The following is a 41,734-nucleotide window of genomic DNA, read 5'->3' as shown; positions in this document are numbered from 1 at the left end:
CCGCGACGGCGGCCACGACCGAGGAGGTGTCCGGGTGAGCCGTACCGCGCTGCTGGTCACGCACACCGGCCGTCGACGCAGCACCGAGCACGCCCGGGCGGTGGCCGCCGACCTGATCGCCGCCGGGTTCGAGGTGCGGGTGGTGGCCGAGGAGGCCGACGACCTGGACCTGCCGGGCGTGGTGCCGGTGACCGGCCCGGAGGCCGCCGAGGGCGCCGAGATCGTGTTCGCGCTCGGCGGGGACGGCACGTTCCTGCGCGCCGCCGAGCTGGCCCGCCCGGCCAAGGTGCCGCTGCTCGGCATCAACCTGGGCAAGGTCGGCTTCCTCGCCGAGGCGGAGATCGACGACCTGGACACCGCCGTGCGTGACGTGGTCGACCGCAACTACACGGTGGACGAACGGCTCACCCTCGACGTCACCGCCGAGTTCGAGGGCGGCCCGACCATCGAGTCGTGGGCGCTCAACGAGATCAGCGTGGAGAAGGGCGAACGCGCCCAGATGCTGGAGCTGCTCGTCGACGTGGACGGCCGGCCGCTGTCCCGGTACGGCTGCGACGGCGTGATCTGCGCGACCCCGACGGGCTCGACGGCGTACGCCTTCTCCGGCGGCGGGCCGGTGGTCTGGCCCGAGGTGGAGGCGCTGCTGCTGGTGCCGATCAGCGCGCACGCGTTGTTCAGCCGCCCGCTGGTGACCGCGCCGACGTCGACGTTCGTCATCACCGTCGACCCGTTCACCACGCTGGCCGTGCTGTGCTGCGACGGGCGGCGCGTCTACGACCTGCCGCCCGGTGCCCGGGTGACGGTGCGCCGGGGCACGCTGCCGGTGCGCATCGTGCGGCTGCGGGCCCGACCGTTCACCGACCGGCTGGTGGCCAAGTTCGACCTTCCCGTCCAGGGCTGGCGGGGCAACCGTCGCTGACCAGCGGCTCAGCGGAAATCTCCGTTCGGCCCACCGGTCCCGGCCCCCGCGCGCGTTACGGTGGGCGTACGGGCCGCGAAGAGGTGAGTCCGGGCGCGGCGGTGAGGCCCGCCGCTTCCCGGATGCGGCCCGGCGTCGCGGGGCTCGGCCAGGGGGTGGTCGGGGCCGCGACGGTCGGGACGCCGGAGCGTCGTAGCCGGCCGCGGCGGGCGGACCGGCACGCCGTGTCCGGTCGGGTGTCGACCCCGGCCGGGCCGACAGGTCGCAGGGCCGCCGCCGGAGGAAGCGGCGGCACGCGAGCTGGGCGACACGGTCTCCGGCGTCCCGGCCTCCACTCCGTCGTGCGCGTGTCCACCTGGCTACGCGGTCCTGGGGCCGTCCCGCCCCGACCCCCGGTCGGATCCAGCCGGCCCGGGCGGCCCGGAACGCCAGCCCGGGCCGGGTGTCCACATCGGCGGAGGTCATCAAGTCGGCCGGCCGCCACTGCACGGCACGCCGGGCTGACCTGTACGGGTGCCCGCGGCTCGCCCTGCCGGCTGGTCAACTGTCACACGGCGGGGCTACTGTCGGGTGCTGTGCTGGAAGAGCTGCGCATCACCGGACTGGGCGTCATCGAGGACACCACGCTGCCGCTGGCCGCGGGGATGAACGTCATCACCGGCGAGACCGGCGCCGGCAAGACCATGGTGGTGACCGGCCTCGGCCTGCTCTTCGGCGGCCGTGCCGACGCCGGCCGGGTGCGCGCCCAGCCGGGCCGTGCGGCGGTGGAGGGCCGGCTTCGCCTGAGCGGACGGGTGGCCGAGGCGGTGCACGCCCGCATCCTCGACGCCGGTGGCGAGCCCGACGAGGACGGCTCGCTGCTGCTCAGCCGCACCGTGACCATCGAGGGCCGCTCCCGGGCCCACCTGGGCGGGCGCGCCATGCCGGTGTCCACGCTCGGCGAGGTCGGCGAGCAGGTGCTCGCCGTGCACGGCCAGTCCGACCAGCTCCGGTTGCTGCGCCCGGCCGAGCAGCGCGCCTCACTCGACCGGTTCGCCGGGGCCGAGCACGAGAAGCTGCTCGACGCGCTGCGCGAGACGTACGCCCGGTGGCGCACCGTCGTCGACGACCTGGCCGACCGGCGGCGCAACGCCCGCGAGCGCAACCAGGAGGCCGACCTGCTGCGCCTGGGCCTGGACGAGATCACCCGGGTCGACCCGCAGCCGGGGGAGGACGACGAGCTGAAGGCCGAGGCGCAGCGGCTGGAACACGCCGAGGGGCTGCGTACCGCCGCGCAGGTGGCGCAGCAGTGCGTGGCCGGCGGCGTCGAGGCGACCGACGAGACGCCGGACGCGACGGTGCTGCTCGGCACCGCGCGGCGCACGCTGGAGGCGCAGGCCGGCACCGACCCGGCGCTGGGTGAGCTGGCGGCCCGGCTGGAGGAGGCGGCCACGCTCGTCACCGACGTGGCCGCGGAGCTGTCGGCCTACCTGGCCGCGCTGGACGCCGACCCGGCCCGCCTGCAGACCGTGTACGAGCGGCGGGCCGCGCTGCGCGCGCTCACCCGCAAGTACGCCGACGACGTCGACGGCGTGGTGGCGTGGGCCGAACGGGCTCGCACGCGGCTGTCCGATCTGGACACCTCCGACGAGCTGCTGGACGAGCTGGACCGCGAGGCGACCCGGCTCGCCGGTGAGGTGGCCGACCTGGCCGGCCGGGTGTCGGCGTCCCGGCGGGAGGCGGCGGTGCGCTTCGCCGAGGAGGTCACTGTCGAGCTGGCCGGGCTGGCGATGCCGCACGCCCGGATCGAGGTGGCGGTGCTGCCGCGCCCGGCGGGCCGGTCCGAGCCGAGCCTGCCGGTCAACGGCGTCGAGACCGGCGTCGGCGCGGACGGCGCCGACGAGGTGGAGCTGCGGCTGCTGGCGCACCCGGGCGCGCCGGCGCTGCCGTTGCAGAAGGGCGCGTCCGGCGGTGAGCTGTCCCGGGTGATGCTCGCCATCGAGGTGGTCTTCGCCGGTTCCGGTGGCCCGCCCACGCTGGTGTTCGACGAGGTCGACGCCGGTGTCGGCGGTCAGGCCGCGGTGGAGATAGGCCGCCGGCTGGCCCGGCTGGCCCGTAGCCACCAGGTGCTCGTGGTCACGCACCTGCCGCAGGTCGCCGCGTTCGCCGACCGGCACCTGGTGGTGGCCAAGGACACCGGGGGAGCGGTCACCACGAGCGGGGTGCGCGTGGTGGAGGACACCGAGCGCGCCCGGGAACTGGCCCGGATGCTGGCCGGTTTGCCGGACTCGGATCTGGGTATCGCCCATGCCGAGGAGCTCCTGGCCGTGGCGGCCAAGGAAAGGCGTCCGTGATGCCCCGATTGTGAGCGCAAGCACACCGGCGCGGGTTCCGGTGTGCTTCCCTGGGTAGGCGGCCCTGCTCAGGCATGTCGCGACAGCAAAACCTGCCTCACATGCCAGGATGGTCACGATGCGTCTACCCACACTGCGCCGGAGCCGGAACCCGGAGCCGGGCTCCATCGTCGGCACCGCGCGCCTCGACCGGCGGACGAAACGGCTGGTCGGGCGGCTGCGACCCGGCGACATCGCGGTCATCGACCACGTCGACCTGGACCGGGTGGCGGCCGACTCGCTCGTCGCGGTGGGTGTGGCGGCGGTACTGAACGCCAAGCCGTCGGTGTCCGGCCGCTATCCCAACCTCGGCCCGGAGGTCCTGATCTCGGCCGGCATCCCGCTGCTGGACGACCTCGGCGAGAGCGTCTTCGAGCAGGTCCGCGAGGGCGACCGGGTCCGCATCGAGGGCAACACCGTCTTCGTCGGCGACGAGCCGGTCGCGCACGGCTCGCTGCAGGACGCCGAAAGCGTGGCCAAGTCGATGGCCGACGCCCGGGAGGGCCTGTCGGTGCAGTTGGAGGCGTTCGCCGCCAACACGATGGACTACCTGCGCCAGGAACGCGACCTGCTGCTCGACGGCGTCGGCGTGCCGGAGATCCAGACCCGGATCCAGGGCCGGCACTGCCTGATCGTGGTCCGCGGCTACGACTACAAGGCCGACCTGGACGTGCTGCGCCCGTACATCCGGGAGTTCAAGCCGGTGCTGATCGGCGTGGACGGCGGCGCCGACGCGCTGGTCGAGGCGGGCTACACGCCGGACATGATCATCGGGGACATGGACTCGGTCACCGACGACGTGCTGCGCTGCGGCGCCGAGGTGATCGTGCACGCCTACCCGGACGGGCGGGCACCGGGTCTGGCCCGGGTCAACGGGCTCGGCGTACCGGCGATCACCTTCCCGGCGGCGGCCACCAGCGAGGACCTGGCCATGCTGCTGGCCGACGAGAAGGGTGCCTCGCTGCTGGTGGCGGTCGGCACGCACGCCACCCTGGTGGAGTTCCTCGACAAGGGGCGCGGCGGCATGGCGTCGACGTTCCTGACCCGGCTGAAGGTCGGCGGCAAGCTGGTCGACGCCAAGGGCGTCAGCCGGCTCTACCGGCAGAGCATCTCCGGGTCGTCGCTGCTGCTGCTGGTCCTGTCGGCGGTGGCCGCGATGGCCTCCGCGGTGGCGGTCTCCACCGTCGGGAAGGCGTACCTGGGCGTGGTCTCCGAATGGTGGGACAATTTCGTGTTCCAGCTCGGCCAGCTCTTCTAGCTCCCCGACGATCAAGAGGCTGCAAGCGTGATCAACTTTCGCTACCACGTGGTGTCCCTGACCGCGGTGTTCCTGGCACTGGCGATCGGCCTGGTGGTCGGCACAGCCGCCCTCAACGGGCCGGTCGCCGACTCGCTCCGGGAGAACGTCAACGGCCTGCGCAAGGACAACTCGCTGATGCGCCAGTCGGTCAACAGCATGCAGAAGCAGCTGGAGACCGAGGAGGACTTCGCCGCCGAGATGGCCCAGCTCGTGCTGCCCGGCAAGCTGACCGGCCGCCGCGTGCTGGTGCTCACCCTGCCCAGCGGCCGCGACCAGGCCGAGGGCGTGGTGAAGATGCTCCAGACCGCCGGCGCCGACGTCACCGGCCGCATCGACGTGCAGGACAAGTTCGTCAACCCGGACAGCAACAACAACTTGCTGGAACTGGCGGTCACCGCGGCCCGGCCGAACAGCGCCCCCACCGGCAACCTGCCCGGCAACGGCCACGGCGTGGAGACCTCCAGCGCGCTGCTGGCAAACGTGCTGGTCGACCGCCCGGCCGGGAGCCCGCCGGTCAGCGAGGCCGACCGGCGCGCCGTGCTGGAGCAGTACGCCACCGCCGGCTACCTCACCCCGGCGGACAAGATCTCCACCGCCGCCGAGGCGGTGGTGATGGTCACCGGCCAGCCGTACGTGGACAAGGACTCGGCGAAGAAGGACGAGTCGGTGGTGAAGATCGCCGAGCAGTTCGACCGGGCCGGCGCGCTGGTGGTCGCCGGGATGGGCTCGACCGGCGGCAACCTCGTCTCCGTGGTGCGCGGCGACCCGGTGCTGTCGCAGACGATCTCCACCGTCGACAACGCCAACACCGTGCAGGGCCAGCTGGGCACCAGCCTCGCCCTGGCACAGCAGCTCACCGAGAAGAAGACCGGCCAGTACGGCGTGGGCGACAACGCCACCTCCCGGGTGCCTACACTGCCCCGGTGACCGCTGCGGGCCGCCCGGTCCGTGCCGCGTCGCGTTCGAAGTCCGGATCGAGGAGGTCCCGTGAGACTGGGTCGGCTGCTCGCCGTGGGCGCGGGCGCGCTGGCCGCCCGCTACGTGCTGCGTCAGACGCGCACGTCGCCCGGCGGCCCGGCGCTGGAGCGCACCAACTACCGGGGCCGCACCGTGACCCTGGCCGCCGGTCCGGCCCTGGCCGTCGGCGCGGCCACCGGAGCCGCGCTCGGCGCCGGTAGCGCCCCGGCCGGCGCCGCCGCACTCGTCGCCGGGCTCGGCGCGGGCGCTGTCGGCCTCTACGACGACGTGGTCGGCGCGCGCCCCGAGCAGAAGGCCGCCAAGGGGTTCGCCGGGCATCTCGCCGCGCTGCGCGAGGGTCAGGTCACCGCCGGGATGGTCAAGGTCGCCGGGGTGGGCGTGGCCGGGCTGGGCGCCGCCGCGCTGCTCGCCGCCGACCGGCGGGTCGCCGCGCATCCGCGCCGCCGGCGGGCCGGGGCGTTCGGCCGCGGGCTCGACGTGCTGCTCGGCGCCGGCGTGGTGGCCGGCACCGCCAACCTGGTCAACCTGCTCGACCTGCGGCCCGGCCGGGCGCTGAAGTCCGGCATGCTGCTCGGCGCGCCGCTGACCGCCGGCCCGTACGGCGGGCTCGCGGCGGGCGCTGTCGGCGCCTCGGCCGCGCTGGTCGGCGACGACCTCGGCGAGCGCGTGATGGTGGGCGACAGCGGCGCCAACGCGCTCGGCGCGCTGCTCGGGGTGAGCCTGGCCGCGCGTACCGGGCCGCTGGGCCGGGCCGGCGTGCTGGCCGTGCTCGCCGCGCTCACCGCCGCCAGCGAGAAGGTCAGCTTCACCCAGGTCATCGCGTCCACGCCGGGGCTGCGGCACCTCGACGAGCTGGGCCGGCTCCCGGACTGACGTGACGAAACCGGCTCCTCTCGCCGCCGCCGGCCGGGTCGCCGGGGCGGCCGCCCTCATCGCCGTCCTCACCGTCCTCAGCCGGCTCGCCGGCTTCGGCCGCACCGCCGTGTTCACCTGGATGCTGGGCCCCACCGACCTCGGCGGCGCCTACCTGGTGGCGAACTACGTCCCGAACTTCATCTTCGAGATCGTCGCCGGTGGGGCGCTCGCCAGTCTCGTCGTACCGCTGCTCGCAGGCGCCGTCGAGGCGGGTGACCGGCGCGCGGTGGCCGCCACCACCGGCGCGCTGCTGACCTGGACGCTCAGCCTGCTGGTCCCGCTGGCGGTGCTGCTGGCGGTGTTCGCCGACCCGCTGCCCGGCCTGATCGGAAACGGTCTCAGCGAGGCGCAGCAGGCCTCCGGGGCGCGGATGCTGCGGGTCTTCGCACCGCAGTTGCCGCTGTACGGCGTGGGCATCGTGCTGACCGGCGTGCTCCAGGCGCACCGCCGCTTCGCCTGGCCGGTGATCGCGCCGCTGCTGTCCAGCGTCACGGTCATCGCCGTCTACCTCGGGTTCACCGCCGCCGAGGGGCGGCAGGCCACGATCGGGGAGGCCGGACGCGGCGGCGAGCTGCTGCTGTCCGCCGGCACCACGCTCGGCGTGGTGATGCTCTCGCTGTCGCTGCTGATCCCGGTGCGCCGGCTACGGCTGCGGATCCGGCCCGGCTACCGGTTCCCGGCCGACGCCCGCGCCCGGGTCGGCGGTCTGGCGCTCGCCGGTGTGGTCACCGTGACCGCCCAGCAGATCGCCCTGGTGGTCGCGCTCAACCAGGTCACCTACGGCCGCACCGGCGACGTCGTCGTCTACAACCTCGCCCAGACCGTCTACTTCCTGCCCTGGGCGGTGCTGGCGGTTCCGCTGGCGGTGGCCGCGTACCCGACGCTCGTCGCGGCCCGGGCCACCGGCGACGAGCGCGCCTACCGGGAGACCCTGGCCCCGGCGGTACGCGGCGTCGTGCTGCTCAGCCTCCTCGGCGCCGCCGCGCTCGTCGGCACCGCGATCCCGGTCGGGCACTTCTTCTTCGCCGACCCGCTCGATGCGCGTACCGCGGCGGTCGGGATCGCCGGGTTCGCGCCCGGTCTGGTCGGCTACGGCCTGTTCGCGGTCCTCACCCGTGCGCTGTACGCCCGCGGCGAGACCCGCGCGGCCACCGTCGCCACCGCGCTCGGCTGGCTCAGCGTGCCCGCGCTCGCCGTGGTGTCCGCCCAGGTGGCGCCGCTGGCCGACCGGGTGCTCGCGGTGACGCTGGCGACGTCGGCCGGCATGCTGCTGCTCGGCGCGCTGCTGATCGCCGCGGTCCGGCGGGCCGCAGGCGGCGAGGCGCTGGCCGGGATCGGCCGGGCCGGCACCGCCGGACTGCTCGCCGCCGTGGTCGCCGGCGCCGGCGGGGCGGCCGTCGCGGCGGGACTCGCCGGGCTCGGTGACGGCACCCCGACGACACCGTGGGCCCTCGCGCAGGGCATGCTGTCCGGGGTCGTGGTCGGTGTCCTGTTCCTCGCCGTCGCCTGGCTGACCGACGCCCGCGACCTGCGGCCGCTGCTCGCGACCGTGACCCGCCGGCTGCGCCGGCGACGCCCGGCCGGTGGGGACGACGGCCCGCCGGCGCAGCAGCACCCCGGCGAGCGGGGTGACGGAAGGGAGACCGTTTCCTCATGACGGACGCCTCGCCGGCACCGCGCTGGCCCGGGTCGGTGGCCCTGGTGCTCGCCTCCAGCACCGGCGGGGTCGGGCAGCACGTGCGCTCGATCAGCCGAGGGCTCACCGAGGCCGGCGCGTCCGTGCTGGTCTGCGGCCCGGCCGCCACCGAGGAACAGTTCGGCTTCACCGGCGCCGGGGCCCGGTTCACGCCGGTGGAGATCCCGGCCAGCCCCACGCCGGGTGACGCGCGCGCGGTCACCGCGCTGCGCCGGGCGCTCGCCGGCACACCTGTCGACGTGGTGCACGCGCACGGGCTGCGCGCCGGCCTGGTCGCCGCGCTCGCCCGTCCCGCCGCGCCACTGGTGGTCACCTGGCACAACGCGGTCCTCGCCGGTGGCCTGCGCGGTGCGGTGTCCCGGCTGGTCGAGCGGGTCGTGGCCCGGTCCGTGCGGGTCGCCCTGGGCGCCTCCGCCGACCTGGTCGACCGTGCCGCCGCGCTCGGTGCCGCCGACGCCCGCCTGGCCCCGGTCGCCGCGCCGGCGCTGCCCGCGCCGCGCCGCCGCCGCACCGCGGTACGCGCCGAGTTCGGCGTCGCCGCCGACCGCCCGCTGATCCTGTCGGTGGGCCGGCTGCACCCGCAGAAGCGGTACGACGTGCTGATCGACGCCGCCGCCCGCTGGCGGACCCGTACCCCCGCCCCGCTCGTGGTGATCGCGGGCAGCGGTCCGGCGTACCTGCCGCTGGCCGCCCGGATCTCGGCCGCCCGCGCGCCGGTGACGCTGCTCGGGCACCGCACCGACGTGGCGGACCTGCTGGGCGCCGCCGACCTGGCGGTGGTGACGAGCGACTGGGAGGCCCGTCAGTTGTTCGCGCAGGAGGCGCTGCGGGCCGGCGTACCGCTCGTCGCGACCGCCGTCGGCGGTCTGCCGGACCTGGTCGGCGACGCGGCAGTGCTGGTGCCGCCGGGCGACGTGGACGCCGTCGACGCGGCGGTGCGCGACCTGCTCGACGACCCCGCCCGCCGGGCCGACCTGGGCCGGCGCGCCCTGGCCCGGGCCGCGACCTGGCCCACCGAGGCGGACACCGTGGCCGCGCTCGCCGGCCTCTACGCCGAGCTGGCCCCGCAGCTCTCCACCGGGAACCGCTGATGCTGCGCAGACTGACCCCGGTGCTGCTGACCCTCGTCGTGGTGGTGCTGGGTATCACCGCGCTGTCCGCCCGCCCGGAGGACGGCGCGACCCGGCCGAACGCCGACTACGTGGTGCTCGTCGGCGCGGCGGGCCTGCGGTGGGACGACGTCGACCCGGAGAACACGCCGACGCTGTGGCGGATGGCCGAGCAGGGCGCGATCGGGTCGCTCTCGGTCCGCTCCGCGCACCGTCCCACCTGCCCGGTCGACGGCTGGCTCACGCTCGGCGCGGGGAACTTCGCCGCCTGGCCGGGCACCCGCCCGAGCGGCGGCTGCCCGGCCACCGCCGTCACCGTCGAACGGCCCGACGGCATCGGCGCGAACCTGCCCGACCAGGCCAGCGCGGTCGTGCACAACCAGGAGCAGCTCTCCTGGGGCGCCACGCCCGGCGCGCTGGCCGAGTCGGTGCGCTGCTCGGTGGCGGTCGGGCCGGGTGCCGCGGTGGCCGCCGCCCGCCCGTTCGGCCGGGTCGACAGGTACGCGCCCACGCTCCCCGAGGACCCGGCCGAACTGCTCGGCTCCTGCGTGCTGAGCATCGTCGACGTCGGCACCGTCGACGACGAGGATCCGGCCGTACGGGCCGCGCAGGCGCGGCAGGCCGACGCCCGGCTGGCCCGGGTGCTCGCCGCCCGGCCGCCGCGCTCGCTGGTGCTGGTCGCCGGCGTGTCCGACACCGACTCCCCGGCGCGGCTGCACGTCGCTGTCGCCGACGGCCCCGGCTGGGAGGGCGGCTGGCTGACCTCGCCCAGCACCGCCCGGTCCGGCTACCTGCAACTGATCGACCTGGCCCCGACAGTGCTCGCCGTGCTCGACAAGCCGATGCCGGAACGGGTGTTCCTCGGCCGCCCCGCGGTGACTGTCGACGACCGGCCGGACGACCTGCGGGCCGCGATCGAGGCGCCGGCCGACGCGGACCGGGAGGCCGCCGCCCAGCGCCGCGTCGCCGGCTGGTTCTTCACGCTGCTCGCCGCCGCCCAGCTCGCCCTCGCGGTGGCGGTGCTGCCGCTGCTGCGCCGCGCCCGCCGGCTCGCCGGCCCGCACGGACCGGAACCGGTGTCCCCGCGCATCGTCGCGGTGGTGGAGCTGATGCTGATCGCCGCCGCGCTCGCCGTGCCCGCGGCGCTGCTCGCCGACGCCGTGCCCTGGTGGCGCGGCGACCACGCCGGCCTCTGGTACGCCTCGGTGACCGCGCTGCTCATCGTCGGCGGCACCGCCGCGGTCCGGTTCACTCCCGGGCACGAGCGCACCCTCGGCCCGCTCGGGGCGGTGGCCGGGCTGGCCACGCTCGTCGTCGGCGTGGACGTGCTCACCGGCTCCCGGTTGCAGCTCAACGGCGTGGTCGGCTACTCGGCGCTGGAGGGCGGCCGGTACGCCGGGCTCGGCACCGTCGGGCTGGGCGTGTTCATCGCCGGGGCGCTGCTGTGCGGCGGCTGGCTCGCCCAGCGGTTCCGCAAGGGCTGGCGGCCGATCGTGATGGTGACTGTCGGCGGGCTCGCAGTGGTGATAGTGGGCAGCCCGTACCTGGGCGCCGACTCGATCGGCGCGATCGCGCTCACCGCCGGCGTCAGCGTCGCGGCCGCGATCTGCAGCGGCGGCTGGCTCACCGTGAGCCGGCTGGCCTGGGCCACCATGGCCGCGCTGGCGGTCACCGTCGGCTTCGCCCTGGTCGACCTGGGCCGTCCGGCGGACGAGCGGGGCAGCCTGGGCCGGTTCCTGGCCGCTGTGGGCGACGGCACCGGTGGGCTCACCGTGCACCGGTCCAGCAGCTCCAACATCCAGACGCTGGTGAACAGCCCGCTCACCGTGCTGGCCCTGGCCGGTGCGGCGCTGGTCTGGCTCGCGCTGCTCCAGCCGTGGGGCGGGCTGATGCGGCTGTTCGGCATCTACCCGGCGATCCGGGCGGCGATGGCCGGTACCGGCGTGGCCGTCGGGCTGGGCGGCCTCCTCGGCGGGTCGGCGCTGGACGTGGCCGGCGCGGCGGCGGCTCTCGTGGTGCCCATGGCGGCCCTGGCGGCGCTGCGGGTACTCGACCACTCCACCGACCGTACGGTGCCCGACAGCGGCCGTCCCGGCGGCGAGACGGGCGCGGTCCCACCGGGCGGCCCGGACAGCTCCTCCCGGGGCGGCGCGGCCGGCGACGGTGCGGGTGGTGGTCGGCCGGCTGCCGACGGCCCGGCCGGTGACGGCGCGGCCGCTGACGGTGCCGGCGACCCGGGGGAGGCCGGGGAGCCGGTCGGGCCGGACGGGCAGGACTCCGCAGGCACGGAGGCGCCGGACCGGCCGCGCCCCGCCGGCACGGCCCGCGGGGCGCTGGTGCCCGCGCAGCCGACCCCGGCGACCTCGGAGATCCCCGCCGGCTGACCCGGGCCGCCCGCGCGGCCCGCCAGGTCTGCCGCCCGCCGGTTCGGGGAGCTGGCGGGGTCGAGGCCCGGTGGAAGGCACCACATCGGCGAGGTGGTGTCGATCAAGGGCCGGATCCGGGCCGGATCCGGCCTCACGTGCGCCGACAGCGGGTGCGACGCCGGCTCACGGTCCGGATGGTGTTACCGTGGAATCCCGTGGATCGCGTGATCACTCTGCTGATCGGCACGGCGGTTCGCACGACCGCTACGGACGACACGGGAGCAGGCCTTGGCCCCTACAGCACGGACGACCAGGCACATTTTCGTCACCGGGGGCGTCGCCTCCTCGCTGGGTAAGGGCCTCACCGCCTCCAGCCTCGGGAGTCTGCTGACCGCGCGCGGACTGCGCGTGGTGATGCAGAAGCTCGACCCGTACCTGAACGTCGACCCCGGGACGATGAACCCGTTCCAGCACGGCGAGGTCTTCGTCACCGAGGACGGCGCCGAGACCGACCTCGACGTCGGGCACTACGAGCGGTTCCTCGACCGGGACCTCTCCGGCAAGGCGAACGTCACCACCGGCCAGATCTACTCGGCGGTGATCGCCAAGGAGCGGCGCGGGGAATACCTCGGCGACACGGTGCAGGTCATCCCGCACATCACCAACGAGATCAAGGCCCGCATCCGCGGCATGGCCGACCCGGACGCCGACGGCCAGGTGCCCGACGTGGTGATCACCGAGGTCGGCGGCACGGTCGGCGACATCGAGTCGCTGCCGTTCCTGGAGTCGATCCGGCAGATCCGCCACGACCTGGGCCGGGACAACTGCTTCTACCTGCACGTGTCGCTGGTGCCGTACCTGGCGCCGTCGGGCGAGCTGAAGACCAAACCGACCCAGCACTCGGTGGCGCAGCTGCGCAGCATCGGTATCCAGCCCGACGCGCTGGTGCTGCGCTGCGACCGGGAGATCCCGGAGAAGGTCAAGGAGAAGCTGTCGCTGTACTGCGACGTCGACCGGGAGGCGGTCACCGCCGCGCCGGACGCGCCGAGCATCTACGACATCCCCAAGGTGCTGCACCGCGAGGGCCTCGACGCGTACGTGGTGCGCCGGCTCGGCCTGTCGTTCCGCGACGTGGACTGGACCCGCTGGGACGACCTGCTGGAGCGGGTGCACCAGCCCCGGCACACGATCACCGTCGCGCTGGTCGGCAAGTACGTCGACCTGCCCGACGCGTACCTGTCGGTCAGCGAGGCGATCCGGGCGGCCGGGTTCGGCCACCGCGCCCGGGTGCAGCTCAAGTGGGTGCCCAGCGACGACTGCGTGACAGCGGCGGGCGCCGCCGCCGCGCTGTCCGGCGTCGACGGCATCGTGATCCCCGGCGGCTTCGGCGTCCGCGGCATCGAGGGCAAGGTCGGCACCGCCCGGTACGCGCGGGAGAACGGCATCCCGCTGCTGGGCCTCTGCCTCGGCCTGCAGTGCATGACCATCGAGGTGGCCCGGCACCTGGCCAACCTCGACGGGGCGAACTCCCTGGAGTTCGACGAGGAGGCCGTGCACCCGGTCATCGCCACCATGGCCGACCAGGAGGACATCGTCGCCGGGCGGGGCGACCTGGGCGGCACCATGCGGCTCGGGGCGTACCCGGCGAAGCTGGCCGAGGGCTCGATCGTCGCCGAGGCGTACGGCAGCACCGAGGTCAGCGAGCGGCACCGGCACCGGTACGAGGTGAACAACGCCTACCGCGACCAGCTCACCAAGGCCGGCCTGACCATCTCCGGCACGTCGCCGGACGGGCGGCTGGTCGAGTTCGTCGAGCTGGACCGCAACCTGCACCCCTTCTTCGTGGCCACCCAGGCGCACCCGGAGCTCAAGAGCCGCCCCACCCGGCCGCATCCGCTGTTCGCCGCGTTCGTCGGCGCCGCCGTGGCGTACTCGCAGGCCGACCAGCTGCCGGTGGACCTGGACGGCGCGGCGAAGAAGGCCGGCCGCGGCGGTGGCGCGAAGGCCTCGGCCAAGTGAGCGGCCGGTCCGCGCGAACGCGCGGGGTGGCGGCGTGAGCGGCGTCGAGCACCGGTACGAGGTGACCGGCCGCCGCCAGATCTGGTCCGGCCGGATCTTCTCCGTGGTCAGTGACGACGTCACCATGCCCGGTGGCGGCAGCGCGACCCGTGACTACGTGCGGCACGTCGGTGCGGTAGCCGTGGTGGCGCTCGACGACGCCGGTCAGGTGGTGCTGATCCGCCAGTACCGGCACCCGGTCGGGCGGCACCTGTGGGAGCTGCCCGCCGGGCTGATGGACGTCGGCGGTGAGGACCTGGCCGCCGCCGCGCTGCGGGAGTTGGCCGAGGAGGCGGACCTGACCGCCGGGCGCGTCGACGTCCTCGTCGACCTGCACAGCTCGCCCGGGTTCACCGACGAGGTGGTGCGGGTCTTCCTGGCCCGCGACCTCGCCGACGTGCCGGCGGAGCAGCGGCACGACCGGCTCGACGAGGAGGCCGACCTCCAGGTGGTCCGCGTGGACCTGGACGAGGCGGTGCGGATGGTGCTGGCCGGGGAGATCACCAACGCGTCCTGCGTGGCCGGTCTGCTCGCCGCCGCCCGCGCCCGGGACACCGGCTTCACCGAGCTGCGCCGCCCGGAGGCGCCGCTGCCGCGCTGATCCGGCACGGACGACGAAGGGGCCGCGCGGTGCGTCGCACCGCGCGGCCCCTTCCGTGTGCCTGCGCTCAGTCGCGCAGCGGCCGGCCCTGCCCGTCGACGCCACCGTTGACCAGGATCAGGATGCCGTCGATGGTGCCCCAGAGCGCGCCGAAGCCGCAGGTCACGACGCTCACCACGAGCTGGAGGACGCCGGTCTTGGTGTCGCCCATGTAGAACCGCCCGGCGCCGAAGAAGCCGAGCAGGATGCCGAGGATGCCCGCGACGACCTTGCTCTTGTCCGAGACGCCCTGCGGGTACTGCTGATAAGGAGTGGTCATGAGCGGACACAATAGTGATCGGTTCACGTCTTGTCGGTCTCGCGGCTCAGCCGATGGGAAGATGTCATCGAACTTTGTCCTGTCGGCGGATGGCGTCTCCACCGGGCAGTCCGAGGCATGCCTGACACACCGTCAGGACCAGCGGGCACCGGATGTCACAGTGTCGCCGTCCGTGGGCTTCCCACGGGCCTAGACTGCCGCCGGCGGGACAGGAGGACCGCGCCGGCAACGGAGCCGGCGCGGCCGCGCAGTCGGGGGTGAGTCGCCCCGGAGGAAGGTGTCTGCATCGTGAAGGTCGGAATCCCCCGCGAGGTCAAGAACCACGAGTACCGGGTGGCGATCACGCCCGCCGGCGTCAACGAGTTCACCCGCCACGGCCACGAGGTCTTCGTGGAGGCAGGCGCCGGAGTCGGCTCCAGCATCACCGACGACGAGTTCGCCGCCGCCGGCGCGAAGATCCTGGCCACCGCCGACGAGGTGTGGGACACCGCCGATCTGGTGCTCAAGGTCAAGGAGCCGATCGCCGAGGAGTACCACCGGATGCGCGAGGGACAGGTGCTCTTCACCTACCTGCACCTGGCCGCGTCCCGCGAGTGCACCGACGCGCTGGTCGACCGGAAGGTCACCGGCATCGCGTACGAGACGGTCGAGCTGCCCGACCGCTCGCTGCCGCTGCTGGCCCCGATGTCCGAGGTGGCCGGCCGCCTCGCCCCGCAGGTGGGCGCCTTCTACATGATGCGTACCGGCGGCGGGCGGGGCGTGCTGCCCGGCGGCGTCTCCGGCGTGTACGCGGCAAAGACCGTGGTCATCGGCGCGGGCGTGTCCGGCCTCAACGCCGCCGCCATCGCGCTGGGCCTGCAGTCCGAGGTGCTGCTGCTGGACAAGAACGTGGCGCGGCTGCGCCAGGCCGACGCCATCTACCGGGGCCACCTGCAGACCGTCGCCTCCAACGCGTACGAGATCGAGCGGGCCGTGCTCGACGCGGACCTGGTCATCGGCGCGGTGCTGGTGCCCGGCGCGAAGGCCCCGAAGCTCATCTCCAACGAGCTGGTCTCCCGGATGAAGCCGGGCAGTGTGCTCGTCGACATCGCCATCGACCAGGGTGGCTGCTTCGAGGACTCGCGCCCGACCACGCACGCCGACCCGGTCTACAAGGTCCACGACTCGATCTTCTACTGCGTGGCGAACATGCCGGGCGCGGTGCCGAACACCAGCACCTACGCGCTGACGAACGTCACCCTGCCGTACGCCCTCGAACTGGCGAACCAGGGCTGGCAGCAGGCGCTGCGCAACGACCCGGCGCTGGCTCTGGGCCTGAACACCCACGCCGGCAAGGTCGTCTACGGCCCGGTCGCCGAGGCACACGGCATGGACGTGCTGCCGCTGGACGAGGTGCTGAGCTGACCGACGCCGCCGTGCGCGCGGCCGGCGCGGAACCCGCGCCGGCCCTGCGCCGTGCGGTCCGGACCTACCTGGACCACCTCACCGTCGAACGCGGGCTGTCCGCGAACACGCTCGCCTCGTACCGCCGGGACCTGGACCGCTACCTCGCCACACTTGCGGCAGCCGGGGTGCACGACCTGGCCGCCGCCGGGCCCGCGCAGGTCGAGGCCCACCTGGTCCGGCTGCGTGCCGGCGACGACGACCACCCGCCGCTCGCCGTCTCCTCCGCCGCCCGCGCGGCCAGCGCGGTCCGCGGCCTGCACCGCTTCGCGCTGCGCGAGGGACTCGCCGGCGCCGACCCCAGCCGCGACGTCCGCCCGCCCGCGCCGCCGCGCCGGCTGCCCCGCGCGCTCCCCGTCGACGCGGTCCTGCGGCTGCTGGAGGCCGCCGACACACCCGGCGCCACCGGCGACGCCGCCGCCCGCGCGCTGCGCGACCGGGCGCTGCTGGAATTCCTGTACGGCACCGGCGCGCGCATCTCCGAGGCGGTCGGCGCCGCTGTCGACGACCTCGACCTGGACGCCGGCGCCGTGCTGCTGCGCGGCAAGGGCGGCCGGACCCGCCTGGTCCCGGTCGGCGGGTACGCGGCCGACGCGCTGCGCGCCTGGCTGGTCCGGGGCCGACCGGCGCTGCTCGCCGCCGGGCGCGGCACCCACGCGGTGTTCGTCAACGCGCGCGGCGGCCCGCTCACCCGGCAGGGCGCCTGGGCGGTGCTGCGTACCGCCGCCGCCCGTGCCGGCCTGCCGGTCGACGGTCCCGACGCGGTCTCGCCGCACACGCTGCGCCACTCGTACGCCACCCACCTGCTCGACGGCGGCGCGGACGTACGCGTGGTGCAGGAACTCCTCGGTCACGCGTCGGTGACCACCACCCAGGTCTACACGCTGGTGACTGTGGAGCGGCTGCGCGAGGTGTACGCGACAGCGCATCCGCGCGCCCGCTGAGCGCCGACGTGGCGAGCCCCGGCTGACGGGCGGCCGACACGCCGACCCGCTACCGAACGCGCTGCTGGCCGGTGGCGTACAGTCGGCATCGGCGCGGGCCTCCAGGTGCGACGGACCGGGGGTGCGCAGCGGCGCCGCGAGGGACGTCGGACGGCTCCGACGCCGGGTGGTCGTCGGGAGGGGGCAACGAGGACATGGCAGGAAACGGTGACCGTGCCGAGACCTGGACGTCGGAGCTCCGTGAGCAGCAGGCGACGCTCGGTGCCGATCTCGGCCCCGCCGACCCGGCCGCGTACACCATGCGCAAGCCGATCCCCGAACCCATGCCGACCGACCGGCACGGCCCGGCGCGGATCATCGCGATGGCCAACCAGAAGGGTGGCGTCGGCAAGACCACGACGACCATCAACCTGGGCGCGGCCCTGGCCGAGTACGGCCGCAAGGTGCTGCTCGTCGACTTCGACCCGCAGGGCGCCCTCTCCGTCGGGCTGGGCGTCAACCCGCACAACCTGGACCTGTCGGTCTACAACCTGCTGATGCAGGACGACGTCACCGCCGAGGACGTCCTCATCAAGACCGACGTGGCCGGCCTGCACCTGCTGCCCGCGAACATCGACCTCTCCGCCGCCGAGATCCAGCTCGTCAACGAGGTCGCCCGCGAGATGGCCCTGGCGCGGGTGCTGCGGACCATCCGCAAGGAGTACGACTTCATCCTGATCGACTGCCAGCCCTCGTTGGGCCTGCTGGCGATCAACGCGCTCACCGTCGCGCACGGCGTGCTCATCCCGCTGGAGTGCGAGTTCTTCAGCCTGCGCGGTGTCGCGCTGCTGCTGGACACCATCGACAAGGTGCGCGAGCGGCTCAACTTCGACCTGGAACTCGAAGGCATCCTCGCCACCATGTACGACAGCCGCACCACCCACTGCCGCCAGGTGCTCCAGCGGGTGGTCGAGGCGTTCGGCGACAAGGTCTACCAGACCGTCATCACCAAGACGGTGAAGTTCCCCGAGTCCACGGTGGCCGGTGCCCCGATCACCACCCTCGACCCGGCCTCCTCCGGCGCGCGCAACTACCGGCAGCTCGCCCGGGAGGTCATCGCCGCCCAGGCGGACCGGTAGGGCGCACGCCGGCCGCCCGCCGCGTCGTCTACGGTTTCCCGGTGACCGCACCGCCCCTCGACCCGCCGCACGGCCCCGGCGACCCCGCCGTCGCCGCGGAGCTGGCCGCCGAGGTCGACGGTGTGGTGCCCGACAGCCCGGAGACCAGTGGCTTCACCGTCCGGCTGGACAACTTCACCGGCCCGTTCGACCTGCTGCTCCAGTTGATCAGCAAGCACAAGCTGGACGTCACCGAAGTCGCCCTGCACAAGGTCACCGACGAGTTCATCGCGTACCTGCGCGCCATGGGCGACCAGTGGGACCTGGACGAGACGAGCGAGTTCCTGCTCGTCGCCGCCACCCTGCTCGACCTCAAGGCGGCCCGGCTGCTGCCCTCGGCCGAGGTCGAGGACGAGGAGGATCTGGCGCTGCTGGAGGCGCGGGATCTGCTGTTCGCCCGGCTGCTGCAGTACAAGGCGTACAAGGAGGCCGCCGCGCACATCGCCGAGCTGGAGGCGGTCGGCGGCCGGCGCTACCCGCGGGCGGTCACCCTCGAACCGCGGTACGCCGAGGCGCTGCCCGACCTGGTGCTGGGCATCGGTCCGGAGCGGCTGCGCACGCTCGCGGTCAGGGCGATGAGCCCGAAGCCGGTGCCCGAGGTCTCCATCGCGCACGTGCACATGGTCCGGGTCAGCGTCCGCGAACACGCCGGGATCATCGCCGACCGGCTGCGCCGCGCCGGGATCGCCACGTTCTCGCTGCTCTGCGCCGACTGCGAGATGACGCTCGAGGTGGTGGCCCGGTTCCTGGCGCTGCTGGAGCTGTACCGGCAGGGCCTGGTGGCGTTCGTGCAGGAGCAGGCGCTGGAGGAACTGACAGTCCGCTGGACCGGCCCGGCCGACGGCGAGGCCGAGCTGACTGTCGACGAGTACGCCGGCAGCCCCGAACCCACGACCATGTCCACCCCCGCCGCGCCGGCCGGCGCCGCCGACGCTGCGCCGGCCGATGCCCCCGATGCACCGGTCGCCGGTGCACCGGATGCCGCTGCACCGGTCGCCTCTGCACCGGATGCCGCGGTGGCCGGGGATGCCGCCGGCGCCGCCGTGCCGGGCGGCGTCGCCGCAGCCGCCGCATCCGACGCCGCCGTGCCCGCCGACGCGGCGGACGAACCCGCACCAACGCAGGAGTGAACGGATGAGCGACGAGGAACGCCGCGACTCCCTGGCCGACCAGGCCGCCGCCTGGGTGCCCCCGTGGCAGCGCCCGTCCGCGCCGAAACCCGATCCGGACAGCGTTGATTCGGCAGAAACCGCCGACTCGGCGCCCGAACCGCCCACAGATCTTGGAAGCCAAGGGCCCCGGGAGGGGCCGGATCCTTCCAAGATCGCCGAAGCGACGACGGATCTTGGTACGGAGGCGCCCCTTGAGGGGCGGGACCGTACCAAGATCTCGGGTGGAAGCTCGACGGCCGACGCCGGCTACGGCGACGACGGCCGGCGGGACGTCGACCACCACGCTGAGCGGGACGGCGACGCGGCCGCGCAGGACGCGGAGCAGCGGGCGAGCGGGGGAGCGGGTGCTGGGGGCGTACCCCCGAAGCGCGGACGGCGGCGGACGGCGCCGGAACCGCCGCCCGCGCCGGTCCTAGACGACGCGGAGCTGCGCGGCGCCCTGGAGGCGATCCTGCTCGTGGTGGACCAGCCGGTCAGCGAGCTGGTCCTGGCCGAGGTCCTCGAACAGGCCCCGGAGCGGGTCGGCGCGATGCTCGACGAGATCGCCGCCGGGTACACCGCAGCCGGCCACGGGTTCGACCTGCGCCGGGCGGCGGGTGGCTGGCGTCTCTACACCCGGCCGGAATACGCGACGTACGTGGAACGGTTCGTACTGGACGGGCAGTCCGTGCGGCTGACCCAGGCCGCGCTGGAGACCCTCGCCGTGGTCGCCTACCGGCAGCCGGTGACCCGTTCCCGCATCTCGGCCATCCGGGGTGTCAACTGCGACGGGGTGCTCCGTACCCTGGTGGGTCGCGGCCTGGTCGAGGAGTGCGGCACCGAAGCGGACAGCGGCGCCTACCTCTACCGGACCACCACCATGTTCCTGGAGAAGCTGGGGCTGAACTCGGTGGACGACCTGCCGCCGCTCGCCCCGTTCCTTCCCGACGACGTAGAAGAGCTTGCCGATGCGACGCGATGACCGTGCCCCGAAGCCCGACGCCCCCGTGTACGAGGGCGCCGAGCGCCTCCAGAAGGTGCTCGCCGCCGCGGGGGTGGGTTCCCGGCGCGCCTGTGAAGACCTGATCTTCCGGCGCCGGGTCACCGTGAACGGGCGGGTGGCGCAGCTCGGCGACAAGGCCGACCCGACCCGCGACGTGATCGTCGTCGACGGGGAGCGGCTCCAGGCCGACGTCCGCCTGGTCTACGTGGCGATGAACAAGCCGCGCGGGGTGGTCACCACGATGGCCGACGAGAAGGGCCGTACCGAGCTCGCCGACTTCATCGGCGCGCGGCTGGAGCAGCGGGTCTACCACGTCGGGCGACTGGACGCCGACAGCGAGGGCCTGCTCCTGCTCACCAACGACGGCACCCTGGCCCACAAGCTCATGCACCCGTCGTACGAGGTGCTCAAGACCTACCTCGCCGAGGTGGCCGGGCCGATCCCGCGCAACCTGGGCAAGCGGCTGACCGCCGGCATCGAGCTGGAGGACGGGCCGGTGAAGGTCGACGGGTTCAAGCTGGTCGACACGCTCGGCAAATCCGCCCAGGTGGAGCTGACCCTGCACGAGGGGCGCAAGCACATCGTCCGGCGCCTGATGGCCGAGGTGGGACACCCGGTGTCCCGTCTGATCCGTACCTCGATCGGTCCGATCAAGCTCGGCGACCTGCGCACCGGGCGGATGCGGCGGCTCACGAACGCGGAGGTCGCCGCCCTGTTCAAGGCGGTGGGTGACTGACCCGCCGATCCGGGTACGGCTCCCGGTAGGCTTCGACGCGGTCCGCGGGCCGGCACACGCCGGCCCGGCGGGACGCCCGCGCGGCGCGGGCATGATTGACGACAGAACCATCCGCTCAACGGCGCCGGACCTATCGGGCGACCTGCGAGGTACGGGCTGAGGAGGACAACGGTGGAGGAAAACGTACCGGCCGGGCGATGCGTGGTCGCTGTGGACGGGCCGTCCGGTTCGGGGAAGTCCACCGTGTCGCGGCGACTGGCGACGGGTCTCGGCGCCCGCTACCTCGACACCGGCGCCATGTACCGGGCGCTGACCTGGGCGGTCCTGCGCTCCGGCGTGGAACTCACCGACGCCGAGTCGGTGGCGAAGGTCGCCGCCGAGGCCGACCTCCGCATCGGCACCGACCCCCAGGGGTACGCCGTGACAGTCGACGGCACCGACGTGTCCACCGCCATCCGCGGTGCCGAGGTGACCGGAGCCGTCTCGGCTGTCGCCGCCGTCGCCGCCGTACGCGAGCTGCTGGTGGACCGGCAGCGGCGCGTGATCGCCGACGCGGGCCGGATCGTGGTCGAAGGCCGGGACATCGGCTCGGTGGTCGCGCCGGACGCGGACCTGAAGGTGTACCTGACCGCCTCCGAGGCGGCGCGCGCGAAGCGGCGCAGCGCCGAGGACGCCGCCGACGTCACGGCGACCGCCGCCGACCTGGCCCGCCGGGACCGGCTCGACTCGACCCGCAAGGTCAACCCGCTGCAGCAGGCCCCCGACGCGGTGGTGCTGGACACCACCGAACTGGGCATCGACGAGGTCGTGGCCCGCTTGCGCGAGATGCTCACCGAGCGGGGTGTCGCGTGAGCGCGAGGAGTGAGCGGGTTGTGCGGGCCCCGCAGTCGCGAACGAAGGGTGGCGCGGCGTGAGCGAGGATTTCGAAGGCTGGGTGGAGTTGCGCGAGCCGGAGGCCGACTCCGGTGAGCCGACCGGCCCGCAGCCCGTGGTGGCAGTGGTCGGCCGTCCCAACGTCGGCAAGTCCACGCTGGTCAACCGCATCATCGGCCGTCGGCAGGCGGTCGTGGAGGACATCCCCGGCGTGACCCGGGACCGGGTGCCCTACGACGCGCAGTGGAACGGCCGGGCGTTCACCGTCGTGGACACCGGCGGCTGGGAACCCGACGCCAAGGACCGCGCCGCGGCCATCGCCGCCCAGGCCGAGATCGCGGTGGTCACCGCCGACGTGGTGCTGTTCGTGGTGGACGCCATGGTCGGCTCGACCGACGTGGACGAGGCCGCGGTGAAGATGCTGCGCCGCAGCGCCAAGCCGGTCATCCTGGTCGCCAACAAGGCCGACAACACCACCATCGAGATGGAGGCGACCGCGCTGTGGTCACTCGGCCTCGGTGAGCCGTTCCCGGTCTCGGCGCTGCACGGCCGCGGCTCCGGCGACCTGCTCGACGCCATCCTGGACGCGCTGCCGGAGGCGCCGAAGATCGTGGAGAACCGGCCGCGCGGCCCACGCCGGGTCGCCCTGGTCGGCCGCCCCAACGTCGGCAAGTCAAGCCTGCTCAACCGCTTCTCCGGTGAGGAGCGGGCGGTCGTCGACTCGGTGGCCGGCACCACTGTCGACCCGGTCGACAGCCTGGTCGAGATCGGCGGCGAGACGTGGCAGCTGGTCGACACCGCCGGCCTGCGCAAGCGGGTCGGCAAGGCCAGCGGCACCGAGTACTACGCCAGCCTGCGGACCGCCTCGGCGATCGAGGCGGCCGAGGTCGCCGTGGTGCTGATCGACTCCAGCGAGGTGATCAGCGAGCAGGACCAGCGGATCCTCACCATGGTCGTCGAGTCCGGCCGGGCGCTGGTCATCGCCTTCAACAAGTGGGACCTGGTCGACGGCGACCGCCGCTACTACCTGGACAAGGAGATCGACCGGGAGCTGCGCCGCATCCCCTGGGCGATCCGGCTGAACCTGTCCGCGAAGACCGGCCGCGCCGTCGACAAGCTCGCGCCGGCGCTGCGCAAGGCGCTGGCGAGCTGGGAGACGCGCATCCCGACCGCGCAGCTCAACCAGTGGCTCACCGCGCTGGTCCAGGCCACCCCGCACCCGGTACGAGGCGGACGCGCGCCACGCATCCTGTTCGCCACCCAGGCCGGGGCGGCGCCGCCGCGGTTCGTGCTGTTCACCACCGGGCCGCTGGACGCCGGCTACCAGCGCTTCGTCGAGCGCAAGCTCCGCGAGGAGTTCGGCTACGAGGGCAGCCCGATCGAGATCTCGGTACGCCCGCGCAAGAAGCTCGGCCCCGGCGGCCGGGGCAAGGCCCACGGCTGACCCGCTACTCTCGCCTGCCTTCTTGCCGCGCCCACCCTCCTAGGATGCTCTAGGGGGTGTGGCGCGCGGCGCGGGAGGGGCCTCTGCGCACGGTGCGAAGATCCTGCGCTAAGCTGTACCGGCTGCCGCGGGGGAGACCTGGCGGGGGCATCGGGACGTGGCGCAGCTTGGTAGCGCACTTGACTGGGGGTCAAGGGGTCGTCGGTTCGAATCCGGCCGTCCCGACAAAGAAAAAGCCCTGACCAGCGGGAACACTGGTCAGGGCTTTGATTTTCTTCGATGGAGATTTGAACCGCCCCCCGAAAACCCCCCATTTACGCGGTGCGGCAACCAGGTTCGTCATCGGTGTGCATCGTTCTCTCCTGGCGACGATCCTTGGTTGCTCGGGTGGCTGCCGAGCCGTTCGAGGATGCCGGACACGTCTGGGGCTTGTACCGGCTTGGCGATGTAGTAGGTGTCGGTGACCTCCTCGCTGGAGTGCCCGAGCTGCGCTGCCGCGCTCTTGGTATCGATCTCCTCCTTGATGAGGGTGGCGACGGTCTTTCGGAAGGTGTGCGGGGTGACCCAGTCGAGGTCGGCTTCGGCGCGGGCCTGGCGCCACTGACGGCGGACGTTGTTGGGTGAGAGCCAGGTGCCTCGTCGGGAAGCGAAGATCGCGTCGTGGGGGTTGTCCGCGGCAGTGAGTTTGCGGGCCATGAGCATGCCGACCGCGAACCGGGGGAGGACGACCCTCCGGTAGCCGGCGTCGCTCTTGGTCCAGGGCTGTCGGAAGAAGCCCTGGCTCTTGATGAAGACCAGCGTTCCGCAGATCGTCAGGGTTGGTCGTTCGGCGGCGAGGTCCAGGTCCTCCCAGCGGAGGGCCAGGATCTCGCCGATACGGCCGCCGGTGGCGAGCATGAGGTCGACGACGTCGGCCAGGTCACCGCTGTGCCGAGGCCCGGGCTTACCAGGGATCGGTCGCTGCCATTCGCGGATCGCCGTACGGACGGCTTGGAGTTGCTCGGCGGACAGGACGACGACGGTGCGGCGGGGTTTGCGGAGTCGGCCGGTGTCGCGGACCGGGTTGGTGGGGATGGCGCCGTGGCGTACGGCTAGAGCGAACATCTGACTGAGTACGACCTTCACGCCTTTGGCGGCTGAAGGGCGGTCCTTGGCGATGTCGCGCAGGAACCGGTCGAGGCATCCGACGCTGGCTTCCCGGATTCGGAGGTTGCCGAGGGCGGGCAGGATCGAGGTGCGGACGCTGGTCGCGTATCGGTGGATGGTCTGTGGCGCGATGCGTTCCTCGGCGGTGATCTCTTCGACCCACAGTTCGGCGAGGGCGCTGATGCGCGTTTCGCGGGTGATCTCGTCGTCGGTGGGGGTGGCACGGTCGCGGAGTTTGACCTTCAAGGCCCGTTCGGCGGCCGGGCCTGTGGTGTCGGTGGCTTCGATGTCGCGGGTGATGCCGTCGTAGTCGCGGAACCGGGCGCGTGCCCGGAATCTCTTCGGACCGAGTTTCTCGATCCGGAGCTTTCCGGAGGTGCCGATGGCCAGTTCAGGTCGGGCCATGGTTCACCGCTCCGCGTCGGTGTGGTCTTCGAGCCAGCGCTCGACCTCGCTGCGCCGGTAGCGCAGGGTGTTGCCGACGCGGATGGCGCGAGGGCCCTTGCCTCGGCTGTGCCAGGCGTAGAGGGTGTTCTTGGGCTTGCCAAGCCAGGCCGCGAGGTCGTCGATGGTCAGGAGCGGGTCTGGCCGCCATTCGGAGGCGGCGGGGCCGTTCATCGCCCGTCCAGGACGTCGGTCGAACCGGGCTGCCAGCGCCGCGTCGTGCGGCTGGCCGCCGGCGTGGGTCGGCACCTGGTCTGAATTCCGGGCCGGTTCGTGTCGGCTCCGCCTGAAAACTGGCTCTGGCGCACATTTTGTGATTGATCTTGGCGGTGGTTCACGAGTTGGTCAGGACGCGTTTGCGGAGGAGGTCGAGGTTCGCCCGGCCATACATCTGTCGCTTGATCGTCTTGATGCGGTTGACCTGGCCCTCGACCGGGCCTGAGTTCCAGGGCTGGGTGAGGCCGGCGACGACGGCGTCGCGATCGCTGATGAGGCCGGCGGCGAAGCCACGGATCTCGGGGTAGCCGGCGTGGCGGGCGTGTTCGATCCAGGCGTCGAGGTGCTGACCGGTGCCTTGGTGGCGGACCAGCGCGGCGAACCCGTGGGCGAGGCCGGCGACGGTGTCGAGGTCCGGGCAGCGGCGGCGGGCGTCGGCGAGATCGGCGTGTTCGTCGTCGGTGAGTTTGTGGCCGGGTCGCATGATCCAGGCGGTGATCCGCCGGGCCGACGGCACCCGGACTGCAGTCGGCGCGGTGGGTCGGGTGCGGTTGATGGTGAGCCAGTCCCGCAGCACCCGCAAGCTGCCTTGATAGCCGCGGGCCATGATCTCGGCGTGCAGGTCAGCGGTCTGGTGGATGCCGTCGGTGAGGCGTTGCCGCAGGTAGGAGTGGAACGGGGCGAGGACGCTGGGTCGGCTGCTGGCGTTCGGGCCAATCAACGCCTCGGCGGTGGCGGCGTGGGCGTACTTGCGGGCGGTTCTGACGTTCATGTCGAGGCGGCGGGCGGTTGCTTTGATCGACAGTCCTTCGGCTCGCAGGGCGTGCACAGCCGCGTGTCGTTGACGGGTGTTCGCCGCCCGACGCCCCGCCCCGCTCGGTTCGTCGGCCAGCGCGGCCAGGGCAGATGTTGGTTCGGCGTGGGTGCGGAGGCATCGGCGGTGCCCGCGGATGATCTTCTCGACGGTGTCGCTGAGGTTCTTCAACAGGTGCCACCGGTCGGCGACCTGGATCGCGTCAGGTGCTCCCTTGCGGGCGCCGTCGGCATAGCTGCCGCCTCGATCGCGGCAGATGATCTGAACACCAGGGTGCTCGCGCAGCCACGCGGCAAGGGTGTCGGCGGTGCGGTCGGGGAGAACCTCGATCGGCCGGCGCGTGTGCATGTCGAGCAGCACCGTCGCATATCGGTGCCCTCGGCGGCGGGCGAAGTCGTCCACGCCCAGCACCGTCGGCGTGACTGGCGGCGGGTCGGGCATCCGGCGGATCACCCGGATCAACGTCGAGCGGGACACCGACACCGCCAACCGCTGCGCCAACCTGCTGCCCGGTCGACCGCCCAACGCCACCGCGACGGCCTCCAGGTCACCGGCCGCCACCACCGTGTGACGGGCATGCCGACGAGTCAGGCCGGGAACCTGCTCAACGAACGTCCGCCGCCCGCATTCGGTGTTCACGCAGGTGAATCGGCGGACCGTCAACGCGACCAGCACCTCGTGCCCACCCAACCTGACATCGGCCAGCCGCCGCACATAGCGACCATGCACAGTGGTCGACCAGGTCCCGCAGGCGCTACAACGTGCCCGCACCGTCTGGGTCGCCGCGTTGATCCTGACCCCGACGCCCCGGATCACCACCGCTTCCAACCGCAGGCCCGTCAGGTGCGGCAGCAACGCCGGAATGATCTCCATCCCGGCACCCAACCCGAACTACCGACGAGCGCGACTCACAAAATGTGTGCCACAGCCAAACTTCAGCCGGCGTTGACAGTTGTTCTGGTTCTACGCGTCGTGCTGTCAAGTAGGCGTCAAATCGCTAGTACAGAATCACGCCATTTCCGATGGTGGCCACATGGAGTCCGCAGCCGAATGCGCAAGCCACGGTTGGAGCATCGTCACCTCGGCCTCCACGAACTCACAGTTCGCCGGGGCTCTTGCCGGATTTGTCTTCACCGGCATCGTCGTGCTATTCGCGATGCGTGGGGCCCGCTACACCCACACACTGGCAGTCCTGGCCCCGACCTTCGTCATGCTGGGATTCGACAGCTACATCTTTAGCCACGTCACAGGCAGCGCAGGCGACGATCTATGTGCGCGTGTGTGGACAGACGGCATGTTCGCCAGCGGCATGCTCGGCGTCGGTGCCGCAGGCGTCGTGACGGGCGCATGCTGGCTGCTCGCAGCACACCTGGACAATCCCGAGCAGCCATCTGGCAGCAACACGGGCCAGGAGTCCGCAGCAACAGACGCCGGCAGCATTAATCTGCCGTGGCTAGCGGCCATCATCATGTACGGCGTCACGGTCGCCATCGTCCTTCTCCTAGCGATGACCGCCGACCACTACCTGCGCGTCGTCACGCGTGACGACGACACCGCATGGCTGCTGGCGATCTGGTCCGTGCCGGCCCTGGTCCTGATGGCCATGATCGTCCTTGCGCTCATCCGCCGCCGGCGCGGACAACTAGCCGAATGGCGAGAGGGGAAGGGCAAGGTCTACTGGCAGCGGTCCCTGCGTTTCGCGGTATACGGGATGCTCCTCTACGCGGTTATCACACCAGTTGTAGCTGGGCTCTTTGCAAGCGCTTCGGATGACTGGTGGGAAAGCCCCGGGCCAGGGACGATAGTGCCGACCATCGGTATCGAACTCGTCGTGGCCTCGGTCCTGCTGGTAGCTCTCGTGCTCGCGGCACCACCCATGCCCGTTCCGCGAACTTCTACAGGACAGCAACCGCCGGCCGTCCCCACCCAGCCACCTCGGTCTCAGGCACCCGACCGGCCGCACCCATCGGGCCAACCTGCCTCGACAGCAGCAGGACCAGTGCCCGAAGAGGGAGGTGCGGACGCCGTCCCTACGGAAGCGGGAAGCGGCTAGCGCCAGGCAGGGGGCGGCTGATCAAATCGCCCACGAGTTTCGTGGTCAGGACGCGGAGTCGGCTAGCGCGGTGACCTCGTGCTTCAGGGTGGTACGAAGGTCGTCCGCGGCGCTGTCGCTGATGACGGTGATGTTGGCCGCCGTGGCGCTTCCGCCGATGGTGACGAACCGCACCTTGGGATAGGTGGGCGCGGCGGCCACGACGGCGTCGATCTGGGCGGGGCCGGTGGCTATGACGAGGCCGCATTTGCTACCGGCCAGCGACGCCACGTGGTTTCGGGCGTTGTCGACCGTCTGCGGGCCGTTGACCGCCAGGTACTGAACCTTGACGAGGCTGGAGACCGAGGCCGCCTGCATGGCGGCCCAGACCGGCTTGGCCGCATCGTCGCTGACGCCCGCGTGGTCGGTGAGCAGGCATGCGGTGGCGTTGAGGTATTCCCGCTGGCGGGGCTCGGGATCGGGCCACAGCATCCAGGTCGTTGCGACGGCTGCGAGGAAGAGGCACAGTGCGGCCAAGGCGATCCGCCTCGGCCACCCGTCCGGCAGCAGCGCAGCCGGGCGCCGTCGGGATGACAGCTCCTGAAGCCGCCTTCGCCGGTTTGCTGCTGCGGGGCGCGGCCGTAAGCGGTTGGACACCGGCGCACGCTAAGGCACCTGAGGTTCGAAAACAAGATCTTGCGCCGACGTCATCGGCAGGCGAGACTTCCCGAGCTGTTTGATCATCTTCAATAGTGGAGGGCCCATGAGGCGCCGGATCGCTGTCGTCACCACGTTGGCGCTGGCGCTGTCGTTGGGTGTGCCGCAGGGAGCGGTGCCCGAGCAGGGCGGCTTTCCGCTTCCGTCACTGTCGTCGTGGTTCCGGCAGTTGCCGGCATGGGCGGCCGTCACCGGCGTGCCGGTGCAGAAGTCGGCTGGTGGCGCCAAGAACCGCGACCACTACGTGTCGGCGGAGCAGACTCGGGCCGACGGCGGACAGGGCCGGGCGCCTGGTCGAGGGCGCGGCGCAGTCGACGCCGAGGTTCCCGCACCGGATCCGAAGAAGCCGTGGACGACGCCGGTGCTGTCCGGCGAGAACAGCTTCAACGAGCAGACCAGTAAGCGGGTGCCGCAGCGGTCGAGCGCGCGGTACGACGAGTTCCAGAACGCTGACGGTTCGTTCACACGTCGGCTGTACGGAGCGCGGGTCAATTTCAAGGACAAGAGCGGCACCTACCAGCCGATCGACACGCAGCTGACCCGCCGGGACGGTCGGTGGGCGATGCGTGCCAACTCCATCGCGGTGGACCTGGCCCCACGGGGTGCCGCGGATGCCTCCGATCCGTTGGCTTCGGTGACGACCGCGTCGGGTCATTCGTTGGCCTACGGGCTGGCCGGGGCGGCGGAGGTGCCGGCGGTCGTCGACGGCTCCACGGCGACGTATCCGGAGATCCTGCCGTACACCGATGTCGAGCTGGACACCTTCGGTGACGGTCTCAAGGAGACCCTGATCCTGAAATCGCCGATGGCGGGTAACCAGTGGGTCTTCCCGCTTCGGCTGAAAGGGCTGACCCCGCAGCTGCGGGCTGACGGTTCGATCGCGTTGCTGAACGCGAGCGGCGATGTCGCGTTGCGGGTGCCGCAGGGCTACATGGAAGACTCCAACGTCCACCCCAGGTCGGGTGCGCCGGCCCAGTCGTCCGCTGTCGCCTACGAGCTGATTACGGTCGACGGTCAGCCGGCGCTGCGGGTGACGGCGGACGCGGCGTGGCTGGCCGACCCGGCTCGCCGGTATCCGGTGCGGGTCGATCCGTCGACGTGGGACACCATCGACACCGGTGACGTCTTCGTCGACAACGATTCGAGCACGACCAACCACAACACCAACGATCTGCCGGTCGGCACCTGGAACAACGGGACGTCGGTCTCTCGCTCGTTCATTCACTTCGACGAGTTCGACAACGACGGGTTGGTGGGTACCCAGATCAGGGCTGCGAAGCTGTTCCTCTACCACACCTGGTCATGGAGCTGCGGCGACAACACCCCGTTCTTCGTGCGGCAGATTCACGAGCCGTGGACCGTCGATTCGCTGACCAACAACGCAGGCCTCGCCGCAGGTCCAACCTTCGGCACCGCGATCGGAACGTTGACGATCACGAACAACTCGCCGGCGTGCGGGAACACGTCGGGGGACCGCAGCGTCGGCAGATGGTGGTCGGTTCCGCTCGCGGCGACGACCTTCAACGCCTGGTCGACTCGGGACATCGGCAACAACGGCCTGGCGATCACCGCGTCGGAGACCAGCTCCACCGGCTTCAAGAGGTTCACCTCCGCCAACTACGGCGCGGCGTACAAGCCCTACCTGCAGCTGACCTACGACTACAACGAGTACCCTCAGGTCAACGAGCAGTATCCGGGCTACGGGCAAGCCACGCAGACCTTGACGCCGGAACTGCTGGCCGACGCGCACGACCCGGACAAGTTCCCGAAGTCCCTGCAGTACAAGTTCATCGTCTATGGCAGCGACGGCAAAACTCAGATCGCCACCTCGAACTGGCTTACCAAGAAGTCGTGGACCGTGCCTTCCGGCGTACTCAGCTGGGGTGAGTCGTACTACTGGACGGTGCAGGTCTCTGACGGACTGCTCACCAACGCCGACGCCTTGACGAAGCACCTGCTGGTCACCCCAGTGCCACAGCCGTCGATCACCTCCGGGCTGTCGCAGAACTCGGGCCGCGGGTTCGACTCGAGCATCGGCAATTACACCACCGCGACCCGGGACGCGATGGTGAACACGGTCGGCCCACCGCTGGAAATCGTGCGGTCGTACAACAGCATCGACCCGCGCAGTGGTCACGCGTTCGGTGCCGGCTGGTCGACCATGGCCGACGCCCATGCGATTGAGCGGTACGCCAGCGGAACCACCACCGTCAACACCGTCGTGGTGACCTACCCGAACGGCCGACAGATGGCCTTCGGCCGCAACGGCAACGGCACGTTCTCGTCACCAGCCGGACGTACGACCACGCTCTCGACAGTCACCGGCGGTTACAAGCTTGTCGAGAAGGACGGCACCAGCTACGAGTTCCTGAGCTCCCAGGGCTCAGGCCGGTACGCGGTGACCAAGGTCAAGGATGTCTCCGGGCGAGCCCTGACTTTCACCTACACCAACGGCCGGATGACCAAGATGACCGCCGCGTCGGGACGGACCTTGACGCTGAACTGGGCCACCCCACCGGGAGCCAGCGCGCCGCACGTGGCATCGGTCAGCAGCGATCCCGTCACGGTCAACGGTCAAACCACGCAGAACACGTGGACCTACAGCTATTCCGGCGACGCGCTGACCCAGGCCTGCCCGCCGACGTCCAGCACGCAGTGCCACACCTACAGCTACACCGGCGGCTCTCTCTACCAGACCGCGGTGAGCAACGCCCTGCCCCATTCCTACTGGCGGCTGACCGAGACCAGCGGCACGACCGCCGCGAGTTCCGTGCTGGAGAACGCCGGCGCCGACAACGGCGTCTACAGCAATGTGATCCTCGGGCAGCCCGGTCCGCTGGCGGCCTCGACGGCGACGGCGGCCGGTTTCAACGGCTCCTCGTCGCGGGTGTCGGTGCCGGCCAAGATCGTCGGCGACGCCTCCGCGCAGGCGATCAGCATGTGGGTGAAGACCTCCGGCGGCGACGGTGTCCTTTACGGCCAGTCCTGGGAACCTGCCACGGCGAGCGCCGCCAAGGGGGCTTACAACCCGACGTTGTACATCGGCTCGAACGGGAAGCTCGTCGGCGGTTTCCCCACCGCGCCGACGCCGGGCACCGCCATCGGCAGTCTGCTCGCGTACGGGCAGGGGCAATGCCTGGAGGTGCCCGGGAACTCGTCGGCGAGCAATGTTGTGCTGGCGCTGGGCCCCTGCACCGGCGCGGCGAACCAGCAGTGGACCTGGACCGCGGACCGGGAGCTGCGCGTGACCAGCGGCGGCTCGGTCAAGTGCGCGGGCGTGTCCGGCGGCGCCACCGGTAACGGCGCGGACCTCGTGACCTGGGCCTGCACCGGCGCGGTCGACCAGAAGTGGGACGTGCGGGCCAACGGCCAGATCATCAACGACAACTCCTACAAGTGTCTGGACTCGGTGGGAGACGGAACGCAGAACGGCGCCGAGATGCAGATCTGGGCCTGCGGCCGGTTCAACCAGGCGGACCAGTCGTTCGTGGCGCGGACGCACAACCCGATGCAGTCACCGGCCAGCGTCGCGGACAACCAGTGGCACCACGTGGTGCTGTCGGCATCGGGCAACAAGCAGCAGATGTTCGTCGATGGCGTCCAGGTGGCGCAGCAGACCGGTATCGCCGTCCAGGACATGAGCCCGGTCTACTCGTATATCGGGACCGGGTTCCTCGGCGGCGGCTGGCCGAACCAGTCGCGCGGCAGTACGGTCAGCAACCTCGGCACGCCGGACTACTTCACCGGGTCGGTGGCGGAGGTGGCGCTGTTCGACACGCCGGTCACTGACCAGATGGTCGGTGACATCTACGGGGCCAGGACGCCGGTGACCCCTTTGACGGAGGTGCGGCGTCCGTCGGGCAACGCGACCGCGCAGGTGTCCTACGACGGCGTGACCGGCCGGGTCAGCCAGATGACCGACGGCAACGGCGGCGTGTGGCGTCCACTCCCGGCGTCCGTGGCCGGCACCACGAAGATCTACGAGAGCGCCGTGCTGGGCGGCGCGCCGTCGAACTACTGGCGGTTGGCGGAGACCGGCACGGTCGACGCGGTCAATGAGGTCAATGGAGACGTCGCCAGCTACAGCTCGGTCACGCTCGGCGGCACGCCTGGCCCGTTCGGACCGTCCGCTACGGCGGCGTCGTTCAACGGCACATCCTCGTACTTGAGATTGCCGGGCGCGGAGATCCCGCCGGCGACGGCCGATGACCGTTCGGTCGGGTTGTGGTTCAAGACCAGTAGTTCAGCAGGTGGGGTCCTGGCCGGGTTCCAGACCTACGCGCTCGGGCAGAGCGGTGACCTCCAGTGGCTTCCCGCTCTGTACATCGGTGTCGACGGAAAGCTGCGCGGCACCTTCTGCTACTGCAACGGCGCTGGCCCAATGACCTCGGCCACCACGGTCAACGACGGCAAGTGGCACTCGGCGGTGCTGACCCGCACGGCCGCCGGCCAGGCCCTGTACCTCGACGGCAAGCAGATCGCCACCAAGACGACCACGTCGACGGAGACCCGCACCCTGGGCTACGGCTACATCGGCGCGGGCATGGTCAGCACCCATTGGCCGTCCACACCGACGAACCTCAACGGATACTTCAACGGACAGATCGCCGAGGTCGCGTTCTACCGCTCGTCACTGGACACCAAGCACGTCGAGGCGCAGTTCAAGGCCCGGGACGCGGTGAAGGCCGCGGCCGTGCCAGGGGTCACCTACACCGTGGTGCACCCGGACGACGCTCAGAGCAAGGACGTGCACGACCTGCAAGCCGGACGCAAGGTCGCCGAGATCGACGCACGCGGCTTCGCAACCCGATTCGGCTACAGCAGCAAGGGCTACCTGCGCACGGTCACCGACCCCAACGGCAACATGACGATCAACGAGCACGACGTGCGCGGCAACGTCGTCTCCACCACCACCTGCCAGGACCGGTCGGCGAACAAATGCTCGACGAGCTACTCCACCTACTACCCGGATGCCACCACGCAGACCCCGCCGGTGAACGTGCTCAACGACCGGTTGCTCGAGAAGCGGGAAGCAGGGTCGACCTCCGCGTCCGACAACACCTACCTGACCACCTACACGTACGACCCCGTCACCGGCAACCGCACCGCGACCACTGACCCGCTGGGGCGCAGGACAACTGTCGCCTACACCGACGGCACCACCGTCGCGGCGTTCGGCGGAGGATTCGCTCCGCCCGGCCTGCCGTCAACGATCACCAAACCGGGCGGTGGCGTGGTGCGCATCGTCTACTACGCCAACGGCGACATCGCCGAGGTGACCGACCCGGCAGGCCTGGTCACCCGGTACGAGTACGACCAGCTGGGACGAACCACCAAGGAAATCGACATCGTCGGGGGCGTGCCCCGCTCGACGACCGCCTTCAAGCACGACGCGCTGGACCGGGTGGTCGAGCGGACGGATCCGGCGACCACCAACCAGGTCACCGGCGCCACCCACACCCCGGTCACCGCTGTCGCCTACAACGAAGACGGTCTGCCGGTATCGGAGACCGTGTCGGACAGCACCGGTGGAGACGCGCCGCGCACCGTGACCTACGGCTACGACAGCCACGGGAGGCGGGTGACCGAGACCGACGCCAACGGTAAGACGCTGACCCTCGGCTACGACCCGTACGGTCGGGTGCACCGGCAGACCCACGCTGACGGCAGCATCCTGCGCACCGACTACGACGCCCTGGGTAACGAGCTCGCCGTGGTGGTGGAGGACTACACCGGAGACCCCAACGATCCCGCGCCGCCGACGGATCTCGTCGTCAAGTCGATGGCGTATGACCCGGGCGGCCGCCTGGCGTCGGTGACCGACGCGATGGGCTGGAAGACCGACTACACCTACACCGACAACAACCTGCTGGCCACGGTGACCCGGCGCGACCCCAGCACCGGCGCGTCCTTCGTCCAGGAGAACAACAGCTACGACGCCGCGAACAACCTGGTCTCGCAAACCACGAACAACGGGCTGACCAGGACCGACCGTACGTACGACGCGGCCGGCCGGGGCCTGACCGCGACTCTGAATCCGGGTGGACTCAACCGCACCACCACCCACACCTACTCGGCCAACGACGACGTGCTGTCCACGACACTGACCCAGGGCGGCACCTTGGTGGGCGCCTCGGAGGCCCTGTACGACCCGCTGGGCCGGGTGCTGTCGAACACGACGTACACCGGCAACGCGGCAACGCCGGTCGGCCGGTGGATGCTCGACGAGACGACCGGCGGCAAGGCCGCCGACTCGACCGGCAACAACGCCGGCATGCTGCCGGCCAGCGGAGTCGGCTGGTCCACCGACCACGGCGGATCGGCGCAGTTCGACGGCACCAGTGCCATCGAGACGGCGGGCCCGGCCGTGGACGCCACCGCGGGGTTCACCGTCGCGGCATGGGTCTACCTGACCGACGGCACCGCCAAGCACAAGGTCGTCGCTGCACGGGGCGCGATGCAGGACGCCTTCTCGCTCGGCTTCGACGACGCCACCGTCGAGTGGCGGTTCAACATGAAGGACTCCGACACCACCAGTTCGCCGGGCAAGGCCGCCAAGACCTCAGCGGCCGGGCAGCTGAACACCTGGACCCACCTGGTGGGCACCTACGATCCCGCCTCCGGCACGATGAGTCTGTACGTCAACGGGGTGCTCAAGCACACCGCCACCGCCACCACGACGTTCACACCCCGCAAGTCGATGCTCATCGGCGCCGGCACCTGGAACGGCGCCTTGGAGAACTTCTGGCAGGGCCGCGTTGACGACGTGCAGGTCTACTCGCGGCCGCTGAGCGGCAGCGAGGTGGGACAGGTGCGCTCCGGCGCCCTGCCGGCGGCGGACGCCCAGGTGATCCGCACGAGCTACACCCTGGACACCGACGGGTCGATCACGTCGACAACCAACCCGAACGGCGACACCACGTACGTGACGAACGACGAGGTGGGCCGCGCCGTGGTCACCACCTCGCCAGCGGCAAGCACCGTGACGGGAGACCAGGCGCCCGTCACCGCGGTGTCGACGGTTCGACTCGGCTACAACACCTTCGACGAGCTGACCGAACAGCAGGACCCCAACGGCAACGTGACAGTTGTCCGCTATAACGCCGCGGGCCAGCCGGTCGAGACGCAACTGCCCGCGTACACCCCGCCGGGCTCGTCCACCCCGATCGTGGCCAAGACGACCAACGTCTACAACGCCGTCGGACAGGTGGTGTCCACCTCCGACCCTCTCGGCGCGGAGACCTCGATCGTCTACGACCAGCTCGGTCGCACCGCAAAGGTCACCGCACCCGACGGCGGCGTGAGCCGCTTCGAGTACAACCTCAACGGCGACCTGCTGTCACAGACCGACCCGACCGGGGCGAAGGGCACCGCCACATACGACTACCTGGGACGCACCGTCACCTCCACCGAGGTGGTGCGCCAGACCGGAAAGGCCCACACGACCACCCTCGGGTACGGGACCGGACCGTGGCCGACGTCGATCACCTCGCCGACCGGCGTGGTCACGACGCAGTCCTACAACACCGCCGGTGAGCAGATCAGCGTCACCGACGGGGCCAGCAACACCACGACCACCCAGTACGACGGCGCCGGCCGCCCGATCAGGGTCACCGCCCCCGACCAGACCTACCAGACCATGGCGTACGACCTGGCCGGGCGTACGATCAACGCCAAGTCGTACTCGCCCGGCCCGACCAGCGCGGCGGCCGACGACGTGCTGTTGCGGACGGTGTCCAGCCAGTACGACGCCGCCGGCAACCTGGTAGCGGCCACCGACGCGCGGGGCACGACGAAGACGTTCGCCTTCGACGCGCTCGGGCAGATGGTGTCCCAGACCGAGCCGATCAGCGGATCCGACCAGATCGTCTCGACGTTCGGCTACGACCTGGCCGGCCGGCAGACCCGGTTCACCGACGGCCGGGGCAACAAATTCATCACCACCTACAACCCGTGGGGCCTGGTCGAATCGCAGATCGAGCCCGCCACGACCGCCCATCCGGCACTCGCCGACCGCACATTCACCATGTCGTACGACGCGGCCGGCCAGCTGGTGCGACTGGACTCACCGGGCGGGGTGAGCGTCACCTCGGAGTACGACGACCTGGGCCGGCTGGTACGCAGCTCCGGCGCCGGCGCGCAGACGACGACGGTGGACCGCACGTTCGACTACGACGCGGCAGGCCGGATGACGTCGTTCGTCGGTTCAGCGGGCCAGACCACCGTCGAGTACGACGACCGCAGTCTGCCCGTGACGATTGGTGGGGTGTCGGGTGCCTCGTCCTACAGCTACAACGGCGACGGGGCGCTGGCCTCGCGCACGGACGCGGCCGGAACGACGTCGTACACCTATGACACGGCCGGCCGCCCCGCCACGGTGGTCAACCCGACCGCGGGGACGAACCTGACCTACGGGTACAACACCCTGTCGCAGGTGTCGTCGATCACGCACGGAACCGGCGGCAACGTCCGGTCGTTCAGCTACGACGAGCTGCACCGCATGACAGCCGACGAGCTGAAGAGCAGCGCCGGCACCAGCATCGCCAAGATTCAGTACGGGTGGGACCTCAACGACAACGTCACCTCGAAGACGACCATCGGACTCACCGGCGCGGCAGCCAACACCTACATCTACGACCTGGCCGACCGGCTGATCGGCTGGAACAACGGCACGAACCCCGTGGTGTACGCGTACGACAAGTCCGGCAACCGTGTTCAAGCGGGCAGCAAGACGTTCACCTACGACGCGCGCAACCAGTTGCAGTCGTCGTCGGACGGGACGAGCTATGAGTACACGCCGCGGGGCACGCTCACACGCACCAGGTCTGGCGGCCAGGACACGACCACCGTCACCGACGCGTTCAACCAGGTGTGGTCGCAGGGCGCGCCTGGCGGTGCAGCCTCCACCTACACCTACGACGGCCTGGGCCGGCTCATCCAGCCGAACCTGACGTACACCGGTCTCGGTAACACGGTGGCCGGCGACGGCGGCGCGGTGTACGTGCGCGACGCCGCGGACGGGCTCGTAGGTGTCGCATCCGGCGGTACGCAGCGCTACGCCTGGACCGATCTGCACACCGACGTGGTGGGCGAGTTCACCGGCACGGGCACGACCCTGACCGCGTCGGTCGCGTACGACCCCTGGGGCAAGGTCCTGTCCAGCACCGGGATGCTCGGCAAACTCGGCTACCAGTCAGAGTGGACCGACCAGGGCACCGGCCGAGTCAACATGTGGGCGAGGTGGTACAACCCAGAAACTGGCGCTTTCGACACCCGCGACGATGTCACGCTCAATCCGACTCCCAGCTCCGGGGCGGCGAACAGGTTCGCGTACGCGGAGGCGGACCCGCTCGGTAACACCGACACCACCGGGCATGCGGTGGACGGTAAGTGCGGCCAATACGACTACGCGTGCGAGCTGAAAAAGTACGACGCCGCGATCGCCCAATACACCCGTGACCTCACGCAACACCAGCGAGACGTCAAGTTCGCCGGCGAGGAGATCGCCCGGCAGGAAGCCGACTACCAGCGGGCAGAGCGGGAGAGCCAAACCTCACTGTTCGACATCCTCCTCCAGGTCGGTGTCGGGATGCTCCTCGACATGATCGGCTGGACATCGCTGATGGGGTGCCTCGACGGAGGCGTCTGGGACTGCATCGACCTCGCCACCAACTTCCTCGGGCCGATCAAGGCATTCAAGATCGGCAAGTCGCTGTTCCGGGCGGTCGACCGTGCCTTCAGCGGATACCGGATGTGGAAACGCATCGTCGAGGGCGCACGCACGATGATGCGCCGCGCCCAAGACCTGATGAATCAGGCCCGAAAGCACCTCAACGACCTCATGCAGAAGGTGCCCAAGAAACCCAAGCCTCCCAAGAAGAAGCCCAAGCCACCGGTCAAGCCGAAGCCCAAGCCGAAGCCCAAGCCGAAGCCGAAGCCCAAGCCGTCCAAGCCGGCCACGCCACCGAAGGCGAAGCAGGCGCCAAAGCGGCAGGAGAAGCCCGAACGGTCCTCGTCAAAGCAGAACCGGCCCGAGCACCAGCGTGATCGAGATCGCGTTCAGGACAGCGAGCCGAAGGCCGCCGCATGCGCTGTGCACAGCTTCGACCCGGACACCCTGGTCCTGATGGCCGACGGCACCGCACGACCGATCGCTGAGGTCAACATCGGTGACACGGTAGCCACAACCGACCCCGCCACCGGTGAACACAGCGACCAGCAGGTGACCCTGCTACACGCCAACCGGGACACCGAGCTGACCGACGTGACCGTGTCGGCAAAGCCTGCGGACCAGGCGACGAGGTCCACCGGTGAGGGTGAAGGGGAACGCAGTACCCGCGGACCGACCGGATCGGTTCTGCACACCACCGCGCACCACCCCTTCTGGGACGCCACCACCGGCGACTGGGTCGACGCTGCCGACCTGATCCCGGGCGAGTCGACCCTGGTCGGGCCCGAGGGACAGATCCAGTACGTCACCGACGTCCGCAACTTCACCGGCGCCAAGGTGATGCGGGACCTCACCGTCGCCGTCACCCACACGTACTATGTAATCGCCGGCAACACGTCAGTCCTCGTACACAACAACGACGGCTGTCTTGAGGTCACGGCCAATGAGAAGAGCTACTCCATTTCTCATGGCGAGAGTGGGAGTGGCGTCATCGCAGACCTGGACGACGATGGGATTCTCACGCTGATGATGCAGCGCAATCAGGGATCGCCGATCTCAGGCCGCGAAATGTTCGACCGCGTAATGGAACACTTTGGTGATCGTGTGAATGGAGTGCAGGGCTACTGGGTGTATGGCGACAACCTGGCGGCCTTTAACGCCGCGGCAAGAGGGGGGGATCCACTGCGCTCAGCCGCTCGTGGCACATGGACTGGCCGTCAAGCCGCGAGATATGGGTTTACTCGAGTGAAGATCCTGGTGGCTGACGAGAACCTGGACGGCTTCACGAGGGTCTCTGCAATGTTCAGGAGAGAACGAGGATAAGGTGGCCGAGCCCCAAGGTCGACTGAGCGAATTAGTAAATAAGATGCGAGGGGAAGGTGTAGACCCGCTAGGTGCCGTACTCCATCTGAAAGAAGAAGGGCTTGTGTCGCCTGGTCAAGAGTTTAGTGCGGCGTATGCCCTACGAATGGGATATGGACTTTCGGTAATCCAGCTGCATGAAGTTGTCGGATGGCTGAAAGGCGAGCGCGTTCTGGAGGACCTGAGAAAGGCGCTGTGCGCCAGTGGCGAGTAACTCTCTTCCGCGATGAATTCGGATTGGTGCTCCGCTGAGAGTGGTTGCGGTGTCCGATGGTTTGCCATGGTGTATCAGGTTTTCAGTCACGGCTGTGGTCAAATCACCGGGTCCGTAGGATATGCGTATGAGGCGCTCGCCGGCCATGGCGCGGAGGCAAGCGATGAGGCCTTGGCCGTGGCGGCGGCGATGTGTCTATATCGAATCAGCCCCATTTTCGACGGGGATGACAGCGATCTCGACCTGGCTGCTCTGGAAAGAGTCGATAAATGGGGGTCGACCCATTTTTTGGAAACTGTCCGGAATGTATTTGACGGGTTGCGTGACGGTCGGGGCGATGACATCGACGAGGAAGAGCCCGAAGCTGTAGCCGAACTTCAGCGCATGGCAGCTGCAGCGGTGCGGGGCTTGTTTGCCGAGGAATCGAGTATTGCGGAGCTGGCCGATCTCGTCTCGACAGTGAGTCTCGATATCGGTCAGGAGTTCGATGGTCGTATCAGCGAGGTGGATGAGGAGTCCGGTCCGAGATTCTTCCCCGCCAGGAACTTTCCTGATCTCACGCCTCTGGAGGCTGCGGAGATTGTTGATCAGATCGAAGTGTTGGTGAATCTCTCCGCTGGGCAGCCCGCGAACAGTCGGAGGGTACTGGAGATCGCGAAGAATGGTCGCAAACGAAACGGCGAAATCCTTGAAACGATTCGGCGGCGGAAGGCTAGTTGAATCAGCGCGGGTAAGGCCCGATGGCATGCGGCGGCGGGCCGCGACTTAGAGCTCCTAACGAAATGATGTTGGGCGTAACCGATCGGACGTGAGGGTCGTTTCGTCTGGACGTGAGGAGGGGTGAGCAGCCGCCGTGGATGGTCTCGGATGAGTTGTGGGCCGAGATCGCGCCGTTGCTGCCACCCCGCCCACCTCGTCGTCATCGGTATCCGGGGCGTAAGCCGCTGGATGACCGCAAGGTGTTGTGCGGGATCTTGTTCGTGCTCTATACCGCGATTCCGTGGGAGTACCTGCCCCAGGAGCTCGGGTTCGGGTCGGGGATGACCTGCTGGCGCCGGCTGCGGGACTGGAATGAGGCCGGGGTGTGGCAGCGGCTGCATGAGGTGCTGCTGGCCCGCCTGCGGGGCGCGGGTCAGTTGGACCTGTCGAGGGCGGTGATCGACGGCTCGCACATCCGGGCGCTCAAGGGCGGCCCAAAACCGGTCCGAGCCCGGTCGACCGCCGCAAGCCTGGCTCGAAACACCACGTCATCACCGACGCGGGCGGCATCCCCCTCGCCACGGCACTGACCGGCGGCAACCGTCACGACGTCACCCAGCTCATGCCCCTGGTCGACAAGGTCCCCCGCATCAAGGGCATCCGCGGCCGGCCCCGGCAGCGACCCGACCGCATCTACGCCGATCGCGGGCTACGACTACGACTGCTACCGACGCGACCTCGGGGCCGAAGGCATCACCCCGGTCATCGCCCGACGCGGCACCGGCCACGGCTCCGGACTCGGCACCCGCCGGTGGATCGTCGAGCAGACTATCGCCCTACTGCACTGGTTCCGCCGCCTGCGCATCCGCTGGGAGATCCGCGACGACATCCACGAAGCGTTCCTCACCCTCGCCGGCGCCATCATCTGCTGGCACCGACTCCAACACTCGAAGAGTTAGGAGCTCTTAGGGGGTGGGAGCCACCCCCGCAGCGGGCCGGCCGTCCGTCCCTCGTTCACACCACGGGAGAGACACCT

26 protein-coding genes, 1 tRNA gene and 1 pseudogene are annotated in these 41,734 nt (G+C 70.9%); 23 read left to right on the top strand and 5 right to left on the bottom strand.

Going from position 1 to position 41,734, the window contains the following annotated elements; genetic code table 11:
- The first annotated feature begins 34 nt into the window (after nucleotides 1-34).
- The 10 genes from ACPCK6_RS20390 to ACPCK6_RS20345 all read left to right on the top strand — a co-directional run bounded on the left by ACPCK6_RS20390 (nucleotide 35) and on the right by ACPCK6_RS20345 (nucleotide 14,314).
- Nucleotides 35-919: an NAD kinase gene (locus ACPCK6_RS20390; RefSeq protein ID WP_013285580.1), complete on the top strand. Its 885-nt coding sequence runs from the start codon at nucleotides 35-37 to the stop codon at nucleotides 917-919.
- A gap of 575 nt (nucleotides 920-1,494) precedes the next feature.
- Nucleotides 1,495-3,252 (top strand): DNA repair protein RecN, encoded by a 1,758-nt coding sequence (recN, locus tag ACPCK6_RS20385; RefSeq protein ID WP_318333531.1) that lies wholly within the window; start codon nucleotides 1,495-1,497, stop codon nucleotides 3,250-3,252.
- Between the two features lie 118 nt (nucleotides 3,253-3,370).
- Nucleotides 3,371-4,549 (top strand): putative cytokinetic ring protein SteA, encoded by a 1,179-nt coding sequence (gene steA, locus ACPCK6_RS20380; RefSeq protein ID WP_396884322.1) that lies wholly within the window; start codon nucleotides 3,371-3,373, stop codon nucleotides 4,547-4,549.
- Between the two features lie 27 nt (nucleotides 4,550-4,576).
- Nucleotides 4,577-5,518 carry a copper transporter gene (locus ACPCK6_RS20375; RefSeq protein WP_396884323.1) on the top strand — a complete coding sequence of 314 codons (942 nt, stop codon included), beginning with the start codon at nucleotides 4,577-4,579 and terminating at the stop codon, nucleotides 5,516-5,518.
- Between the two features lie 60 nt (nucleotides 5,519-5,578).
- On the top strand, nucleotides 5,579-6,442 hold the full coding sequence (locus ACPCK6_RS20370; RefSeq protein ID WP_396884325.1) for a hypothetical protein: 864 nt from the start codon (nucleotides 5,579-5,581) through the stop codon (nucleotides 6,440-6,442).
- A 1-nt stretch (nucleotide 6,443) separates the two neighbouring features.
- Nucleotides 6,444-8,141 carry a murein biosynthesis integral membrane protein MurJ gene (murJ, locus tag ACPCK6_RS20365; RefSeq protein WP_423481908.1) on the top strand — a complete coding sequence of 566 codons (1,698 nt, stop codon included), beginning with the start codon at nucleotides 6,444-6,446 and terminating at the stop codon, nucleotides 8,139-8,141.
- Nucleotides 8,138-9,271, top strand: a complete 1,134-nt coding sequence (locus ACPCK6_RS20360) for a glycosyltransferase family 4 protein (protein WP_396884327.1) — start codon at nucleotides 8,138-8,140, stop codon at nucleotides 9,269-9,271. The genes murJ and ACPCK6_RS20360 overlap by 4 nt, the downstream gene beginning before the upstream one ends.
- Nucleotides 9,271-11,673, top strand: a complete 2,403-nt coding sequence (locus ACPCK6_RS20355; protein ID WP_423481907.1) for a hypothetical protein — start codon at nucleotides 9,271-9,273, stop codon at nucleotides 11,671-11,673. Before ACPCK6_RS20360 ends, ACPCK6_RS20355 begins: the two co-directional genes overlap by 1 nt.
- A 270-nt stretch (nucleotides 11,674-11,943) precedes the next feature.
- Nucleotides 11,944-13,674 carry a CTP synthase gene (gene pyrG, locus ACPCK6_RS20350; protein WP_396884329.1) on the top strand — a complete coding sequence of 577 codons (1,731 nt, stop codon included), beginning with the start codon at nucleotides 11,944-11,946 and terminating at the stop codon, nucleotides 13,672-13,674.
- A gap of 34 nt (nucleotides 13,675-13,708) precedes the next feature.
- On the top strand, nucleotides 13,709-14,314 hold the full coding sequence (locus ACPCK6_RS20345; RefSeq protein ID WP_396884330.1) for an NUDIX domain-containing protein: 606 nt from the start codon (nucleotides 13,709-13,711) through the stop codon (nucleotides 14,312-14,314).
- 67 nt (nucleotides 14,315-14,381) lie between these two features.
- On the opposite strand, the gene ACPCK6_RS20340 is transcribed toward ACPCK6_RS20345, so the two are convergent.
- Nucleotides 14,382-14,696 carry a TM2 domain-containing protein gene (locus ACPCK6_RS20340; protein WP_396884342.1) on the bottom strand — a complete coding sequence of 105 codons (315 nt, stop codon included), beginning with the start codon at nucleotides 14,694-14,696 and terminating at the stop codon, nucleotides 14,382-14,384.
- 225 nt (nucleotides 14,697-14,921) lie between these two features.
- On the opposite strand from ACPCK6_RS20340, the gene ald reads away from it, so the two are divergent.
- The 9 genes from ald to ACPCK6_RS20295 all read left to right on the top strand — a co-directional run bounded on the left by ald (nucleotide 14,922) and on the right by ACPCK6_RS20295 (nucleotide 23,609).
- Complete coding sequence (ald, locus tag ACPCK6_RS20335; protein WP_013285593.1) at nucleotides 14,922-16,037, top strand: alanine dehydrogenase; 1,116 nt, start codon at nucleotides 14,922-14,924, stop codon at nucleotides 16,035-16,037.
- Between the two features lie 11 nt (nucleotides 16,038-16,048).
- Nucleotides 16,049-17,020: a site-specific tyrosine recombinase XerD gene (locus tag ACPCK6_RS20330; RefSeq protein WP_396884331.1), complete on the top strand. Its 972-nt coding sequence runs from the start codon at nucleotides 16,049-16,051 to the stop codon at nucleotides 17,018-17,020.
- 194 nt (nucleotides 17,021-17,214) lie between these two features.
- On the top strand, nucleotides 17,215-18,138 hold the full coding sequence (locus ACPCK6_RS20325) for a ParA family protein (RefSeq protein WP_013285595.1): 924 nt from the start codon (nucleotides 17,215-17,217) through the stop codon (nucleotides 18,136-18,138).
- 41 nt (nucleotides 18,139-18,179) lie between these two features.
- On the top strand, nucleotides 18,180-19,307 hold the full coding sequence (locus ACPCK6_RS20320) for a segregation and condensation protein A (RefSeq protein WP_423481906.1): 1,128 nt from the start codon (nucleotides 18,180-18,182) through the stop codon (nucleotides 19,305-19,307).
- Between the two features lie 4 nt (nucleotides 19,308-19,311).
- Nucleotides 19,312-20,310 carry an SMC-Scp complex subunit ScpB gene (gene scpB, locus ACPCK6_RS20315; RefSeq protein ID WP_423481905.1) on the top strand — a complete coding sequence of 333 codons (999 nt, stop codon included), beginning with the start codon at nucleotides 19,312-19,314 and terminating at the stop codon, nucleotides 20,308-20,310.
- On the top strand, nucleotides 20,297-21,067 hold the full coding sequence (locus ACPCK6_RS20310) for a pseudouridine synthase (RefSeq protein ID WP_194799866.1): 771 nt from the start codon (nucleotides 20,297-20,299) through the stop codon (nucleotides 21,065-21,067). Before scpB ends, ACPCK6_RS20310 begins: the two co-directional genes overlap by 14 nt.
- A gap of 171 nt (nucleotides 21,068-21,238) precedes the next feature.
- On the top strand, nucleotides 21,239-21,919 hold the full coding sequence (cmk, locus tag ACPCK6_RS20305) for a (d)CMP kinase (protein WP_396884334.1): 681 nt from the start codon (nucleotides 21,239-21,241) through the stop codon (nucleotides 21,917-21,919).
- Nucleotides 21,920-21,977: 58 nt separating this feature from the next.
- Complete coding sequence (der, locus tag ACPCK6_RS20300) at nucleotides 21,978-23,384, top strand: ribosome biogenesis GTPase Der (protein WP_396884335.1); 1,407 nt, start codon at nucleotides 21,978-21,980, stop codon at nucleotides 23,382-23,384.
- Between the two features lie 151 nt (nucleotides 23,385-23,535).
- Nucleotides 23,536-23,609, top strand: a tRNA-Pro gene (locus tag ACPCK6_RS20295).
- 114 nt (nucleotides 23,610-23,723) lie between these two features.
- On the opposite strand, the gene ACPCK6_RS20290 is transcribed toward ACPCK6_RS20295, so the two are convergent.
- The 3 genes from ACPCK6_RS20290 to ACPCK6_RS20280 form a co-directional block, all read right to left on the bottom strand.
- Complete coding sequence (locus ACPCK6_RS20290; protein ID WP_423481904.1) at nucleotides 23,724-24,935, bottom strand: tyrosine-type recombinase/integrase; 1,212 nt, start codon at nucleotides 24,933-24,935, stop codon at nucleotides 23,724-23,726.
- A 3-nt stretch (nucleotides 24,936-24,938) separates the two neighbouring features.
- On the bottom strand, nucleotides 24,939-25,148 hold the full coding sequence (locus ACPCK6_RS20285; protein WP_030504821.1) for a helix-turn-helix transcriptional regulator: 210 nt from the start codon (nucleotides 25,146-25,148) through the stop codon (nucleotides 24,939-24,941).
- Nucleotides 25,149-25,308: 160 nt separating this feature from the next.
- Complete coding sequence (locus tag ACPCK6_RS20280; protein ID WP_423481903.1) at nucleotides 25,309-26,877, bottom strand: ISL3 family transposase; 1,569 nt, start codon at nucleotides 26,875-26,877, stop codon at nucleotides 25,309-25,311.
- Nucleotides 26,878-27,037: 160 nt separating this feature from the next.
- On the opposite strand from ACPCK6_RS20280, the gene ACPCK6_RS20275 reads away from it, so the two are divergent.
- The gene (locus ACPCK6_RS20275) at nucleotides 27,038-28,057 is read left to right on the top strand and encodes a hypothetical protein (RefSeq protein ID WP_423481902.1); all 1,020 of its coding nucleotides are present in this window, start codon (nucleotides 27,038-27,040) and stop codon (nucleotides 28,055-28,057) included.
- 45 nt (nucleotides 28,058-28,102) lie between these two features.
- Here the strand turns inward: ACPCK6_RS20275 and ACPCK6_RS20270 are convergent, their stop codons facing one another.
- The gene (locus ACPCK6_RS20270) at nucleotides 28,103-28,573 is read right to left on the bottom strand and encodes a type 1 periplasmic-binding domain-containing protein (protein WP_423481901.1); all 471 of its coding nucleotides are present in this window, start codon (nucleotides 28,571-28,573) and stop codon (nucleotides 28,103-28,105) included.
- Between the two features lie 226 nt (nucleotides 28,574-28,799).
- Between ACPCK6_RS20270 and ACPCK6_RS20265 the strand changes: the two genes are divergently transcribed.
- The 3 genes and pseudogenes from ACPCK6_RS20265 to ACPCK6_RS20255 all read left to right on the top strand — a co-directional run bounded on the left by ACPCK6_RS20265 (nucleotide 28,800) and on the right by ACPCK6_RS20255 (nucleotide 41,657).
- Complete coding sequence (locus ACPCK6_RS20265; RefSeq protein ID WP_423481900.1) at nucleotides 28,800-39,746, top strand: LamG-like jellyroll fold domain-containing protein; 10,947 nt, start codon at nucleotides 28,800-28,802, stop codon at nucleotides 39,744-39,746.
- Nucleotides 39,747-40,065: 319 nt separating this feature from the next.
- The gene (locus ACPCK6_RS20260; RefSeq protein ID WP_423481899.1) at nucleotides 40,066-40,719 is read left to right on the top strand and encodes a hypothetical protein; all 654 of its coding nucleotides are present in this window, start codon (nucleotides 40,066-40,068) and stop codon (nucleotides 40,717-40,719) included.
- A 137-nt stretch (nucleotides 40,720-40,856) separates the two neighbouring features.
- Nucleotides 40,857-41,657: pseudogene (locus ACPCK6_RS20255) on the top strand (IS5 family transposase).
- Nucleotides 41,658-41,734 lie beyond the last annotated feature (77 nt).

Source organism: Micromonospora sp. AB353 (genome assembly GCF_049538395.1).
Classification (GTDB): Bacteria; Actinomycetota; Actinomycetes; order Mycobacteriales; family Micromonosporaceae; genus Micromonospora; species Micromonospora aurantiaca.
This window is presented reverse-complemented; position numbering and strand designations above follow the sequence as displayed.

Bases quoted from the DNA above. Each gene is read 5' to 3' on its own strand.
- steA (WP_396884322.1), top strand. From the start codon at position 3,371: ATGCGTCTACCCACACTGCGCCGGAGCCGGAACCCGGAGCCGGGCTCC.
- ACPCK6_RS20360 (WP_396884327.1), top strand. From the start codon at position 8,138: ATGACGGACGCCTCGCCGGCACCGCGCTGGCCCGGGTCGGTGGCCCTG.
- ACPCK6_RS20355 (WP_423481907.1), top strand. From the start codon at position 9,271: ATGCTGCGCAGACTGACCCCGGTGCTGCTGACCCTCGTCGTGGTGGTG.
- ACPCK6_RS20325 (WP_013285595.1), top strand. From the start codon at position 17,215: ATGGCAGGAAACGGTGACCGTGCCGAGACCTGGACGTCGGAGCTCCGT.
- scpB (WP_423481905.1), top strand. From the start codon at position 19,312: ATGAGCGACGAGGAACGCCGCGACTCCCTGGCCGACCAGGCCGCCGCC.
- ACPCK6_RS20310 (WP_194799866.1), top strand. From the start codon at position 20,297: ATGCGACGCGATGACCGTGCCCCGAAGCCCGACGCCCCCGTGTACGAG.
- ACPCK6_RS20290 (WP_423481904.1), bottom strand. From the start codon at position 24,935: ATGGCCCGACCTGAACTGGCCATCGGCACCTCCGGAAAGCTCCGGATC.
- ACPCK6_RS20285 (WP_030504821.1), bottom strand. From the start codon at position 25,148: ATGAACGGCCCCGCCGCCTCCGAATGGCGGCCAGACCCGCTCCTGACC.
- ACPCK6_RS20280 (WP_423481903.1), bottom strand. From the start codon at position 26,877: ATGGAGATCATTCCGGCGTTGCTGCCGCACCTGACGGGCCTGCGGTTG.
- ACPCK6_RS20275 (WP_423481902.1), top strand. From the start codon at position 27,038: ATGGAGTCCGCAGCCGAATGCGCAAGCCACGGTTGGAGCATCGTCACC.
- ACPCK6_RS20265 (WP_423481900.1), top strand. From the start codon at position 28,800: ATGAGGCGCCGGATCGCTGTCGTCACCACGTTGGCGCTGGCGCTGTCG.
- ACPCK6_RS20260 (WP_423481899.1), top strand. From the start codon at position 40,066: ATGGTGTATCAGGTTTTCAGTCACGGCTGTGGTCAAATCACCGGGTCC.